The following is a 47,250-nucleotide window of genomic DNA, read 5'->3' on the forward strand; positions in this document are numbered from 1 at the left end:
GGGGCGCCCGCGCCTCAGGGGAGCCCGCGCCTCAGGGGCGCCCGCGCCTCAGGGGCGCCCGCGCCTCAGGGGGCGGCGGTCGCGCCTAACGCCGAGCCCAGCGCCTGCGTGAACGTGGTGTCGGTTGCCCGCACCGTCCCCAGGTGCTTCCAGCGAAGCACTCCGTCGCGATCGATCAGGTAGGACGCGGGGACGCCCAGCGCCATGTACAGCGTCTGGATGCGCTCGTCGGGGTCGAGCCAGATGGGGTACCGCATCGCGAAGTCCTTCTGGAAGCCCCGGATCGTTTCCTCCGTCCCCGCCGCGTCGACGCTGACTCCGATGATCTCGAGGCCGTCCTGGCGATGCTTCTCGTAGAGCGATTCGAGGTATGGAATCTCCTCGCGGCACGGGGCGCACCAGGTGGCCCACACGTTGAGCAGGACCACCTTGCCTCGGTGGTCTGCGAGCGAAGCGCGAGCGCCGTCGAGCGTCACCGCGGCGTAGGCCGGCGCTTCCTTGCCGACCTTCACCTCCGCGTTGCCGCCCGCCCCGGCCGCCCCGCATCCGGCAAGGATGGCGACCAGTGGCAGCATCCCCAGCTGAACGAACCGCCGCATCACGCGCCGCGCCCTGCGCAGAGGCGTCCCGAGCAAGCGCTGTCCGAGCAGGCGCTGTCCGAGCAGGCGCCCCTGATTGCGCCCCGGTGCCGACCGGCGTCCAGCGCGCGGGGCCGTCGTGTCTGGCCTGGCGGCCAAGCGTGCGTCCGTCATGGGAGCGCCTCGAGGCGATACCGGGCGACACGGACCTGTGCCGAATCGCCGGCCTGGGTCCAGGCGGCAATCAGCTCGCCGCCACGTCGCGTGATCTTCGGGAAGCCGCTGGCGCGCGCCCCCATGGACCTGGCCAGGACGATCGCCGCCCCCGCCGTCCCATCGCGACGCACGCGACGCAGACGGACCTCGGCGGCGGTGCTGTCGGTGCGCTCCAGCCATGAGACCGCGGCGCTTCCGTCGTCGAGCAGCTCCACATCCACACGCCCCGCCGGGTTGCCGTCGTCGATGCGCTGCGGCGCACCGAACGTCGCGCCGGCGTCGGTGCTGAAGGCGACCCGCACGCGCGCGGTGTCCTGCGCCCCCGTGAACCAGGCGATGACGACGGTGTCGCCGCGCGAGGCCAGCGCCGGGCCGTTCACCGGGCAGGCCGCGATCTGCCAGTGGTCGTCGTGCACGATGGCCGGCTCGGTCCACCGTCCGTTCTCGCGGCGCACCACGGCGATGTCGCGCACCTCGTCCACCGTGCGGTCGCGGTAGGCCACCACCGGCCCGCGCGGGGTGAGCGTGGCCGCCACCTGGCAGCAGTCGCAGTTGCGGGTGTCGAGCAGGCGTTCCTCGCCCAGCGTGCCGTCAGCGGCAACGGATGTCGTGGCCACGTGCATCGCGCGCATCGACTCGTCGCCCGTCGCCGTGCCGCGCCCGTCGAGCCAGGCGGCTTCCACCCCGCCGCCCGCCGTCGGCCAGACGGCCACGAAGCCGTGCTCGGCGGCCACCCCGTCGCGGTGCAGGATGCGCCCGTCCGACCAGGTTCGTCCCGCGTCCACCGACTGCGTCAGCATCACGTCGTAGCTGTACCGGCCGCCGGGGCGGCGCTGCAGCCAGTGCGCGAACAACGTCCCGTTGTCGGCCACCGTCACCGAGGGAAAGTCGGCCCAGTTGACGAAGAAGTCCGGCCGCTCGGCGATCGTTCGGGGGGCGCTCCACGTGTCGCCGGAAAGCGTCGCGTAGCGCAGCGCGTAGGTCGAGTCGCTGCGCCGCTCGAGCCACGTGAGGTGCACGCCGCCGTCGGCGTCCGACGCGAGGAACGGTTCCCCGCTCGGGATTGCCGCCGGCGTAGGGAGGGGGACCAGCGCGCCCGCGTCGGTGGCCTGCTGCTCGGGGCGGCATCCCGCCAGGGCGGCGAGCAGGAGGGCGAGGGAAAGTCGCGTCGTCATGCGGGAAATCTGCCGGTCGGGCCTCCGGAGCGTCAACGCCGCGCGGCGACGTCGTTGCGGAACACGTCGCCTCCCTTCATCACGAAGCGGACGTGCCGCGTGGCCGCGATGTCGCGCGTCGGGTCGCCTTCCATCGCGACCAGGTCGGCCCACAGCCCGGGCTTCACCATGCCGATGCGGTCGTCCATCCGCAGGACCTTCGCCGTCACCGACGTTGCCGTGCGCATCGCCTCGAGCGGCGTCATGCCGTAGTCGACCAGGAGTAGCAGCTCGCGGGCATTGTCGCCGTGACTGAAGACGCCGACGTCGCTCCCGTTGCAGATCGTGACGCCGGCCGCGCGCGCCAGGCGGAAGCTCTCGCGCTTGGCACGGATCCGCGCCGGTTCCGGGTCGACCCCCTTCTTCCACCCCGCGTACTGCTGCGTGGCGTCGCCCGCGGCCAGCGTGGGACAGAGGGCGACCCCCCGCTCAGCCATCAGCTTGAACACCTCGGCGGTCCCCCCGTCGCCGTGCTCGATGTTCGCCACCCCCGCCAGGGTGGCGCGTCGCATCCCCTCGGCGCTCGCCGCGTGCACGACGACGTGGCGTCCGCTCGACTCGGCGATCTCGACCGCGGCGCGCAGCTCGTCCTCCGTGAAGCCGGGGCGCGCCTCGCCCGAGGGGCCCCACCGGTAGTCCGCGTAGATCTTGATCCAGTCGGCCCCGTGCTTGATCTGGTCACGCACCGCGCGGACCAGCTCCTCGCGATTTCCCACCTCCTCGGCGCCTTGCAGGATCTCGACGTCGTTGGCGAAGGTGCGCGGTCCGTAGCTTCCGCGTCCGACGATCGCCTTGGTGGTGACGAGGAGGCGCGGGCCGGGGAGGATCCCCTGGTCGATGGCCTGCTTCACGCCGACGTCGGCGTAGCCGGCCCCCTCGGTCCCGAGGTCGCGGAGGAGGGTGAAGCCCGCCTGGATGGTCGCGCGCACGTGATTGGTGGCGCGCGCCACGCGCAGGGCGGTCGGCTCGCGCAGGACCTGGTCTTCCCAGGTGGTCTCGTTGTACGGGTGCAGCAGGATGTGCGAGTGCGCCTCGATGAGTCCCGGCGTGAGCGTGAGGCCGGGGAGGTCGATGACGCGGGCCCCCGCCGGCACCTTGACCTCACCCGCTGGTGCGACCGTCTCGATCCGATCGCCAACCACGACGACGACCATCCCCTCGCGCGCCGCGTCGCTGGCGCCGTCCCAGACGCGTGCCGGGCGCAGGACGGTGGCCTGCGGAGCCCTGGCGCCGCCTCCCTGTGCCGGGAGGGGGCCGGCGGCGGCAGCCACCAGGGAGCAGGCGGCTGCGCACGCGATGGCGATCGGGGGGAAGCGACGGGGCAAGCTGCCTAACGCGATGCGCGGGGTGGGCATGGTGGCCGGGGCGATGAGGGTCAGGCGAGGGGCGCGGCGTCGTCGCCATCCGCGCGCGGCGCCGCGGGGCGCGCGAGGACCGGGATCTCCGTCACGCCGCCGGAGACGATGAACGCCATCATGTCCGAGCTGTTGGTATCGAGACGGGTGACGGCCGACGTGGGGAAGAGGTACATCTGCCCCGAGAAATTGTAGGAATGCGGCATGTACACCGAGACGTGGCCCGGCATGTCGAGCTGGTTGAGCGCGTCCTGCGTCACGAAGCCCAGGGCGCGCGCGTTCCCCCCGGGGAACAGGTCGACGACCACCGGCTTGTCGAAGCGGCGCTTCTCGCCGACGAAGGCATTCACCAGGTCGCGCGTCGAGGAGTAGAGCAGCCGCACGAAGGGAAGGCGCTCGAGGAGGTCGTCGAGGGCGGTGATGAGGCTGCGCGTCAGGAAGCTCGAGGCGAGGAAGCCGAACAGCGTGATCACGGCGAGCGAGACGGCGAAACCGGCCCCCGGAATGGGGAGCCCAAGCCACCCGTCGATCGTCTTGAACACCACCACGACGACGTACGCCGTGATCACGACCGGGGTCAGGAAGACGAGCCCCCGGAAGAAGTAGCCCAGGATGCGGCGGGCAAAGCCCTCCGCTGCGGTCTTCGGGCGCACCTAAGCCGACACAGCGAAAGATGCCCGCTCGACCGGGAACCCGGCTTCCTGCCATCCCTGGATGCCGCCGCGCAGGTTGGACACGTGGCGCACCCCGCGCAGCCGGGCCAGGCTGGCTGCGATCGCCGATCGTCCCCCCGACTGGCACTGCATCACGAGGTGCGGCGCGTCGGCGAGCGTCGGCAGCGATTCCGGCAGGCGGCCCAGTGGGGCGTGGCGTGCACCCGCGAGATGCCCGGCCTGGAATTCATCATGGGCCCGTACGTCGATCACGGTCGCGCTTCCCGAGGCCATCCATTCGGCGAGCGTGTCCGGATCGACCTGCGGGATGGCATCGAAGTGCCGGCCCTGTGCCTCCCATCCGGTGAACGCGTCCGCGCCGAACCAGCCGGCCACGCGGTCGAGGCCGATCATCGCCAACTCGGCGGCCGCGGCCCGGGCCGCCGCGTCGTCCGTGCTGTCGGACAGGAGGTAGAGGTCGCGATCGTAATCGGCCAGCCACCCTGCCCATCCGACGAACGCCCGGTTGAACGGGACGTTGAGCGTGCCCGGGATGAAGCGGTTGGCCGCGACGGCGGCGCTGCGGATGTCGAGCACGAGGGACCCGCTGGCCACGACGTCGGCCAGCGCGGTCGCGGCGATGTGCGACGGCGTGGGGAGGTGGCCCAGCAGGGCGGGCCCCGCACGATTGAGCCGCTTCATCACCGCGAAGTAACGCGGCGGGTCGGGCTGCCCCTCGAGCACGGCCTCGATGAACGACGCCTCGTCGGCAACCTGCAGCGCCCAGTTGGCGACCTTCTCGTAGCCTAACGTGGTCTGCGGAACGGCACCCAGCGCCTTGCCGCACGCCGATCCCGACCCGTGGCCCGGCCACAGCTGCAGGTAGTCCGGGAACCGCTCGGTGAAGCGGCGCAGCGACCGGAAGAGCTGCGCGCCGCCGGCGCGCATCGTCCCCTCGATGTTGGCGGCCCGCTCCAGGAGGTCGGGACGCCCCACGTCGCCCACGAAGATGAAGTCGCCGGTGAACGCCCCCACCGGGTGCGGCGCGGCGGGGGTGTCGGTGAGGACGAACGTCAGGTGCTCCGGCGTGTGTCCCGGGGTGTGGACGACGTCGATCCGCAGGTTGCCCACCATGAACGTGTCGCCGTCGTGCAGCAGGCGCGCGCCATCGCCCGCCGCGAAGGCGTACTGCCAGTCGTCGCCTCCCTCGGCGGAGAGGAGGAGGCGGGCCCCCGTGCGCCTCGCCAGCTCCCGGCTCCCCGACAGGTAGTCGGCATGGATGTGCGTCTCGGTGACGTGCGTGATGCGCAGTCCCTCGCTCGACGCGGCGGCGATGTACTGGTCGGCGTCGCGATTGGCGTCGATCACGAGCGCCTCGCCCGTTCGCTGGCAGCCGACCAGGTAGCTCGCCTGCGCGAGTCCCTCGTGGTAGAATCGCTTGAGCAGCATGGGTCCCCTCGAAAGCTGGCGGCGCGTCGTTCGCGCCCTGACCGAAAGGTGCGCAGGCGGCGTCGCGCGAGGTAGGCCCTCGGATCCTCGGTCAATCGTCAGGAGACCTTCGATGCAACGCAGCACCCGGGTGGCCCTCGCCGCCATGACGGCGTCCCTCTGCCTCGGCACCGGCGCAACCGCCGGCGCCCAGGGGCGCAAAGCGCTCACCCAGGACACGTACGATACGTGGCGCCAGATCCAGGGGGCGGTGCTGTCGCCCGACGGGCGGTGGGCGATGTACACCCTCACCCCGGTCGTGGGCGACGGCGACGTCGTGCTGCGCGAGACCGGCGGGACCAGGGAGCGCCGCCTTCCGCGCGGGTGGACGGGACGCCCCGTGACGAGCGTGGTCGTGGACTCGCCCTTCGTGGCGCCGCAGCCGCAGTTCACCGCCGATTCTCGTTATGCGGTCTTCCTCGGCTACCCGCCCCAGGCGCAGTACGACCAGGCGAGGCGCGACAAGCTCCCCGCCGCACGGCAGCCCAAGGCCATCCTCTCCATCGTCCCCCTCCAGGGCGACAGCGTGGCCAGCATCCCGCGCGTGCGGTCGTACCGCCTGCCGCGCGAGTCGGGGCGCGTCGTGGCCTACCTGCTGGAGCCGGACGAGGCGCCGCGCGACACGGCGGCGCCGGCGACGGCCGCCGGCCGGCCGGCGCAGCGCAAGACGTATGGCTCCACGCTCGTGATCCGCGACCTTGCCACCGGCAACGAGGCGCGTATCGCCGACGTCACGAGTTACGTGGTGGATGACAGCGGGCGGTACCTGGCATACGCCGTCGCCTCGCGCACCCCGCAGTCCGATGGAGTGTACCTGCGCCACCTCGCCACGCAGCAAACGGCCACGGTGATGGCGGGCGAGGGAGACTATCGCCAACTCGCCATGGACCGGGCGGGGACGCAGCTGGCCTTCGTCTCGAATCGCGATGAATACCGCGAGCCCAGGCCGCGGCACGTGCTCTACTACGCGACCATGCGGGCCCCAACGCCGGTGGTCGTGGCCGCCCCCGGCGCGGTGGACGGGTTGAACCCGAGCGACAAGGCGCCGGTGAGCTTCACCCGCAGTGGCGATGCGCTCACCTTCGGCGTCGCGGCGCCGCCGCTCGACAGCATCCCGGCCGATTCGCTGGCCGACAAGGCGGTCTTCGACCTGTGGCACTGGAAGGACCGCCGGCTGCAACCACAGCAGAGGGTGGAGGCCAATCGCGACCGCGACCGGGCGTGGACCACGGTCTACGTCCCGCGCACGAAGCGAATCCTGCGCCTCGCGAACGATACGATGCCGCAGGCCCAGCTGTCCGACGACGGGCGCGTGGCCCTGGTGACCACCAACGTCCCCTATGCCGTCGAGGCGATGTGGGGAGAAGGAGGGACCGACGTCTACGTGGTCGACGTCACCAGCGGAACGGTCACCCCTGTGGCCCGGCGCCAGGAATTCAACGCGCAACTCTCGCCGGGGGCCCGGTACGTCACCTGGTACGGTGACGGGAGGTGGAGCGCGTACCAGGTCGCGACCGGACGCACGATCGACCTCACCGGTGCGATCCGGGGGGTGCGCTTCGACGACGAGACGTGGGACTCGCCGAGCACGCCGCAGCCGTACGGCATCGCGGGGTGGACGCGTGACGACCGCTCGCTCCTGGTGTACTCCCGCTTTGATGTGTGGGAGGTCGATCCGTCGGGGGCGCGGCCGCCACGCGTGGTGACCGACTCGGTCGGCGTACAGGAGAAGCTGGTGTTCCGTCTCGTCGACCTCGATCCCGACGAGCGCTGGATCGACCCCGCCCAGCCCCTCCTGCTCCGCGCCTTCGACGACGAGAACAAGGGGAGCGGCTTCTATCGTGACCGGCTCGGGGTGACCGCGGCGCCGCAGCGCATCGTCTTCGGCGACCGCAGCTACGGCACGCCGCAACGGGCGCGGAAGGGCGGGCAGTACCTGCTCACCCAACAGACGCTGCGCGAGTTTCCCGACCTCTACACGGGGGCCTCGCTCGATGCCGTGACGCGCATCAGCGATGCCAACCCGCAGCAGGGAGAGTATCGCTGGCCCACGGTCGAACTGGTGCGCTGGACGAGCGCCGACGGGATCCCGCTCAAGGGGCTCCTGTACAAGCCCGACGATTTCGACGCGTCCCGGCAGTACCCGATGATCGTGTACTACTACGAGACGCTGAGCGACGGCTTGCATACCTACCATGCGCCGACGGGGCGCAACGTGATCAATCCCGTCGTCTATACGTCGTTGGGCTACGTGGTGTTCTTCCCCGACATCACCTACGAGATCGGCTTCCCGGGACCGAGCGCGATGAAGAGCATCGTCCCCGGGGTGAAGTCGATCGTGGCCCGCGGCTTCGTGAACCCCAAGGCGATCGGCCTCGCGGGGCAGAGCTGGGGCGGGTACCAGACCGCCTACCTCATCACCCAGACCTCGATGTTCGCCGCCGCCGTCCCCAATGCCCCGGTCGCCAACATGACCAGTGCCTACGGCGGAATCCGCTGGGGGACGGGGCTTGCCCGCGCCTTCCAGTACGAGAAGACGCAGTCGCGCATCGGCGGCTCCATCTGGGAGTACCCGATGCGTTACCTCGAGAATTCCCCCCTCTTCCACCTCGATCGTGTCACGACCCCGGTCTTCTTCATGCACAACGACGCCGACGACGCCGTCCCGTGGTACCAGGGGATCGAGCTCTTCGTCGGGCTGCGACGGCTCGGGAAGGAGGTGTACTTCATCTCGTACAACGGCGACGTGCACAACCCGCGCAAGCGCGCCAACCAGAAGGACATCGACCTGCGCATGCAGCAGTTCTTCGCCAACAAGCTGCAGGGGGCTCCGGCACCGGACTGGATGGTCCGCGGCATCCCCTTCCTCGAGAAGGGGCGTGACCAGCTGAACCGCTCGCCCGACGTCCCCCGTTAGCCCCCTGACCTAACGAGTCCCCGTCTCGCGCGGCGGGACGGTGCGGAGGTGCGCGTACAGCGCCCGGAGCTCGTCATCGGTCATTTGTGCCGTGTACTTCACCGGCATGAACGGATCGATGACGGAGCCGTCCGGGCGCTTCCCTTCGCGCAGCGCGGTCACGAAGTCCTGCTCGCTCCACTGGCCGATGCCGGTGGGCGTCAGGTTGGCCGCCGGCTTGAACGAGGGTGGCGTCCCCGGCACGTGCCCACCGGACAGCCCGGGGCCATGACATCCGGTGCATCCGCCGACGGTCGCCAGGTACGCGCCATACTCGGCGGTCGCCCCCGCCGGAGGCGTCCGGCGCGTGATCCCGTCGTGCGGCACCAGCTCGGACTCGTTCATCAAAGGCAGCTGGCCGGCGACGTACAGGAGGCGGCCGAGCGGGCGCACCACGCTGCCGCGGCTCGGCCGGTCCACCGGCGGCGCTGTGCGCAGGTAGGCGACGATCGCCGCGACGTCCTCGTCGGAGAGGATGTTGAACGACGTCGTCGGCATGAAGCGCAGCGGCGTTCCGTCGGGGCGCACGCCGTGCCGGATGGCCCGCACCAGCTCCGCGTCGCTGAGCGCCGACAGCACACCGCCGGCCCCGCTGGTGATGTTCGGGGCAATCAGCTGCCCGATCGGACCGGCATCGACCGCCAGCTGGCCACCGAGGTCGGCGCCATGACAGTCCACGCACTTGGCGATGGCGATCGCCAGGTGTCGTCCTCGCGCGATGGAGGCGGAGTCGGTGCGGATGACGGGTTCGCTGTCGTGGACGGCGATCCGGCGCGACATGCGATATGAAGAGAGTGCAAAGACACCTCCCGCGACGAGCGCGACGAGGAGGACGGCGCCCAGGAGCGCGCGGCGGATGAATCGCATGCGGGTGCCTCTCGCGGGTTGGGAGGTGAGCGATCCGGGGCGCGGCCTCACAAGGCGGATTACGCTCGGCGCTCTTGGACGGTTTCGCACCGATCGCCCGATGTCTCGTCGATTCGTACATTGTCCGCATGCACAACGTGATCGAGGTCGAGGCGCTCCGGAAGGTTTATTCGTCCGACGGCGGGAAGCGTCGCCGAGTCGCGCCGCCTCACGCTCCGGCGACGAATGCCGCGCCGTCGGCGATGGCGGCTCGTCCGGGCGTGGACGGCGTGGTGGCGCTCGACCGGCTCGACCTGGCGGTGCGAGCCGGGGAGTTCTTCGGGCTCCTGGGGCCGAACGGGGCGGGGAAGACCACGACCATCGGGATCCTGACGACGCGCGTGATCCCCACGTCGGGGCGGGCGCTCGTCGCCGGCCACGACGTCACCACGGCGCCGGCCCGCGTGCGGCAGCACATCGGCGTCGTCCCCCAGCGTCCCAACCCCGATCGCTCGCTCACGTCACGCGAGAACCTCGTCTTCCACGCGGCCTACTTCGGCGTGGACTTCGAGTCGGCGGAGCGTCGGGCCGGCGAGCTGCTCGAACGGCTGCGCATCGCCGACAAGGCCGACGCCCGGGTCGACGCGCTGTCGGGGGGGCAGCAGCAGCGGCTCATGATCGCACGCGCGCTCATCCACGAGCCCGCGGTCATCTTCCTCGACGAGCCGACCGTCGGCCTCGACCCGCAGGCGCGCCTGGACCTGTGGGACATCCTGCGCGACCTGCACGCCCAGGGACGCACGATCGTGATGACGACGCACTACATGGAGGAGGCGGACCAGCTGTGCGAGCGGCTCGCGATCGTCGATCGCGGGCGGCTGCTCGCCTGCGACACCCCCGACCGCCTCAAGGCGCGCGCTCCCGGCGGGACGCTGATCCAGCTGACGCTCGAGGGCGATGCGGAGGCGCTGGTGGAGCGCGTCCTCGCCGTCCCGGGGGTCGTGCGCGCCGAGTCGCATGGCGGCACACTTCACGTGTACAGCCAGCGCGCGGGCGAGTCGATTCCGGCGCTCATCGCGGCGGCGCAGGGCGACGGGCAGGTGGTCACGAACATCCACCTGACGCGCCCGAGCCTCGAGTCGCTCTTCATCTCCATGACCGGGAGGAAGCTGGATTGAGCACCGTACTGCAGCTGAGCGAGCGGCCGCCGGTCTCGGCGGCGGCCGTCTTCGCCGCCCTCCTGCGCCGCGACGTGCGCGTGGCCCGCCGCGAGCTCCCGTCGTTCCTGGTCCGCACGATCATGCAGCCGGTGCTCTTCCTGATCGTCTTCGGCTACCTGCTCCCGCGGATGGGCTTCATCCGCAGCGGCTACACGTCGGCGCTCCTGCCCGGGATCATCGCCGTCTCGCTCACGCTGTCGTCGGTGCAGTCGGTGGCGCTCCCGATGGTGCAGGACTTCGGCTTCACGCGGGAGATCGAGGACCGCCTCCTGGCGCCGGTCCCGATCCACCTGCTCGCGATCCAGAAGGTCGTGTCCGGGGCGCTGCAGGGGGTGATCGCGGCCCTCGTCGTCCTCCCGATCGCCCGCGTGATCATGGGGCCCATCGAGGGGTTGCACCTGGCGAATGCCGGCCTGGCGCTGGGAGTCACCCTGCTGGGCTCCACCGTCTTCGCCGCGCTGGGGCTGGTGATCGGCACGGTGATCTCGGCCACCCAGATCGGCCTGATGTTCTCGATCGTCATCGCCCCCATGCTCATGTTCGGCTGCGCCTACTACCCGTGGCGCGGGCTCGACGCCGTCCCCGCCTTCAAGTACGGCGTCCTGGTGAACCCGCTCGTGTACGTGGCCGAGGCGATGCGCGGGACGATGACGCCGTCGCTCCCGCACATGCCCCTGCCGGTGGCCTGCGCGGCGATGCTCGCCCTCGCGGCGCTCTTCCTGTTCATCGGCGTCCGGTCGTTCACGCGGCGGGCCATGTCGTGACCGCGCCTGGTGTGCGGGGGACTTTCGTCCCCTGCTATGTTTCCATCCCATGACCAGCACCCGAATTCCGGCCACTTCCCCGGGCGCCGAGCCGGCGCCCCCGGCGCCCTCCTGGACGATCGAGGACGCCAAGGACCTCTACAACATCGAGGGGTGGGGCGCGGGCTTCTTCGATATCAACGAGCGTGGGCACGTCGTCGTGCGCCCCGACCCGGACGCACCCGAACGGTCGGTGGACCTCTTCGAGATCGCCCTCGACCTCGAGGCACAGGGAGTCCCGCTCCCGGTGCTCCTCCGCTTTTCGGACATCCTCAAGCGGCGGATCGAATCGCTCAGCGAGGCCTTCGCCAACTCGATCCGCGAGTTCGAGTACACGGGCGGCTACACCACCGTGTACCCGATCAAGGTCAACCAGCAGCGGCACGTGGTCGAGGAGATCGTCGAGTTCGGGCAGCGCTACGGCGTCGGCCTCGAGTGCGGCTCCAAGCCGGAGTTGCAGGCCGTTCTCGGCCTCTCGGCCACCACCGAGCACATCATCATCTGCAATGGCTACAAGGACGAGGAGTTCATGCGCCTCGCCCTCATGGGACAGAAGCTCGGGCACAACGTCTTCATCGTGATGGAGCAGTTGAGCGAGCTCGATGTCCTCCTGCAGGCGGCGCGCGACCTCAACGTCACCCCGCGCGCCGGTGTGCGCATCAAGCTGGCCGCCGAGGGGGCGGGGCGCTGGGCCCAGAGCGGGGGCGAGAAGTCCAAGTTCGGCCTCAACACGGCCGAGCTGATGAAGCTCATCGACCGCCTGCGCGACATGGGGCAGCTGGACATCCTGCGCCTGGTGCACTTCCACCTCGGGAGCCAGATCACCGACATCCGCTTCATCAAGGCCGGGCTGCAGGAGGTGTCGCGCTATTACGCGGAGCTCCACAAGCTCGGCGTGAACATCACGCACGTCGACGTGGGCGGCGGACTGGGGGTCGATTACGACGGCACGAACTCGGTCAACAACGCGTCGGTCAACTACACGATCCAGGAGTACGCCAGCGACGTCATCTACGGCCTGGCCGAGACGTGCCGGGGCGCCGATCTCCCGATGCCGCACATCGTCAGCGAGTCGGGACGCGCCCTCACGGCACACCACGCCCTCCTCCTCCTGCGGGTCATCGACGTCGAGTCCCAGGCCGAGCCCCCGCTCCCCGATCTCACCGACGACGATCATGTCCTCCTGCACGAGATGGTGGAGGACTACAGGTCACTGGCGCGGAAGAAGCTTCCCAGGCGCAAGGTGGTCGAGATCTTCCACGACGCGTCGTTCGACAAGGAGCGCGCGCAGCAGCTGTTCAACTCCGGCGTGCTGTCGCTGCGCGAGCGGGCGATGGCCGAGACGATCTACTTCGCGACCATCAACCGCATCGCCGACGTGATCGCCGACAACCGCGAGGCGTACGACGAGATCCTGAAGGAGGTCGACGCCGCGCTCGTCGATCGCTACTTCTGCAACTTCTCGCTCTTCCAGTCGCTCCCCGACAACTGGGCCATCGACCAGCTCTTCCCCATCATGCCCATCCACCGCCTGAACGAGCGGCCCGACCGGCGGGGGACGTTGCAGGACGTGACCTGCGACTCGGACGGCAAGATCGACCGCTTCGTCGGTGGCAAGGACGGGCGCCCCAGCCTCGAACTGCACCGCTATCGCGAGGGGACCGACTACATCCTGGGGATCTTCCTCACCGGCGCGTACCAGGAAATCCTGGGCGATCTCCACAACCTGTTCGGCGACACCAACGCCGTGCACATCCGCCTGACCGACGGGGGCTACGAGCTGACCGACCTGGTGCACGGCGACACCGTGACCGAGGTGCTCAACTACGTGCAGTTCTCGGCGTCCAACCTCCTGGCCACCTTCCGTCGGAAGGTGGGGGCGGCCAGCGGGATCACGCGACAGGAAGCCAACACCTTCATCGCGGAGTACGTGGCCGGGCTCGAGGGGTACACGTACCTCGAAGGGGAGGCGGCGAGGTAGCGCGGGCGGCGGGGGGCGGGGGACTGGAGAAGAAAGCGGCGCCACGAGGGCGCCGCTTTTCGTCGGAGGTCATGGGGGGCACGACAGGGGGCGTGCCCCTTGGCGCGCGGTGGGAGTGCCGGTGTGCCGTGCCGTCGTGCGCACGCCCGTCTCCCGGCGCGTCTCCTACCCCTCGAACCGCGCCGAGACCGCCTTCCAGTTCACCACGTTCCACCACGCCGCGATGTAATCGGGGCGGCGGTTCTGGTACTTGAGGTAGTAGGCGTGCTCCCACACGTCGATGCCGAGGAGGATGTCGCCCGCCGAGCGGCCGTCCATCAGCGGGTTGTCCTGGTTGGGCGACGAGGTGATGCTGAGCCGCTTGCCGTCCTTCAGCAGCCACGCCCACCCGGAGCCGAAGCGCCCGGCACCGGCAGCCGCAAACTGCGCCTTGAACGTGGCGAAGTCGCCGAACGAGGCGGCAATCGCCTGGGCCAGGGCGCCGCTCGGCTCGCCGCCGGCGCTCGGCCCCATCAACTGCCAGAACAACGCGTGGTTCCAGTGTCCGCCACCGTTGTTGCGCACCGCCGTGCGAATGTCCTCGGGGACGCCGGCCAGGTTGCCGAGCAGCGCCTCGAGCGGCTTGTCGTGCAGCGCCGGGTGCTTGTCCAGCGCGGCGTTGAGATTGTTGACGTATGCCTGATGATGCTTGCCGTGGTGGATCTCCATGGTCCGCGCATCGATGTGTGGCTCGAGCGCATCGAACGCGTAGGGTAGCGCAGCCAGGGTGTGTGCCATGAGATTCGCTCTCCCGTAGGGCTTGAGGGGGCGATCCGCGCCGCAAACGTGCGCGCGGGTCGCTTCCTCAAGTAAATCGCGGGGAGCGGGAGTGTGAAGCGCCTCCGTCCCCATTCGCCGCGCTCCTCGCTCCTCATGCGTCACCGCCCGTGTCGCGGACGCCCGCCACGGCGCATCCGTCGGGGTGCGCCCTTGCCCGCGCGAGGCCTCCGGTCCAGACTCCCGCCCCATGCCCGATCGCCCCTTCCGTCCGCTGGTGTTGCACGTCGTGACCCATACGCACTGGGATCGCGAGTGGTATCGGACGGCGGAGGAGTTCCGGCTGGGGCTGGTGGAACTGGTCGACGAGGTCCTCGACGGCGAGGCCGGCCCCCACTTCCTGCTCGATGGGCAAGGCATCGTCCTCAGCGACTACGTCGAGGCGCGTCCCGAGCGCGAGCGCGACCTGGTGCGGGCGCTGCGCGCCGCGGCGGTGGAGGCGGGGCCGTGGTTTGTCCTGGGCGACAACCTGATCCCCGGCGGGGAGGCACTCGTCCGCAACCTGCTCGCCGGACGACGCGAGGTGATGCGCCTCGGGGGGACGCCCCCGTCGGTGCTCTACTGCCCCGACGCGTTCGGCCACCCCGCCGCGCTCCCGCCGTTGGCCGCGGGATTCGGACTGTCCGTGTGCATCGTGTGGCGCGGCTACGGCGGCGCGCCGTGGCCCGACGGTGACACCGCGCGCTGGCGGGGGAGCGACGGGAGCGAGGTCCTGCTGTACCACCTCGCCCCCGATGGCTACGAGCTGGGGGCGAACCTGCCCCCGTCGCCCGAGGCGGCGCGCGCCCGGTGGGTGACGGTGCGCGGCATCCTCGCGCCGCGCGCCACGTTAGGCATCGCCCTCCTTCCCAACGGCGCCGACCATCACGCCGTGCAGGCGCGTCGTGCGGAGGCGCTTGCGGCGCTGTCGGCCGTGGCGGCGCCCGATGCGGTGATCCCGGGGACGCTGCAGGAGTTCGCCGATGCCCTCGTCGCGCGCGCGGCTGGCGTGGCGCTCCCCGTGATACACGGCGAACTCCGCACGTCGCCCGACTACGCATGGTCGTTGCAGGGGACCCTCGCCACGCGGGCGGCGCAGAAGCGCGCCCATGCCGTGGCCGAGCGGCTCCTGGTGCACCACGTCGAGCCGCTCTCCGCACTGGCGTGGTGGCGCGACGCGCACTCGCGCCGCCACGAGGGGCGCCTACTCTGGCGGACGCTGCTGGCCTGCCAGCCACACGACACGCTGTGCGGCTGCTCGAGCGACGCCGTCGCCGGGGCGATGGACCACCGGCTCGGCATCGTGATGCGCGCGGGACGGCTCGCCGCCCGCCGCGCCGCGCTGGCGCGCCTCGGGCACGATCCGGCGGGCGCGCGGCGCGTCGCCGACGACTGGGCGCCCGTCGTCGTCCTCTGGAACCCGGTCCCCCGCCCGCGCGGCGGCATCTGCGAGTTGGAGGTGGACGAGCCGCTGGGGCTGGTGGCCGTCGGGCCGGGGTCCGCTGGCCAGGCGCTCCCGCTGGCGCCAGCGCGTGGAGGGCGCCTGGGGAAGGGGATCGTCGCCCAGCAGGAACTGTCGCGCGAGCTGGTGCATGTGCGCGAGGAATCGCCGCGGCACTACCCGCGGAACAGGCTCGTCCTTCGGCGTCGCGTGCTGGCGGCGGTCGAGGAGGTCGAGGGGATGGGGTTGCGGTCGATCCCCATCGAGCGCGGCCGCGCGCGCGCGCGCGCGGTGGAGCATGCCGTCGTCGCCACCGCCGATTCGCTCGACAACGGCCGCTGCCGGGTCTGGGTGGACGAAGCCCGGGCGCTCTGCATCGCCACCGCCGGCGGCGCGGTGCTGCACGACGTGCTCGGCCTGGAGGTCGTCGGCGACCGCGGCGACCTCTACACGCACTCGCCGATCGAGGGGACGGCGGCGCAGGGGCGCATCGTGCGCCATCGTGTCGTCCGCCGCGGGCCGCTGCGCGGCGAGTTGCGCCTGTCGATGCGCGCGACCGTGCCCGCGCGGTCGCTGGTGACGGCCACCGGCGTCGCCGTCAGGCGCGGTGCCACGCCGGTCACCGTCACCGTCGATGTGCAGCTCGACGCCGGGGCAGCGTGCGTCGTCTTCTCGGTACACGGGGAGCACCGGGCCGCGGACTGCCGTGTGCGGCTGACGACACGAACCCGCCTGCAGGCTCCCGACGTGTGGGCCGACGCCGCGTTCGGAGAGGTGTTGCGACCGCCGGTCGCCGCCGCGGATGCGATCGGGGCGGGGAGGGCGGGCGAGGGCGTCGTGCGCACGGCCCCGCTGCATCGCTACGTGTCGCTCTACGCGAGGGATCGCGGGGTGACGCTGTTCGGCGACGGGCTGGCCGAGTACGAGGCCATGGGCGACGGCACGATCGCCGTCACCCTCGTGCGCGCGGTGGGAGAGCTGTCTCGCCACGACCTCCCCGAGCGCCCCGGGCACGCCGGGTGGCCGGTCGCCACCCCGCAGGCCCAGTCGCTCGGTCCGTTTGCCGCCCGCTTCGCGCTGCTCGCCCACGGGCCGCGCACCGACGCCGTCCGCTGCACGGTGCGCCGGGCCATGGAGGATTTCCTCCTGCCACTGGTGGGCGAGACGTGGGGTGCGGCGACGTCCCCCCCCGCCACGGTGCCGGGCCTAGCGTTGCGCGGCGAGGGGCTCGCCCTCTCCAGCTGCAAGGAGGGCGAGGATGGCCGCTCCCTGGTGCTGCGGTGCGTCAACCTCCTCGACCGGACGGTGGAGGGGGCGTGGCAGCTGGCGGGAGTGCGGCAGGCGTGGCTCGCGCGCCTCGACGAGACGCCGCTCGGGGCACTCGACGTGCGCGGCGAGCGCGCGGCGTTTCACGCCCCGCCGCGCGCCGTGGTGACGGTGCTGCTGAGGCGCTAGCGCTCCATCGCCGTCCGCGGCATGCCGGGGAGGTCGGCGACGATCGCCCCGGGCGTGTCGCGGTCCGTCAGCTGCCTGAGCGAACCAGGGGCGCCCCCCCCCGCGCCCGGCGATCGCCACCGGACGGCGCACGCCGACATGCGCCGCAGGGGCCGGAGTGCCGAACTCGTCAGGTGCGCTCGCCGAGGTGGCCAGCGCCGTCGCCAGCCAGCGAGTCGCGCAGCGCATCACCCAGCACGGTGCAGGCCAGCACCGTCGCGATGAGCGCGACGCCGGGGGCGAGCGCCACCCACGGCGCGGTCACGATCAGGTCGCGCCCTCCCGCGATCATGTTGCCCCAGCTGGGCGTGGGAGGCTGGATGCCGAGGCCGAGAAAGGCGAGTCCGCTCTCGAGCAGGATCGCGTTCCCCACCCCCAGCGTGAGCGCGACGATCGCGGGGCCGAGGGCGTTGGGAAGGACGTGGCGCCACAGCACGCGCCACTCGCTCGCCCCGGCGGCCCGCGCCCCCTCCACGAACGCGCGCGTGCGCAGCCCGCGCACCTCGCCACGCACCAGTCGGGCGACGCTCATCCACCCCGTGAGCGCCAGGACCACGACCACCGTCGTCATCCCCGGGCGCCAGAGCGTGGCACACAGGAGGAGGAGGATCAGGCGCGGCACGGCGAGGAGGGTGTCGCACAGCGCCATCGCGGCCCGGTCCACGAGGCCGTGCCACCATCCGCTCGCCGCGCCGACGACGATCCCCACCAGCGTCGCGAGGAGCGATCCCACGATCCCGACGGCCAGCGAGATGCGGGCCGCGAGGAGCATGCGGACGACGATGTCTCGCCCGAAACGATCGGTGCCGAGTGCATGCAGCCCGCCCGCCGCGTCGCGCGCCATCGGGGCGACGAGGCGCGCGCCGGCCACGTCGCCGATCGCGAGCGGGTCGGCGGGGTGGAGCGACGGGACGACGATCGCGAGGATCGCGAGGACGAGGAGGGCGGCCAGCGCGCCGCGCGCGGGGCCCGTCATCGGCGGCGCGATCGGGCGAGCCGGGTCATCGCCGCCTCGGGTCCAGCAGGTGCAACGCGACATCGGCGAGGGCGTTGGCCGCGATCACGAGCGCCGCGTAGGCGATCGTCGCCCCCATCACCACCGGGTAATCGCGCGACGCGATCGCCGACAGCATGGCCCGCCCCATCCCCGGCCAGGCGAAGATCCCCTCCACGAACACCGATCCCGCCACCACGCCGGGGAGCGCGAGGGCGAAGAGGACGACCAGCGGTGGCGCCGCATTGGCGAGGACGTGCCGCCCGAGGACGCGCCGCTCGCCGAGCCCCTTCGCCCGCGCCGTCCGGACCAAGTCACTGCCGGCCAGGTCGAGCGCGGCGCTTCGCGCATAACGAGCCATGCCGGCGGCGCCGATCGCCGTCAGCACGGTCACCGGGAGGATCGCGTGGCGCGTCACCTCCACGGCGGCGTCCCAACCCGTCGCGGTCGACGCCGGGCTGCGCACGCCGAACGCCGGCAGCCGCAACCATTCGGGGAAGCCCCACCACGATGCCCCCGACGTGAACAGGGCCACCAGCGCCAGCGCCAGCCAGAAGCTCGGGGCCGCGAAGATCGAGATCCCGACGATCCCCAGGACGCGGTCGGGCCACCGGCCACGCCGTGCCGCCTGGTACAGGCCGACGCCGACGCCGAGGACGAACGTCAGCGCCAGCGAGGTCCCGCCCAGCCCGAGCGAGACGGGGAGCGCGCGCGCCAGGACCCGCGTCACCGGTTCCCGGAGCGCGAACGAGTCGCCCAGGTCGCCCCGCAGCACGCCGCCCACCCAGCGTGCATATTGCTCGGGGATCGGCCGGTCGAGCCCGAGGGAGCGGCGCAGTCGCGCGACCTCGTCCGCCGAGGCCGAGGGCGAGACGAGGAGGTCGGCCGCATCCCCTGGAGCGAGGTGGACGACGAGGAAGGTGAGCGAGACGACGAGCCAGAACAGCAGCAGCGCCTCGACGCCACGTTGGATGAGCGTGCGCACGCCGTCATAATGTGGTGCGCATCGCCCGCGTCAACGCCCCGTCGCCGATGGCTGCTGCGTGCGCTCGCGGCGCTCCCCGCGCTCGCCGCCGCCGTGCCGGCGGCCTGCGCTCCGGCCGCCGATCGCCTGCCGGCGGCGCCGGGGGACGTGGTCGTGCTGGCCTCGGGCGCCGACCTCGAGTCGGCGAACCCGCTGGTCACCGTTCACCCGATGGCGCGTCAGGTGCAACGCTTCGCGCTCTTCGTCACCCTCACGCAGGTCGACTCGGCGTTGCGTCCCATCCCCTACTTCGCCCGGCACTGGCGATGGAGCCGCGACCGTCGGGCCCTGACCTTCACCCTCGAGCGCACCCTGCGCTGGCACGACGGGACCCCGACCACTGCCCGCGATGTCGCCTTCACCCTCGAGGCGGCGCGCGACCCGGCCACCGCGTCGCCGCGCGCGCCCGACCTGGAGTGGCTCGAGCGGGTCGAGGTCCTCGACGACTCGACGATCACGCTCATCGCCCGGCGCCCCCTCGCCGGGGTGCCGGCGGTCCTGGCGGAGCTCCCCATCGTTCCCGCGCACCGGCTGGCGGGGGTCAAGCGCGACGCCTTCCGGCGCGATGCCTTCGCCACCGCTCCGTTGGGCAACGGTCCCTTCGTGTTTCGCCAGCGGCGAGCCGGCGAGCGATGGATCTTCGACCGCAACCCGGACTTCCCCGCGTCGATGGGCGGGGCGCCGCGCATCGGGCGGCTCGTCGTCGCCGTCGTCGACGAGCCGACCACCAAGTTCGCCGGGCTCGTGAGCGGTGACCTCGACATGGCCGGGATCAGCCCGACCATGGCTCCGCTCGTCGCCCGCGACCCCACGCTCGCCGTCCGGTCGTACCCGGTCACCTTCTCCTACGCCCTGGTCTTCAACACCACGCGTCCGCCGTTCGACGACGTGCGTGTCAGGCGGGCCGTGAGCGCCGCCATCGACCGCGAGCGCATCGTGCAGGTCGCCCTCGCCGGGTTCGGGACGCCGGCCACGTCGCCCGTCCCCCCGGAGCACCCCCTTGCGGCTGGCGGTGCACGGCACGCGCCACCCCCCGACCCGCAAGGGGCCGAGCGAGCGCTCGACGCCGCGGGGTGGCGCCTGGCCCCCGACGGCGTGCGCGTGCGCGACGCCATTCCCTTGCGCGTCACGCTCCTCACCGTCGGGAGTGGTGACAACGCCCTCGAGCAGCTCGTGCAGGGTGACCTGCGCCGCGTCGGCATCGCCGTCGAGATCCGCCAGCTGGAGCTTGGCGCCTTCCTGGTGGAAGCGCGCGCGGCGACCAAGCGCTTCGATGCGCTCGTCACCGGCATCCCCGGAGACCTCGCGCTCGGGCACCTGGCCGGGATGTTCGACGGCGCCCAGCGCGGCGGGGCGCTTGACTACGCGGGGTATCACGATCGTGCGCTGGATGCCGCCTTCGCCGCGACGCGCTCCGCCAGCGACGAGGCGTCGCTCCGTGCCGCGTGGGACGACGTACAGCGTCGCCTCGACGCGGCCGCCCCCGTGGCCTGGCTTTACCATGCGCGCGGCGTCCAGGGGGTGAACCGGCGGCTGCGCGGCGTCCGGTTCGACCTCCGCGGCGAGCTCGCCACGCTGCACGACTGGACGATCGCCCACGGCGGCGGCGCGCCATGACGCTCCTCCTGTCGCCAGTCGCCCTCGCGGACCGTCGCCCGCTGGCGCTCGGTCCGCTCGCGTCGCTCGCGCAGTCGCTGCGCGGCGACCTGGCGCCGCTGCTCGGCACCGGCGCGCCGTGGATCCCGGCCGAGAAGGCGCGCCTGACGCGGGTCGGGGGGCGCTGCCCCCGGCACGGCGTCCTGCTCGACTTCGACCCCGCGTCGCCCCGCGCGCATCGCTGTCCCGAGTGCCACGAGGCGTATCGCGAGGAGGAGCACTATCGCTGGTGGATCATGAACTACCAGCTCTGGCTCGCCGAGCGCGCCGTGCACGCGGCCTCGCTGCATGCGCTGACCGGGGACCCCGCCGCCGGCGCGCTGGCCCGCGACATCCTCCTCGGCTACGCCGCTCGATACGACGACTACCCGAATCGCGACAACGTCCTCGGCCCCACGCGCCCGTTCTTCTCCACGTACCTCGAGTCGATCTGGCTCCTGCAGCTGGCGATCGCGCTCGACCTCCTCGAAGTGCAGGGGGGGCGCGGCGCGCTGGGCGACGAGGTGCGCGAGCGGCTCGTCCGCCCCAGCGCCGCGCTCATTGCCTCGTACGACGAGGGGATGTCGAACCGCCAGGCCTACAACAACGCCGCGTTGGCGGCGGCCGGCGCACTCCTCGGCGACGACACCCTGGTGGCGCGCGCCATCCACGGCGGCTCGGGGGTGGCGGCGCAGCTCACCACCGCCCTGCTTGCCGACGGGACCTGGTACGAGGGCGAGAATTACCACCTGTTCGCGCATCGCGGGCTCTGGTACGGCGTCACGATCGCCGAGGCCCTGGGGGCGCCGCTCCCCGAGGAGGGGCGCCGGCGGTTCGCCGAGGCCTTTGCCACCCCGTTCGCCACGGCGCTCCCCGACTTCACCTTCCCGTCGCGGCGCGACTCGCAGTACCGCGTCTCGCTCCGGCAGTGGCGGATCGCCGAGAGTTGCGAACTGGGCGTGGCCCGCGGTGATGACCCCCGGCTGCTCGCGGCCCTGGCCGCGCTGTACGGTGGGCCCGCGCCGGAGGGCGACACCGGGCGGGCGCGCTCGACCGCCGACGCCGAGCGCAATGTCGCACCCGTCCGCCTGACGCGTGCCTCGTTAGGGTGGAAGTCGCTCCTGTTCGCGCGCGGTGCGCTCCCCCGGCTCGCCGCCCGCCCGGCCGAGTCCGTGCACCTGGCGGGGCAGGGGATCGCGGTCTTCCGGCGCGACGATGCCCGCACCTTCATCGCCCTCGACTATGGCGAGTCGGGCGGCGGGCACGGTCACCCGGATCGCCTCAACCTCTGGCTCGTCGTCGGGGATGCCCGGATTCTCGAGGACGTGGGGACGGGGTCGTACGTGGACCCCACGCTGCACTGGTACCGCAGCACGCTGGCGCACAACGCGCCCCTGGCCGAAGGGCGCTCGCAGTGGCGCAACTCCGGCGAACTGTCGGCCTGGGACGAGCGCCCCGGCGCCGGCGGCATCGTCGCGGCGCGCGCCACCATCGCCCCGGGGGTGGTGGTGCAGCGCACCGTCGTGGCGATGGAACCGTACCTGCTCGACGAGGTGCGGTGGCACGCCGATCGGATCATCACCTTCGACCTCCCGATGCACGTGGACGCGGAAATGGACGGCGCGGCGCGATGGGGCGAGGCGACGCTGGCCGGAGGGAAGGGGCAGGAGGATGGCTTCGATTTCGTGACGAGCGCCGAGTACCTCCCCGGCTCGGGGCAGCGCGCCTTCGAGGCGCACGCTGGCGCGGCCGCGGTGAGGCTCTGGACGCACGCGGAGGCGCCGCACGAGTGGTGGCGATGCGTGGCCCCGGGGCCGCCCGGCGAAGGTCCCCGGCGCTTCCTGTGCCTGCGCGCCCGCGCGAGCGAGGGGTGCATTCGCAGCGTGTGGTCGTGGCGTGGGGAGGTGGCGTCGGCATCACTCGACGGCGCCGCCGCCGTCGTGCTGCTGTCGAACGGGGCGCGGCACGAGCACCGGCGTCTCGAGGGAGACGGCGGGGGGGAGTGGCGGATCGTCGTCGCAGCGGATGGCGCCACCGTCGCCCACGCCTTCGCCCTCGCCCCCGCCCAGGAGGAGGCGACGGCCGGGCAGGCGCTCCCGTCCGACGCCCCTTCGGCAGCCGACGGCGCCCCGCCGCCCGCCGCGGAAGGCGGCACGCGTGCCGCCGGCCATCGGGCCGATGGAAGAGCGATGTTCACCCTTCGCCCCACCCATCACCTCCCAGCCGAGGCGGGGACGCTCGACCAACTCCTGACGTCGTTCGCCGACGCGCGTGGCGCTCCAGGCGTGGCCACGTTCCGTCTCGGGCGCGATCACTACCGCCGTTCGGAGCAGGATTGGGAGGCGGCCGGGCGCCCGACGGCGGACGTCGCGGTGGCCGCGACCGGCGACCGGATCGTGGTCGACATCAGGGTCCCCGATCCCTCCCCCGACTTTGCCCCCCGGCGCGACGAGAACCCGCTCGACAACGAACACCCCGACATCAACTCGGATGGCGTCCAGCTGTACCTCGGCGCCCTCCATGGGCGCGCCCGCTATTACTCGTGGATCCTCGTCCCCGAAGGGGGGAGGGGGAAGGTCCGCGTGACGCCACGGGCCGCCTTCGGCCCCCCGGCCACCCTCGACGCCTCGGCGCGCCTAACGTCGACCGGGTGGTCGCTCCGGGCCACCATTCCGCGGACCGCCGTCGTGGTCGCGCCGTCGCAAGGCTTCACCCTCGACGTCATCATCAACGAGATTTCACCCGGTCGCGAACGCCGGCGGGGACAGCTCGTCCTCTCCGGCGGCGAGGGGGAATGGATCTACTTGCGCGGCGACCGGCAGGACGCCGACCGCGCCTTCGTGTTCGAACTCATCGATGACTGAATCGCTCCTTCACCACGTCCGCGTGGTGCTCTTCGAACCGCAGGACCCCGTCAACATCGCCGCCACCGTGCGCGCGATGAAGAACATGGGGGTGCGGGACCTCGTCCTCGTGCGCCCGGTGGAGGTCACCGCCTATCGCCTCGAGGGCATCGCCCACGACACCTACGATGTCATCGAGCGCATCCGGACGGTCGATTCGCTGGATGAGGCCCTCGCGGATTGCGTGCACGTGGCCGCCTTCACCGCACGCCGGCGCCGCCACAAGTGGGACCTCGCCTTGCCGCGCACGATGGCGACCAGGCTCCTGGAGAAGGTCCCCGACGGACCGGTGGCGGTCCTCTTCGGCCGCGAGGACCACGGCCTGCCGAACGAGGCGCTCGACCGGGCGCACACGCTGGTCACGATCCCCACCACGGCGCACGCCTCGCTCAACCTCGCCCAGGCCGTGCTGGTGGCGCTGTACGAGTTGCATCTGGCGGCCGGTGACGCGACGCGCGTCGTGGCGCCGCCCCGGCACGATGCGCCCCCCGCCAGTGCCGAGCAGTTCGAGCGCCTCTTCCAGGATGTCGAGCGCGCGCTGGCGGCGATCGACTTCTTCAAGACGCGTTTTCGGGACCACATCATGCGGAGCATCCGCTCGCTCTACTTCCGCGCCGCGCCGGATGCCCGCGAAATCGAGCTCCTGCGGGCCATGAACATCGAGGTCGTGCGCACGATGGATCGCATCCGTCGCCAGGGGGCGGCGGGGAGCGAGTCGGTCGCCCCGGCGCTCGGTGGTGACGCCGCGCCGCCGCCCGATGCATGATCGTGTGACCCACTTCGCCTGACGCCGTTCGCCCCCCCCGCATCTCACCTCCTCCCTCCCTGATCATGCCGTTCAAGCGCCTGTTCGGCCGCGGCTCCGACGATGCGCCGCCGCCGCCTCCCGATGAACCCGAGGGCGAGGAGGAGCTCGACGTCGCTCCCGAAGAGGCGCTCGATGCGGACGGCATCGACCTCGACTGGCGAGACCGGGCGGCGGTCGTCATCCCGGGCGGGACGTCGACCGGGAGCAAGCGCCCGGCCGCGCTCTACGGCCCGGGGTCGACGATCGGCCCCGCCCACTTCACCTCGGCGCAGGGGTGCCGCGTCGCCACCCCCTCCGGGCGATCGCTCATCGACTGCACCATGGCGTTGGGGTCGGTCGCCATCGGGTACGGCGACGAGGCCGTCAGCCGGGCGGTGCTGGCCGCCGTGGCCAACGGCAACGTCAGCGGCCTCGCGAGCACGGCGGAGGTCGAGGTGGCCGAGCGTCTCTGCGAGATCATCCCGTGCGCCGAGCAGGTCCGGTTCCTGAAGTCGGGGGGAGAAGCGGTCGCCGCCGCCGTGCGCATCGCCCGCACGGCGACGGCGCGCGCCACCGTGGTGGGGTGCGGCTACTTCGGCTGGCAGGACTGGTGGAGCGACAGCGCGGGAGTCCCGGCGGGAGCGCACGCCGACTTCGTCGCCGTTCCGTTCGACGACGTGCCCGCCCTCGAGCGCGCGGCACGGCGCGCCGGCTCCTCCCTTGCCGCGATCGTCCTCGAACCGGTCATCGGTGGCTTCCCGTCGCCCGAGTGGGCCGCCACCGCGCGCCGGCTGTGCGACGAGGCGGGTGCGGTGCTCGTCTTCGACGAGCTCAAGACGGGGTTCCGCATTGCGCCTGGCGGATACCAGGAGCACGGCGGGGTCGTGCCCGACCTGGCGGTGTTCGGCAAGGCCATGGCCAACGGATTCCCGATCGCGGCCGTGGCCGGCCGCGCCGCGGTCATGGAGGCTGCCGAGCGCACGTGGATCTCGGCGACGCTGGCGGGCGAGGCGGTCGGGCTCGCGGCGGCAGGGGCGGTCCTCGACATCTACGCCGAGACCGACGTCTGCGCGACGCTGTGGCGCGTGGGGAAGCAGATGCGCGAGAGCGTCGCGGCCGCGGTCGACGCGAGCGGCGTGGATGGCGTGCAGGTGACGGGGATCGACCCGATGTGGAGCGTCGAGTTCGCGGACGCCGGCCGCCAGCTGCGCTTCCTCGAGCGGGCAGCCCTGGGCGGCGTCCTGTTCAAGCGTGGCGCGTACAATTACGCCGCCATGGCGCACGACGAGGACGAGATCCTCCTCGACGTCGAGCGGGTGGCGAGCACCGCGCTGGTCGAGGTGCTCGAGGGGGAGGCATCGTGACTGGTGACGTCGCCCCGGGCCCCCCGGCGGCGCGCCCGGGCGCCCCGGCGTTGGGTGGCCCGGCGGCGCTGATCGACGTGCACGCGCACTTCTTCCACCGCGAGGGAGCGCGCCCCGACTGGGCGGAGCTCAACGCCAGCCGCCTGGCGGCCGGCGATCGCATCGGGATCTCCTGGCACGTGGCCTCGGTGCTCGGCACGTGGGGGCGCCGGTCGCCGACCTACTTCCAGTCGCCCGACGATACGCGCCCGGCCAACGACTTCGCCCTGGCCATGCAGCGCGCGCACCCCGATCGCGTGCGCGCGTACGTCGCCGTCAATCCCAACGACTCCGAGTTCGCGGTGGGCGAGATCGACCGCTGTGTCGCGCGCGGGGCGGTGGGGCTCAAGCTCGCCGCCGCGCGGCGCTGCGACGATCCCCTCCTCGTCCCGGTCGTCGATCGGGCGCGCACGCACGGCCTGCCCGTCCTGCATCACATCTGGCAGCACCGTCGCCGGCACTGGCCCTCGCAGGACATCTCGGACGGGGACGACCTTGCCGTGCTCGCGCAACGATTCCCGACGGTCCCCTTCATCCTCGCCCACATCGGCGGCGGGGGCGACTACGCACACACCTTCGCGGCGGTGCGCGACGTCCCCAACATCTTCCTCGACCTCTCGGGGAGCGGGATCGACCGGGGGATGCTCGACGACGCCCTGGCGGCCGTGGGTCCCCGACGGCTGCTGTGGGGGGCCGACATCACCCTCTGCACGGGGCTCGCCAAGCTCTGGGCGCTGGAGGTGGTCGGCCTCTCCGACGACGCCCTGCAGGACGTCCGCTGGCGCAACGCCGCGCGGATCTTCCCGGCCCATGCCTTCCCCGGCCTGTCGGAGCTCGCCCATGCCTAACGCGGCGGCCGCTGCCCCCGTCCCGCACCCGTCGTCGCCCGTCCGGCTCGACGTCAACACCTTCATCGGCGGGTATCCCTTCCGTCACGTCCCGCATCCCGACCCCGAGGTCCTCGTCCGGGTCCTGGCGCGGGAGGGGGTGGCGCAGGCATGGGTGGGGCACCTCCCGACGGCCTTCCACCGCGACCCGGCGCCGGGCAACGCCGAGCTGTTGCGGGCGCTGGCGCCGCACGCGGCGGTGCTGCGCCCCGCGCCGGTGGTGCGCCCCGACTGGCCGGGGTGGCGCGAGTCGTTAGGCAGGCTGGTCGACGCCGGCGTCCCGGCCATCCGCGCCTACCCGCAGCTCTGGGGAATGGCCCCGGGCGACGAGCGCCTGGCGGCGCTCGCCGAGGCGTGCGCCGGCGCGGGGCGTGCGCTCGTCCTGACGGTGCGTTTCGAGGACGTGCGCCAGCGCCACCCGCTCGACGCGACCCCCGACCTCTCGGCCGCACACGTGCGGGCGCTGGCGCGGAGCGGGGGAGCGGGCCCCCTGGTGGTGACGGCGCCGTCGCGCGAGCTCGTCGAGGAAGTGCACTGGGGACTGACGCCCGCCGAGCGGGAGCACGTCTTCTACGATTTCAGTTGGATCTGGGGGCCGCCCACCGACGAGCTCGCGCAGCTGTTCCGCACCGTGGGGTCAGCGCGCTTCGTGTACGGGACGATGTGGCCGCTGCGATTGACGCAGGGCGCGCGTGCGAATCTGGCGTTGCTCCCGGCCGATGTGGCTGGCGTCGCGCTGGGCGATGCGTCACTCTTGCGACTCGCTTGACCGGTGTTCATTTTTCGCCGCTGTTTCGGGATCTTGTGAAATCATTCACAAGCCCGAATCAATCACTCGGTTTCCCTCCCACCTCACGACTCGATGACGAGCAGGCGCAAGTGGGCGCTGATCCCGGCGTTCTTCGCCATTGCCACGGCGGCGACCCTTCTGTCGGCCTATAGCGGCGCATCGTCGTCGCAGGGCTTCGCCCCGGTGCAGCCCATCGCATTCCCGCATCCCGTGCACGTGAAGACCCTCGGGATGAACTGCCTGTACTGCCACTACAGCGCCAACAAGTCGCCCGACCCGGGGCTCCCGGCCGTCGGGACCTGCATGGGGTGCCACACGGTGGTGGGGCCGAACCGCCCGGCCATGGATGGCAAGCCGGCCCGCGTGAGCGAGCCGATCAAGACGTTGCAGACCTTCGCCCCCCCGGCGCAGGTCGACAAGTGGAAGGCGATTCCGTGGGTGCGCATTCACAAGCTCCCGGAGTACGTGCGCTTCCCGCACATGCGCCACGTGAGCGCCGGGGTCACCTGCCAGACGTGCCACGGGGCGGTGCAGGAGATGGCCCAGGTGTCGCAGAACGCCTCGCTCAACATGGGGTGGTGCGTGAACTGTCACGTGAAGGGCTACAAGCTGAGTGATGGACTGCTGGCGGCCGGCGACACGGTGGGGGCCAGGGCGGCCGCCAATGTGGAACCGAAGAAGGCGCGGTACGACTGCGCCATCTGCCACTACTGACCTGGAAGCTTCGCCGCCGCCGCGGATGCCGGGCCTAACGAATCGGGTCCCAAGCGCCGCGGTCCGTCTCGACGATCGAGGAAGCACTGCATGAGCCAGTCATCGGGGTCCGCGGGCGTCAAGCGCCGCGAGTTCCTCAAGGTTCTCGGCGCCGCCAGCGCCGTGACCACCACCATCGGATGTAGCCAGGAGAAGGTCGAGAAGCTCATCCCGTACCTGGTCTCCCCCGACCAGACGGTCCCGGGCGTCTCGACCTACTACAGCACCACCTGCCGTGAGTGCGCGGCGGGGTGCGGCGTGGTCGCCGAGGTCCGCGACGGGCGCGCCATCAAGCTCGAGGGGAATCCCGAGCACCCGGTCAACCGCGGCGCGCTGTGCGCGCGTGGCCAGGCGGCGCTGCAGGGGTTGTACAACCCCGATCGCTACCGGCAGCCGATGGTGCGCGAGGGAGGGAAGCTCGTCCCCACCACGTGGGACAAGGCGATCGCCCTCCTGGGCCAGAAGCTCGGGGAGGTGCGCGCCAGGGGACAGGGGCAGAACGTCGTCTTCATCGACGAGCACGCCTCGGGGACCTTCGGCGTCTTCCTCGACCAGTGGCTGGGCGCCTTCGGCTTCCCGGCGCACGACCAGTACGACAGCGGCGCCGACCTGGCCCTGCGCGCGGCCAACACCGCGGCCTATGGCGTCGCCATGCCCGGCATCGACATGGCGGCGGCGTCGCTGGTCGTCTCGTTGGGCGCGGACTTCCTGGACGGGCGCGACGCCTCGGTCCCGATGCAGCTGGCGTTCGCCGATGCGCGGGCCCGGCTGCAGCATGCCCCGCGCTTCGTCTACGTCGGCCCGCGCCGCTCGCTCACCGGCCTCAACGCCGACGAGTGGATCGCCTGCACCCCGGGAAGCGAGGAAGTCATTGCCCGGGCGCTGCTGGGGGCGGTCGGCGGCGCTGGGGGCGCCACGATCGCCGAGGCGGCAGCCGCCAGCGGCGTCACCGAGGCCACGCTCCAGCGCCTCGCCGACGCGCTCAAGGGCGCACGCCCCAGCCTCGTCCTCTCGGGCGTCTCCACGCCGAACGCCGGCGTCGTGGCGACCCTCGCCGCCGACATCAACAAGGCGGCCGGCAACGTCGGCGTCACGGTCAAGCCGGGCGAGCCGATGGGCGGCTACAACGGCGCCGTCGGTGCCCAGCGGATGGCCGCCATCGCCGAGGCGGCCAATGCGGGGAACGTCGCGCTCCTCTTCGTGCGCGGCGCCAACCCCGCCTACGACACGCCCAAGTCGGTCAAGTTCGCCGAGGCGCTGGCCAAGGTCCCGTTCAAGGTTTCGTTCTCGAGCTATCCCGATGAGACGTCGGAGCTGTGCGACCTGGTCCTCCCGGGAGACCACGCGCTCGAGTCGTGGGGCGACGCCGAGGCGAAGCCGGGCGTGATCTCGCTGCAGCAGCCGGTGATGGAGCGCATCTTCGACACGCGCGCCACCGCCGACGTCCTGCTCCAGCTCGCGCAGGGGGACCCGGCCATCGCCGGGCGCTTCGCGTGGAAGACGTATCGCGACTACCTCGTCAGCCGTTTCCCGGGCGGCGCCGCCGCCTTCACGCAGGCGCTGGCCACGGGCATGGCCAACGGCACGCTGCCGCAGCGCGATGCGGCGGCCAGGCCGGCGCTCGCACCGGCCGCACCGGCGCCGATCGGCGGCGACGGCGACTACTTCCTCGTGGTGTATCCGCACGCCGTGCTCGGCACTGGCGCCGGGGCCAACAAGCCGTGGCTGCAGGAGCTCCCCGACCCCGTCTCCAAGGTGCTGTGGCAGTCGTGGATCGAGATCCACCCGCTCACGGCGCGCAAGCTCGGCGTCGCCGCCGGCGATCACGTCACGGTGCAGACGGCGGCGGGGAGCATCACCGCGCCGGCCTTCCCGTACCTCGGCATCCGGCAGGATACCGTTGGTGTCGCGCTGGGGCAGGGGCACACGGGATACGGGCGCTACGCGAAGGACCTCGGGATCAACGCCCTCGATGCGTTAGGCGCCACCTGGAATGGTGCGGGGGCGCTGGCGCTCACGCAGTTCAAGGCGAGGGTGAGCAAGGCGGGGGCCCGCTCGGACCTCGTCACCACCGAGGGGTCGGCGCGCCAGCACGGGCGCGGGATCGCGCAGGCGATCACCGTCGCCGACCTGGTGGCCGGCCGCTTCAAGGAGGAGCAGCACGCCTTCCCGGGCGACGCCAACCACGAGTTCCTCCCCGGCCTGCGGTCGCCGGTGGCCGCGGACGCCCAGGGTGACCTCGCCGACTCCACGGCGAAGGATCACGGGATGTATGCGCCGGACCACTGGAGCGGGATGGCCAAGCGCCGCTGGGCGATGACCATCGACCTCGCGCGGTGCACCGGCTGCTCGGCGTGCGTCACGGCGTGCTACGCCGAGAACAACATCCCGACGGTCGGGGCGCGCTGGCAGGGACGGTCGCTCCGTCCGGGTTCGGCGAGCGACGACAGCGCCTGGGATACGCGCCCGGGGGCCAACATCCTGAAGGGGCGCGAGATGAGCTGGCTGCGCATCGAGCGCTACTTCGAGGGGGGCGAGGACGGCTTGAGCGACTTCGAGGCGCGCTTCGTCCCGATGATGTGCCAGCACTGCGGCAACGCCCCGTGCGAGCCGGTCTGTCCGGTGTACGCGACCTATCACTCGCCCGACGGGCTCAACGTCCAGGTCTACAACCGCTGCGTCGGGACGCGTTACTGCTCCAACGGCTGCCCGTACAAGGTGCGCTACTACAACTGGCACGGGTACGGGGAGAAGGAGCGGCGCCAGTACGCCTTCCCCGAGCCGTTGCACCTGCAGCTCAACCCGGACGTCACCGTGCGCGGCAAGGGCGTCATGGAGAAGTGCTCCTTCTGCGTGCAGCGCATCCGCGAGGCCGAGAACCTGGCCAAGCTCGAGGGGCGCGAACTCAAGCCCGACGAGTTCACGACGGCCTGCGCCCAGGCGTGCCCGTCGAAGGCGATCGTCTTCGGTGACGCGGCCGACGACAACTGGTCGGTGGCCAAGCTGGCCAAGGATGCACGCGGCTACCACGTGTTCGAGGAACTCAGTACCTACACCGCGGTGGTTTACTTGAAGCGCGTCAATCATCCGGCGGGAGGAGCCAACTGATGGCAACCTTCGCCGAACCGCTCCGGCCGAACGTCGCCTCGGCCAACGTGCAGCTCCCGGGGGTCCGGGACTACGAGCAGGTCGACAACGAGATCATCGGGACGCTCAAGCCAAGCGCCGGCTGGTTCGGCGCGCTGGGCATCGCGATCGCGCTCTTCCTCGTCGGCGCCGCGGCGTGGATCTACCAGATCTACTGGGGACTCGGGAACGCGGGCTACGCCCCGCCGGTGATGTGGGGGGTCTACATCATCACCTTCGTCTTCTGGGTCGGCATCGGCCACGCCGGGACGCTCATCTCGGCGATCCTCTTCCTCTTCCGCGCCGGCTTCCGCACCACGATCTACCGATGCGCGGAGGCGATGACGGTCTTCGCGGTCATGACGGCCGGCCTCTTCCCGATCATCCACATCGGGCGGCCGTGGAAGTTCTTCTGGCTGGTCCCCTATCCCAACTGGCGCCTCATCTGGCCGAACTTCAAGTCGCCGCTGGTGTGGGACGTCTTCGCGATCCTCACCTACCTCACGGTCTCCGCGACCTTCCTGTACGTGGGGCTCATCCCGGACATCGCGGTGCTGCGCGACCGCGAGACGAACCCGGTGCGCAAGCGGATCCTGGCCGTGCTGTCGCTGGGGTGGCGGAACTCGGAGCCGGAGTGGCGCCACTTCATGAAGATGTACCTGTTCCTGGCGGCCTTCTCCACGCCGCTGGTGCTCTCGGTCCACTCGGTCGTGTCGTTCGACTTCGCCATGGCGCTCACGCCCGGATGGCACGCCACGATCTTCCCGCCGTACTTCGTGGCCGGCGCCATCTTCTCGGGCATCGGGATGGTGTTCACGATCATCATCCCCATCCGGAAGTTCTTCAAGCTCGAGCACTACGTCACCATCAACCACCTCGACGCGGCGGCCAAGCTGGCCCTCTTCACGTCGATGGTGGTCGGGTGCGCGTACCTGATCGAGTTCTGGGTCGCGTGGTACTCCGGCGTGGCGGTGGAGCAGGACTACTTCTGGAATCGCGTCTTCGGCGAATGGTGGTGGGCCGCGTGGATCATGCTGACCTGCAACATGATCTTCCCGCTCTCGCTCTTCTCGCAGAAGCTGCGCCGCAACCCGACCTGGCTCTTCATCCTCTCGATCTTCATCAACATCGGGATGTGGTTCGAGCGGTTCGTGATCATCGTCCCGTCGCTCTCGCACGAGTTCGAGCCCTGGCAGTGGGGGCACTACGCGCCGAGCTGGGTCGACGTCGCGATCCTCGTCGGGTCGTTCGGGTGGTTCTTCATGTGGTTCCTCCTCTTCATCAAGCAGCTCCCCGTGGTGGCGATCGCCGAGGTGAAGGAAATCGTCCCGCCCAAGCTGCGCGCCCATGCGCGCGGGCACGGGATCGACGCCAGCGGGCATCACCTCCCCTACGGCACCGAGACGCCGGGAGAATTCGACTGATGCGACGCGGACTTGTGGCAGCGTTTCGTGAGATCGACGCGACCTGCGACGCGATCGAAGCGCTGAAGAAGAAGAAGTACGAGTTCACCGTCTACACGCCCGCGCCACGGCACGAGATCGAGCACGCGGTGGCCGCGCCGATGAGTCCCGTGCGCCGCTTCACCCTGATCGGCGGATTGATCGGCGTGACCTTCGGCTACTGGATCGCCGTGTGGACCTCGGAGTACTGGCCGCTCGTCGTGGGCGGCAAGGCCATCGCCAGCTGGATCCCGTACACCATCATCGGCTTCGAAGTCATGGTGCTCGTCGGGGCCCTGTCGACCGTGGCCGCCATGTTCATCAACTCGCGCATCCCGAAGATCACCGCCACGGTGGGCTTCGACCCGCGCTTCACGCACGGCGACTATGGCATCTACGTACAGGCGGCGCCCGAACGGCTCAAGGAGGCCGAGGAGACGCTGCGCGCCCACGGTGCCGTCGACGTGAGGACCGAGTCATGATGCGTCGAGCAGACGGGACGTCGCGCAGACGGAAAGACGAGATGACGCGCCGAATCATGCCCACCGTCCGACGCTTCGCGCTCATCGCGCCGGCGGTCCTCTCGCTCACGGCGTGCGAGTGGTTCACCGACTTCAAGCGCCAGCCGATGGTGACCACCTGGGAGCAGGATTCGATCCTCAAGTCGGTGCGTGGCGCGCCGCAGGGATCGGTGCCGCGCACCGGGACCGCGGTGAGCGCCATGCAGGTGTCCTATGCCAGCCTCCCGTTCCAGATCGACACGATCGGGGCGCTGGCGCAGAACCCGACCCCGGTGACCGAGGCGTCGCTGGCCAACGGGCACAAGTACTACGAGATCAACTGCGCCGTCTGTCACGGCGAGAAAGGTGATGGCATGGGGGCGGCCACCAGGTACGGCATCCCCCCCTTCAACCTCCTCCTGGACATGACGAAGAATCGCACCGACGGCTACATCTTCGGCATGATGCGCAACGGCCGCGGCCTGATGCCGTCGTACAACCGCATCGAGGAAGCCGACCGCTGGGACGTGGTGAACTACCTGCGCGCCCTGCAAGGCCTGGTGACCGGTGTGCAGGTCGCGACCGGCCCCCTCGCGATGCCGGGGGTCAACGGCGACAAGGTCCCGGGACCGACCGCGCTTGGTCCTAACCGCTGGGTGCCGCACGTGGCCCCGGGGCTCATCGGAACGCCGGGCGCCTCGAGCGAACCGGCGAAGACGGGAGAACACGAGTGAGCGCACATCACGGAGCAGATACGCCCTCCCGGCAGGACCTGGTCGCGATGATCCAGGCCAAGCCGGTGCCAAAGAACCTGCGCACGATCTCCCTGGTCCTCGCGGCCGTCGGCTTCGCCGTCTTCCTCGCGGGCGCGGTGATGGGCGAAGATCGCGTCTGGCAGGCGTTCCACGTCAACTGGCTCTTCTTCACCATCCCGGCGTCGGCCGGGGTGATGCTGGCCGCGGTGCAGCGCATCACCACGGCGCGCTGGTCGCGTTCGGTGATCCGCCTCGTCGAAGGGATGGTCGCCTGGCTCCCCGTCGCCTTCGTCCTCCTCCTCCTCACGCTCTTCATCGGGAAGGGACACATCTTCCCGTGGGTGCACGAGACGATCACGATCCCGGAGAAGGCGAAGTGGCTCGACCCGACCTTCTTCACGCTCCGCGTGATCCTGGTCTTCGGCATCATCACCGCGCTCAGCCTCTGGTACACCTACACATCGGTGCGCGTGGACGTGGGGCTCCTCCCGGAGTGGGGCGCCTCGTGGGCCAAGGGGATCCGTGACGGCATGCGCCGCGGCTTCGGGGAAGAGCGCCGCGAGATGCACTCGACCCACTCGCTCCAGGGACGCTTGGCCGTCTTCCTCGCCCTCGCCTTCGGCTTCGGCTGGACGATGCTCTCGTGGGACCTGTCCATGTCGATGGACTACCACTTCCAGAGCACGATGTACGGGTGGCAGGTCTTCATGGGCGGCTGGCTCGTGATGCTGATGATGTTCGCCCTCCTCCTGCGCTGGTGGCGCGACTTCATGGGGGCGCACGACGTCATCACCGACACCCAGCTCCACGATGTCGGCAAGCTCTGCTTCGCCTTCACCGCCTTCTGGGGATACCTGACCTTCTCGCAGTACCTCGTGATCTGGTACGGCAACTGGTCCGAGGAGACGCATCGCCTGCGCCTCATCCTCATCCAGCCGTGGACCGGCCTGAGCGTCTCGGTCGTCTTCCTGGTCTTCCTGGCGCCGTTCTTCGGCCTCCTGGGCAAGGCGCCCAAGCTCTACATGCCGACCATGGCGCTCTTCTCGGCGACGACGATGATCGGCATGTGGATCCATCGGTACCTCGAGATCTACCCGCCGATCTACGTCCAGACCGTCACGTCGGTCCCCTTCGGCATCTGGGAGATCGGGACGACACTCGGCTTCCTTGGCCTGTTCGGCTACGTGTACCTGCAGTTCATGGATGCCTTCCCGCGCATGCGCGTGGTGTGGATGACGTCGCCGCATCGCGACGAGATGCAGGTGCCCGTCGACCCGCGCACCATGGAGCCCCTCCCGGCGCACGAGTAGCGGACGGAGGGCGAGGGGACGAGGAGCGCTCGGCGCTCCCCGTCACCGGCAGAGCGGGGGGGCGCCAGTGGCGCCCCCCCGCTTCTCATCTTCTCGTCTTCTCGTCTTCCCGTCTTCTGCCCCTATCCAATGTACTGCAAGGAATAGCCCCGCTCCTGCGCCCGATTCACCGCCACGATCCCCGCCGCCGTCATGTGCGAGTTCGCGATCAACCCGGCGTTCAACTCGGCGAAGATCTCGTCGGGCGTCGCCCCGACCTTGGTCGCGATGATCCCGGCAAAGGCGCGCGTGGCGAGCCCGCAGATCGCGAAATGCGTCCCGCGGGCGATCATGTCGTCGAGCGTCGTCCCGCGGTTCGGCAGCTGCATCCCGTAGCTGTCGTCCAGGTAGACGTTCGTCTTCGGCGCCGCCTGCGTCTTGGGGTCCGTGAACCGGATACGTTCCGCCAGGTGCACGCCGTACTTGCCCCAGATGGCGTCGTCGAAGGCGAATGCCGTGGCCCAGTGTCGCAGGCAGATCACGACCGCGAGCTCCCTGGCGTCGAGACCGTACCCCGCCTTGTTGGCCAGGTAGTAGTTCGTCGCGAAGGTGATCGCCTCGCCGGCGCCGTTCGGCGACGTGGCATCGAAGAAGAACCGATGCTTTCCCGGGACCTGGTCGAACCAGTCATCCTGCGGATGCCGCGCCGGCTGCCACCTGGCGGGTTGCGGGGCGCCCTGCGCCGAGCCCTCGCGCGCGCCGAGCCCCAGGGCGGTGGAGAAGGCGGCGGCCCCCGCGCCCAGTCTCGTGAGGAAGGAGCGTCGCTCGAGCGGGGGCGGGAGCGGGAGCGGAGTGTCTGGCATCGGCGTGTGGGAGCGGGGAAGGCGAAGCGTCACGGCATCGTCGGCTGGCACCTGCCCGATGCAGCTGCCGACCGGTACCTACGCAGCGGACGGGATGGCCCGTTGGAGCAGTTCCTCCAGCGCGGTCAGCGGGATGGCGCCGCTCTGTCGGGCCACCTCCTTTCCGCTCTTGAACACGATCGTCGTCGGGATCCCGCGGATGCCGAAGGAGGCCGACGTCTGTTGCGCCAGGTCGGTGTTCAGCTTGGCGACCAGCGCCTGCCCGGTGTACTTCGCCGCGAGTTCGTCGACGGAGGGGGCCATCATCTTGCACGGGCCGCACCAGTCGGCATAGAAGTCGACCAGGACCGGGAGTTCGGACTCGGCGATGGTCCGGGCGAACGTGTCCTCGTACAGGGCGAAGGGGCGATCCAGGAGGATGAAGCGCCCGCACTCCCCGCACTTCGGGCGCTCGGTGGTCGCGCGGGGGGCGTCGACACGGTTCCAGGTGTGACAGAATTGGCAGCGAACGGTGAGGGCGTGTCCAGCAGGGATCATTGCGGTTTCCTCTGGTGCGTCGGTACGGATATATTATGCCACGCGCGCGGGGCGGTAGCTCAGTTGGGAGAGCGCGTGCTTTGCAAGCATGAGGTCAGGGGTTCGATTCCCCTCCGCTCCATTCCGCCGCGCCCCTCGATCTTCGCGATCGGGGGGCGCGGGTGCATTCAGGGGGTCCCTCATCTCCCCTGCGGGAAAACCGGAAGGGGGGCGCCCGGCAGCCGGGGCGCGCCGCCAGTTGCGCCTGCCGTCGAGAACGGCAACTTGTGGCGATCGGCACGCGACGGGTGCGGAGCACGTTCCGAGGAACCGGCAATCCCTTGGCTCCGTACGGGTGTCGAAGGGATAGCCCATGACGAACCCACCCCACCACCCCTCGGCCGTCGATTCGGTCGTCGAGCGCCTCCAGCGTGCGCTTGGCGACGCCTATCGCATCGACCGGGAGCTGGGGGGCGGGGGAATGTCCCGCGTCTTCCTCGCCCACCAGCGCTCGCTGTCGCGCGACGTGGTGGTGAAAGTCCTGCACGAGGACGTCGCCGAGGGGCTGTCGCGCGAGCGGTTCCGGCGCGAGGTGCTGATGTCGGCGAACCTCCAGCACCCCAACATCGTCGGCGTCATCGCCGCGGGCGACGCGGAGGGGCTGCCGTACTTCGTGATGCCGTACGTCGAGGGCGAGTCGCTGCGGTCGCGGCTGGTGTCGGAGCGGGCGCTCTCGGTCCCGATGACGGTCAGCATCCTGCGCGATGTCGCGCGCGCGCTCGCGTTCGCGCATGAACGCGGGGTGATGCACCGCGACATCAAGCCCGACAACGTCCTCCTGGCGGGGGGCGCGGCCATCGTGGCCGACTTCGGGGTCGCCAAGGCCGTCGCCTCGGCCCGGTCGCGCAAGGAGCACCCGCACGGCACGCTGACCAGTGCCGGGATTTCGTTAGGCACCCCGGCCTACATGGCGCCGGAGCAGGTGGCGAGCGACCCCACGATGGACCACCGCGCCGATCTCTATGCCCTGGGCGTGATGGCGTACGAGATGCTCGCCGGGCGCACGCCGTTCGCCGATCGCGGCGTGACCGAGATCATGCAGGCGCACCTGGTCGAGACGCCCGAGCCGCTCGCGCGGCTGCGTCCGACGACTCCGGCGGCGCTCGTCCGCCTGGTGATGCGCTGTCTCGAGAAGGATCCGGCGCACCGGCCGCAGGACGCCGCCTCGATCCTCGCCGTGCTCGACGACCCGGCGGTGGTGAGCGGCGCCGTCTCGACCGCTTCGGTCAAGTCGCTCTCCGGTGTCTCCTCGCGGCCCGCGCGCCGGTGGCTGGCGGGCGGGGCGATGGCGGTCGTCGTGATCGCCGGGGCGATGCTGGCGCTCCGCGGGCGCACGCCGGCCCCGCCCGCGAGCGGTGGCACCACCACGGCCGCGCTCCCCCCCGGGGTCGCCGTCCTCCCGATGGTCAGCGTCTCCCCCGATTCCAGCGACGCGTACCTCGCCCTCGGCATGACGGACGAGATCACCGGCGCGCTCTCCCGCGTTCCGGGGCTGCGGGTTGCCTCGCGCAGCGCCGCCGAGGCGGCACAGGCGGCGGGCGGCTCCGTCGGCGACGTCGCCCGGAGGCTCGGCGTCCCCTACCTGCTGGAGGGAACCGTGCAGCGCAACGGCGATCGCATCCGCGTGGCCGTGCGGTTGGTGACGGCGAGCGATGGCTTCAGCGCCTGGTCCGAGGTGTACGAGCGACCGGCCGGCGACCTCCTGGCGGTGCAAGCCGACATCGCCTCGCAGATCGCGACCGCGGTGCGGAGCGACGTCGCCACGGATGCTCGACTCGACGTGAGCGGCGCTCGCGATCCTGATGCGTACAACGACTTCCTGCGCGGCCACTATCAGCTGTCGCGTGGCACGGACGAGTCGCTCCCGCAGGCGGTGGCGGCCTTCGAGTCGGCGGTCGCGCGCGACCCCGCCTTCGCCCGGGCGTATGCGGAGCTCGCCCAGAGCTATGCGCAGCTCCCCGCGGCCTCCGATGCCGAGCGCGCCGAGTCGCTCGACAAGGCGACCTTCGCGGCGCAGCGCGCCCTGGCACTCGACTCGACGGTGGCGGCCGCGCACGCGGCGCTCGGGAGCATCCACAGCATGGAGTGGCGTTGGCGCGAGGCGGAGCTTTCCTATCGGCGCGCCCTTGCCCTGGACTCCACCGACGTCACGGCACGCGTCGGGCTCGCGCGCATCGCGATGCTCGACGGCGACGCCAGGCGAGCGGAGGGCATCCTGGCTGCGGCCGCCCGGCGCAACCCGACCGGGGCCTCGGCGCGCCACCTCGCGCTCGCCCAGGCCGCCGAGCGGCGCTACGACCTGGCGATCGGCACCGCGCGCGCCGCGATCGCCCGCGACTCCACCACGGCGGCGTCGCGCCTCCTCCTTGCCACGGTGCTGCTGCAGGCGGGGCGATATCCCGAGGCGATCGCCCAACTGGAGTCGATTCGCGGCCTCGACGCCGAGTCACCCGAGGTCCTGGGGGCGTTAGGCTTCTCCCTTGCCCGTGCCGGTCGCGCGTCGGAGGCCCGGTCGATCCTCACCGGCTTGCAGCGTGACACCCGGCGGATCGGCGCCTACCCGGCCATGGCGAAGGTCTACCTGGGGCTGGGCGATCGCGATTGGGCGCTCGACGCGCTCCGCGGCGATGCGCGCTTTGCGCGCGTGCTGGAGATCGTGGCGCTCGATGCCGCGCGTCTGACCACGGCGACGGGGCGCCGCGCGCCGTAGCGGCTCCGCACGATCGCGCCGCTGCGCCACGGCGTTCTGCGCCATGGGGTTCCGCGCCACGGGGTTCCGCGCCACGGGGTTCCGCGCCATGACGTTCCGCGCCATGCCACCCCGCGCGACGGCGCCGCGCACGCGATCTCGTGCACGCGACATCGAGCGCGCGACATCGAGCGCGCGACATCGAGCGCGCGACATCGAGCATGCGACATCGTGTGCGCCATCCTACGCGCGACATCCTGTGCGCGACATCGTGCAGGCGCACGCCTCGCTTGCCGGCCTGCCCGGGCACGCCTAGCTTCCCGGCGCGTTCGCCCACCCTCCCGCCGAGTCCCTGCATGCCATCCAGCGCCACCCTGCGAGTTCCCGCCGTCGGCGAGGTCGCGCCCGACATCACGCTCCCCTCCACCGCGGGTGAGGTCGTCACCCTCTCGTCGTTCCGCGGCCGGCAAAACGTCCTCCTCGCCTTCTTCCCGGCCGCCTTCACCTCGACGTGCACCACCGAGATGTGCGCCTTCCGCGACGACTACGACGCGTTCGCCGGGCTCGACGTGACCGTCTTTCCGGTGAGCGTCGACCAGGTGCCGTCGCTGCGGGAATACAAGGCCAAGTACGAGCTCCCGGTCGACCTGCTGAGCGACTTCCGGCGCGAGGCGGCGACCGCCTATGGCGTGTTGCTCCCCGAGCGCCTCGTGGCCAACCGCGCGTACTTCCTGGTCGACAAGGCGGGGATCCTGCGCTGGGCGCATGTCGAGGAGCACCCCGGCAAGCGGCGCGACAACGCCGAGATCCTCGCCGAGATCGCCAAGCTCACCTAACGACAAATCGCGGGGCCCGATGGATCCCATCGAATCGCTGGCGCGTCACGACAAGTGGTACCTCGGAAGCGGCGACGGGATCATCTTCGCGCCGCCATTCCCCGCGTGGCTCGACGCGCCCGGGTTCTGGGACGAGGCCCAATTCTACCAGTACGCCCTCGCCCCGCTCTTCACGGTCACCATCCTGGACCACGAGGGGCGAGAGCTCCCGCTGGTGGCGACGGGGCGCCGCTGGACCCCGGCCGACCTCACCGTGGAATACGACCTCCCCGGCGGGATGCGCGCCACGGAGATTCGCACGGTGCAACCCGGTGGAGTGTTCGCGAGCGAGTGGACGGTGCGTGCGCCGGAACCCGTCTCGCTCCACGCGGTCGGCTGGACGGCGCAGGACACCGCCCCCCTCGACGTGGGCGCCGTGCGGTGGGACGGGGCGCTGCAGTGGGTCCGCACCGTCACCGACCGGCGCGAGGTGCCGCTGGCGGTGCGCTGCGAGCTGGCCGCCGTCGGCGAGGCGACGAGCTGGTCGGCGACACTCAGCGAGCGGAGCGCGTTGCAGCCGCACTGGCGCCTGGCGCCGTTCGCCGAGTTGTGGGAGGGCGAGGCGCTCCCCTGCGAGGTGCGGCTGGAGGGGATCTCGCCCGCGGGGCTGATGTACGGCGCGGTGCACCAGGCGCTCGCCCCCAACGCCACCGAGGCCACCTTCGCCTTCGCCTTGCGTCTGGCGGCCCAGGAGGACGTCCTGCGTGGCGGGCGCGGCCGGCGTCGCCCACGCCGATGTCGGTCGCCGCCGTCGGCGCGGCGCGCCACGTCTCGACGATGCCGCTGGCGCGTGCCAGCCGCCGGCGCTGGCGTGACTTCTTCGCCCAGGTGCCGTCGTTCGCCTGCTCCGATCCGTACCTGGAGCGCTACTACTGGTACCGCTGGTACGGCCTCTGGCTGAACAGCATCCAGCCGGGGGTGGGGAACTACCGGTGGCCGACCGTGTGCGAAGGGATCGGCTTCTTCCACGAACCGATCACCTACAGCGCGCAGTGCCACATGCGTGAGCTGCGCTGGCTGCGCGACCCCGCCCACGCGCGCGGGGTGCTCCGCACGATCTTCGACCACCAGAAGCCCGATGGCGCATTGCACGGCCGCATCTACGTGAACCACCTGCAGGGGACCGACTTCTACCACGCGAACTGGGGGGACGCGTTGCTCGCGCTCGATGCGGTGCGCCCGGACGACGCGTTCGTGCGCGAGATGTACGCCCCGCTCGCGCGCCATGCGGAATGGCTGGTCGCCACGCGCGATGCCGACGGCACGGGGATGATCGATGTCGTCGACCAGTACGAGACCGGCCAGGAGTACATGTCGCGCTACCAGGCGGTGGATCCCCACGCCGACGCCTACGGGTGGGAGAACCGCATCCGCCTGAAGGGGATCGACGTCACCGTCTACGCCTACGCGCTGTTCCGTTGCCTGGAGCGCATCGCGCCGCGCGCGGGAGCGCCGGCCGACCCGGGGCGCTGGCACGGATACGCCGAACGGACCGCCAGCGCCGTGCGCGGGACGATGTGGGATCCCGCCCGCGGGATGTTCTCCGACGTCGACCCGCGCACCATGACACGGACCGGCGTCGCGGCGGCGGTCTGCTTCTACCCGTACTTCACCGACCTGGCCACCGAAGCGCACCTGCCGGGACTCGAGCGCAACCTCCTCGATCCGGAACGCTTCTGGACCCCCTATCCGGTGCCGTCGTCGGCGCTCGACGACCCGTACTTCAGCGCCGTCGCGGAGTGGAAGGGGAAGCGCCACGTCTGCCCGTGGAACGGGCGCGTCTGGCCGATGGCCAACTCGCACGTGATGGAGGCACTCGGAAAGTGGGGGGATGCGTCGCGCCCGGCGTTGCGCGAGGCGGCGGGCCAGTTCCTCCTCAAGTACGTGCGCATGATGTTCCACGACGGCGACCTCGCGCGCCCCAACTGCTTCGAGCACTACAACCCGTTCACCGCCGCGGCCTCGGTGTACCGCGGCATCGACGACTACCAGCACTCGTGGGTCGCGGATCTCATCATCCAGTACGCCTGCGGTGTCCGGGTGAGCGAGCGGGCGATCACCGTCGACCCCCTCCCGATGGAACTCGACTTCTTCGAGCTGCGGGGGGCGTGGGTGGGTGACGTGGAACTCGGCGTGCGGCTCGACAACGGCTATCTCACCGTCACTGCCAACGATCAGCTGCGCATGGCGCGCCTGGGCGAGCCGATCGTGATTCACCGCTGATGCGCCTCGTCGTGCTCGTCCCGCCGGGCGGCGACCGCGAGGGGGAGAGGGCGGTGGGGTGGGCGCGCGGGGCGGGATACGAGGTACGGGTGGAATCGACGGGGACGCCCCCCGCGTCGCCCCTCGCCCCCGACGAGCTCCCCTGGTGTCACGCGGGAGATGGCGTCCCCACCCTGACGCCCGAGTGGCGCACGATGCTCGGCGCCCGCGTTATGGGCGGCGGGCGCCTCCTCCTGACGCTCCTCGCCCCCCCCCTCGCCCACGCGCTCGGTGCCCCCGGACCGCTGCCGGTGGTGCAGCTGCCGGAGGAGTGGCGCCACGCGGGCGACCCGCTGTGGGGCGACGGCTTCCGCGACTGGCCGGACTACCCGCACATCCGCGGGATGCAGGGGTGGGGCGAGCACCCGCTCTTCGACGGCTTGCAGCGCGGAACCTTCACGTGGGAGGCGACCGAGGGCGAACGCGTCGCGCGGACGTGCTTCCGCGCGCCCGTCTGGCCGGCGGGGCGCGTGCTCGCGGTCGACCGGGCCTACGTGCAGCTGGACACCGCGACCGCCGTGGCGTGGGAGTTCGAACTGGGGATGGGCGAAATCCTGTGCCTGGGCGCGAACGTGTGCCTCGCCGCCCGCGCCAAGGCGCTCGACGCGCAGCGCGATCGTCTGCTGGTCAACGCCCTCGCCTATCTCGATGCCCGGCGCGACCGCCGGGGATCGGTGCGACGTGCCTGGCCGCACCCTGCGGGAGCGACGCCCGCCGCCGGCGGCGGGATGGCGCCCCGGCAGGCCGGCGCTCCGGAGGGCGCCGGCGCGGCGGCGGCGTGGATCGGGGCGCCGTGCGCGCTGGCGCCGGCTGGTCGCCTCGCGCCGGCGCCGTTGCAGCTGGAGGGGGCCGCCGCTCCCGACGCCCCGCTCACCCTCGCCTCACCGCACGCCCTGGTCGTGGGCGACGAAATGTCGGGCGTGCGCGAGGCCTGGGTCCACCCGCTCTGCGTCCTCTCGGATGGGGTGATCACGACCGTCGATGGCGCCCCGCTGCGTGCCACCACCGTGCGCGTGACGCCGGGACTGGTCGAGCGGCACCTGGTGGACGGGCACGGCGCCGCCTGGCGCGAGGTCGTGGCCGTGCCGCCCGACCATGCGGCGATCGTTCTCGAGATTGTTCCTGACGGAGTCGGTACGCACGCCGCGCTGCAGCTCGAGGCCTCGCTCCGGCTCCGGCTGGCGTGGCCCTTGCCCGGCGATGCCTTGCACCCCCTGGTGGCGGGTGCGGTGGCGCCGGACGCCGGCCCCGCCGGAGGCGTGGACGCGGGACGGGACGGGAGCGTCGCCACGCGCGGGGGGGCGGGAACGGGGGCGGGAGTCGTGGCAGTCCGCGGGGCCGACGGGAGCACGTTCGCGCGCGTGGCGGTCGATGGGGCCGACGCGCTCGTGGTCGAGCCGTCGCCCACCGCGCCTCGAATGGTCGTCACCAGCCGGCGGGGCGGGGGATTGCGGCTGGCGGTGGTCGCCACCACCGAGGGCGCCGCCGCGCTGGAGCGCGCCTGGCGCCGGATCGCTTCCCCGCCGGCTTCCCCGCCGGCTTCCCCGCCCGGCTTCCCCGCCGGCTTCCCCGCTGGCTTCCCCGCCGGCCTCCCCGCCGGCTTCCCCGCCGGCTTCCCCGGCCGCTGCCCAGGTCACGCCCGTCACGTCGTCTCCCGTCGCCCGCGTCGCGGCCACGCTGGCGCGGCGTGACGCCGCACGCCTGGCCGCGACCCTCCGCGTCGCCACTCCCGACGCCACCTTCGACCGGGCGTGGCAGTGGGCGACGGCACGGCTCGCGTCGTTCGTCGTGGAGGCGCCGGGGGTAGGCCGAGGGCTCGCCGCCGGCTACGCCGCGTCACGCCCCGGATGGGGCGACTCGCGCCCCGGCTATGCCTGGTTCTTCGGGCGCGACGCCTGCTGGTGTGGCGACGCCCTCCTCGCCGCGGGGATGTTCGACGAGGCGCGCATCGCGCTCGAGTTCCTCGCCGATACCGCGGATGTCACCGGCAAGGTGGCGCACGAGGTCTCGACCAGCGGGGTCGCCCACTACGACGCCGCAGATGCAACGCCGCTCTGGCTGCGCTTCGTGGCGCAGTACGCCGACTGGACCGGCGACCTGGACACCGTGCGCGCCCGCTGGGATGCGGTGCGCGCCGCGTTCGCCTTCGTCCTCTCGCACGACCGGGATGGCGACGGCCTTCCCGAGAACACCGGCGTGGGGCACGGGTGGGTCGAGTCGGGACCGTTGGGCGGCGGGGGCGTGACGTCGTACACGGCGGCCATCTGGACCGAGGCGGCGCGACGCCTGGCGCCGCTGGCCCGCACGATGGGCGATGGCGCCCTCGCCCGGCGCTCCGAGGTCGCCGCGGAGCGCGCGGCCGCCGCCTTCGAGGCCCGGCTGCGCGACCCGCGCACCGGACGCGTGGCGCTGCAGCTGGACGCCGAGGGGCGCCCCGCCGGCGACCTCACGGCGCTGGCGGCCGTCCCCATCCTCCTCCACGTCGACACGAACCCCGCGGCCGACGACATCCTCGCCGCCCTCGCGTCCGAAGACTTCTCCGCCCCCTGGGGGGTGCGGATGATCGGGCGCCGGGATGCGCGATACCGTCCGCGGGGCTACCATTTCGGCGCCGTGTGGCCGCTCTACACCGGGTGGGCCTCGCTCGCGGCCTTCGCGCGCGGGCGCGCCCAGGAGGGGTGGCAGCACCTCACGGCCGTGGCCTCGTGCGCCTTCGCGCGCGGTCGCGGGGCCTTCGACGAGGTGCTCGATGGCGACACCGGCGCCGCCGCCGGTATCTGTCCCGACCAGGCCTGGTCGGCGGCCATGGTCATTTCACCGCTTGTCTACGGCATGATGGGAATCCGGCCCTCCGCTCCTGCGGCCCGCTGCTCGGTCGCCCCGTTGCTCCCGCCCGGGTGGGAGTCGGCGCGGCTCGCCGGGATCCGCGTTGGCCGTTCACGCTTCTCGCTCGCGATCGAGCGCCCGGCGCTGGCGCCCGGCACGTATCGCTGCGAGGCGCGTCTCGAGGAGGGGCCGCCGGTCGCGTTGCAGCTGGGCGACGCCGCCCCGGTCGCGCTCGTCCCCGGGCGCCCGGTCTCGGCCACCGTCCCCGAGGGACGCGGGAGGGGACATGGGAAGCGTTAGGCTCGACGGCGTCGCCAAGCGCTTCGACGGGAGCGGGGCGGCGGCCGTCGATGGCGTGTCCCTCACCATCACCGACGGCGAGTTCGCGGTCTTCGTCGGGCCGTCGGGGTGCGGCAAGACGACCGTCCTCCGCATGATCGCCGGCCTCGAGACTCCCACCGCCGGGCGGATCTTCATCGACGGGCGCGACGTCACCGACCTCCCGCCGCGGGAGCGTGACATCGCCATGGTCTTCCAGAACTACGCGCTCTATCCCCACCTCTCGGTGCGCGAGAACATCGCCTTCGGCCTCCGCATGCGACGGGTCGCCCCGCGCGAGATCGTGCAGCGCGTCGCCCGCGTCGCCGACTCGCTGGGGATCCGTGAACTGCTCGATCGCCGCCCCGCCCAGCTCTCCGGGGGACAGCGGCAGCGCGTGGCGCTCGCCCGCGCCATCGTGCGCGAACCCGCGGTCTTCCTCTTCGATGAACCGCTCTCCAACCTCGATGCCCAGGTGCGCGCGCAGACACGCGGCGAGCTGGTGCGCCTGCATCGGCGCCTCGGCACCACGATGATCTACGTGACGCACGACCAGGTCGAGGCCATGACGATGGCGCAGCGGGTCGCCGTGATGAACAAGGGGCGGGTGGAGCAGCAGGCCCCTCCGCTCGAGGTGTACCGGGCGCCGTCCACCCTGTTCGTGGCCACCTTCGTCGGCTCCCCGTCGATCAACTGCTTCCGCGGCCGCATCGTCGGCGACGCCGCCGCGCCGATCTTCGACGGGGCGGTGCAGTGCCGCGTGGCCGCGCCGCTGCTCGAGGTCGCGACGCTCGCCGTTCGTCCCGAACACCTCGCCCTCGTCCCCCCGGAACGCGGGAGTCGCGGCGAGGTCACCCTCGTGGAGCCGCTGGGTCCCGAGACGATCCTGCATGTGCGGCTGGCGGCGGGTTTCACATCGGGCATGTGCTGGGCGCTGCCTGCCATGTCCCGCACGGCCATACCTCCTGCGTGATGCTGCCGTCGGTGTTGCGCTGGAACTTGTCGGCCAACGCCGAACGCCAGAAGAGGGTCGGCGAAGCCTTTGGCAAGCCCGACACTGCCGCCGGCGATCTTGTCGAAGCGTTGGTGAAGTCGCTGGGTCTGCCGGGGCGGCTGTCGGAAGTCGGTGTCGGCCGGGATCGCTTTCGCGAGGTCGCCGAGAAGTCGATGCACGACCGCGCGGTGCTCAACAATCCGAGGCCGATCGCCGGACCGGATCAGGTGATGGAGATTCTCGAACTGGCTGCCTGAATCTGAATTGATTTGGTCCCCAAACGATATAGTCTGGAGTCACTCTAGAGTAGCGTGCGTTCGTAAAAACAAGACCGAAAAGACAAGACCGAAAAGACAAGAGGAAACGCTAGCAAGAGGGGACACGCCATGATGCGAATGGCTTTGGGCGCGCTCGCGGTTTCGGCTGCGGCCATGCTCGCCGTCGCGCCGGCCTCGGCGCAGGACAAGGTTAAGATCGGCTACGCCATCTCCAAGACCGGCCCCAATGCCGGCGGCGCCA

General features: G+C 71.5%; 37 protein-coding genes and 1 tRNA gene. 27 read left to right on the top strand and 11 right to left on the bottom strand.

The window, feature by feature from the left end; genetic code table 11:
• Window positions 1–65: 65 nt before the first annotated feature.
• From ABS52_14545 to ABS52_14565, 5 genes are all read right to left on the bottom strand, one after another.
• Entirely contained in the window at window positions 66–752 is a 687-nt protein-coding gene (locus ABS52_14545; GenBank protein ID ODT02230.1) for a hypothetical protein, read from the bottom strand.
• Entirely contained in the window at window positions 749–1,969 is a 1,221-nt protein-coding gene (locus tag ABS52_14550) for a hypothetical protein (protein ID ODT02231.1), read from the bottom strand. Before ABS52_14550 ends, ABS52_14545 begins: the two co-directional genes overlap by 4 nt.
• Before the next feature lie 32 nt (window positions 1,970–2,001).
• Window positions 2,002–3,282 carry an amidohydrolase gene (locus tag ABS52_14555; GenBank protein ODT02263.1) on the bottom strand — a complete coding sequence of 427 codons (1,281 nt, stop codon included), beginning with the start codon at window positions 3,280–3,282 and terminating at the stop codon, window positions 2,002–2,004.
• Window positions 3,283–3,383: 101 nt separating this feature from the next.
• On the bottom strand, window positions 3,384–4,016 hold the full coding sequence (locus ABS52_14560) for a hypothetical protein (GenBank protein ODT02232.1): 633 nt from the start codon (window positions 4,014–4,016) through the stop codon (window positions 3,384–3,386).
• The gene (locus ABS52_14565) at window positions 4,017–5,465 is read right to left on the bottom strand and encodes a Zn-dependent hydrolase (GenBank protein ODT02233.1); all 1,449 of its coding nucleotides are present in this window, start codon (window positions 5,463–5,465) and stop codon (window positions 4,017–4,019) included.
• Between the two features lie 130 nt (window positions 5,466–5,595).
• On the opposite strand from ABS52_14565, the gene ABS52_14570 reads away from it, so the two are divergent.
• Entirely contained in the window at window positions 5,596–8,421 is a 2,826-nt protein-coding gene (locus ABS52_14570; GenBank protein ID ODT02234.1) for a hypothetical protein, read from the top strand.
• 9 nt (window positions 8,422–8,430) lie between these two features.
• Here the strand turns inward: ABS52_14570 and ABS52_14575 are convergent, their stop codons facing one another.
• Window positions 8,431–9,327, bottom strand: coding sequence for a hypothetical protein (locus ABS52_14575; GenBank protein ID ODT02235.1), 897 nt, complete (start codon window positions 9,325–9,327; stop codon window positions 8,431–8,433).
• A 242-nt stretch (window positions 9,328–9,569) separates the two neighbouring features.
• Between ABS52_14575 and ABS52_14580 the strand changes: the two genes are divergently transcribed.
• The 3 genes from ABS52_14580 to ABS52_14590 all read left to right on the top strand — a co-directional run bounded on the left by ABS52_14580 (window position 9,570) and on the right by ABS52_14590 (window position 13,310).
• Window positions 9,570–10,484 carry a hypothetical protein gene (locus tag ABS52_14580; GenBank protein ID ODT02264.1) on the top strand — a complete coding sequence of 305 codons (915 nt, stop codon included), beginning with the start codon at window positions 9,570–9,572 and terminating at the stop codon, window positions 10,482–10,484.
• 14 nt (window positions 10,485–10,498) lie between these two features.
• Window positions 10,499–11,290: a hypothetical protein gene (locus ABS52_14585; GenBank protein ID ODT02265.1), complete on the top strand. Its 792-nt coding sequence runs from the start codon at window positions 10,499–10,501 to the stop codon at window positions 11,288–11,290.
• Window positions 11,291–11,354: 64 nt separating this feature from the next.
• Entirely contained in the window at window positions 11,355–13,310 is a 1,956-nt protein-coding gene (locus ABS52_14590; GenBank protein ID ODT02266.1) for an arginine decarboxylase, read from the top strand.
• Window positions 13,311–13,475: 165 nt separating this feature from the next.
• On the opposite strand, the gene ABS52_14595 is transcribed toward ABS52_14590, so the two are convergent.
• Window positions 13,476–14,087, bottom strand: coding sequence for a superoxide dismutase (locus ABS52_14595; GenBank protein ID ODT02236.1), 612 nt, complete (start codon window positions 14,085–14,087; stop codon window positions 13,476–13,478).
• 229 nt (window positions 14,088–14,316) lie between these two features.
• On the opposite strand from ABS52_14595, the gene ABS52_14600 reads away from it, so the two are divergent.
• Window positions 14,317–17,001: a hypothetical protein gene (locus ABS52_14600; GenBank protein ODT02237.1), complete on the top strand. Its 2,685-nt coding sequence runs from the start codon at window positions 14,317–14,319 to the stop codon at window positions 16,999–17,001.
• Between the two features lie 169 nt (window positions 17,002–17,170).
• Here the strand turns inward: ABS52_14600 and ABS52_14605 are convergent, their stop codons facing one another.
• Both ABS52_14605 and ABS52_14610 read right to left on the bottom strand, forming a co-directional pair.
• The gene (locus ABS52_14605) at window positions 17,171–18,016 is read right to left on the bottom strand and encodes a hypothetical protein (GenBank protein ODT02238.1); all 846 of its coding nucleotides are present in this window, start codon (window positions 18,014–18,016) and stop codon (window positions 17,171–17,173) included.
• 25 nt (window positions 18,017–18,041) lie between these two features.
• Complete coding sequence (locus ABS52_14610; protein ODT02239.1) at window positions 18,042–19,019, bottom strand: hypothetical protein; 978 nt, start codon at window positions 19,017–19,019, stop codon at window positions 18,042–18,044.
• A 9-nt stretch (window positions 19,020–19,028) separates the two neighbouring features.
• Between ABS52_14610 and ABS52_14615 the strand changes: the two genes are divergently transcribed.
• The 12 genes from ABS52_14615 to ABS52_14670 all read left to right on the top strand — a co-directional run bounded on the left by ABS52_14615 (window position 19,029) and on the right by ABS52_14670 (window position 35,349).
• Window positions 19,029–20,675, top strand: a complete 1,647-nt coding sequence (locus ABS52_14615) for a hypothetical protein (protein ODT02240.1) — start codon at window positions 19,029–19,031, stop codon at window positions 20,673–20,675.
• Window positions 20,672–23,557 (top strand): hypothetical protein, encoded by a 2,886-nt coding sequence (locus ABS52_14620; GenBank protein ID ODT02241.1) that lies wholly within the window; start codon window positions 20,672–20,674, stop codon window positions 23,555–23,557. The genes ABS52_14615 and ABS52_14620 overlap by 4 nt, the downstream gene beginning before the upstream one ends.
• A complete protein-coding gene (locus tag ABS52_14625; protein ODT02242.1) occupies window positions 23,550–24,362 on the top strand; it encodes a hypothetical protein in 813 nt (270 codons plus the stop codon). The genes ABS52_14620 and ABS52_14625 overlap by 8 nt, the downstream gene beginning before the upstream one ends.
• Before the next feature lie 65 nt (window positions 24,363–24,427).
• Complete coding sequence (locus ABS52_14630; protein ODT02243.1) at window positions 24,428–25,747, top strand: hypothetical protein; 1,320 nt, start codon at window positions 24,428–24,430, stop codon at window positions 25,745–25,747.
• The gene (locus ABS52_14635; GenBank protein ODT02244.1) at window positions 25,744–26,634 is read left to right on the top strand and encodes a hypothetical protein; all 891 of its coding nucleotides are present in this window, start codon (window positions 25,744–25,746) and stop codon (window positions 26,632–26,634) included. The genes ABS52_14630 and ABS52_14635 overlap by 4 nt, the downstream gene beginning before the upstream one ends.
• A complete protein-coding gene (locus ABS52_14640; protein ID ODT02245.1) occupies window positions 26,627–27,442 on the top strand; it encodes a hypothetical protein in 816 nt (271 codons plus the stop codon). Before ABS52_14635 ends, ABS52_14640 begins: the two co-directional genes overlap by 8 nt.
• 93 nt (window positions 27,443–27,535) lie before the next feature.
• Complete coding sequence (locus ABS52_14645) at window positions 27,536–28,177, top strand: hypothetical protein (GenBank protein ODT02246.1); 642 nt, start codon at window positions 27,536–27,538, stop codon at window positions 28,175–28,177.
• Window positions 28,178–28,267: 90 nt separating this feature from the next.
• A complete protein-coding gene (locus tag ABS52_14650) occupies window positions 28,268–31,324 on the top strand; it encodes a hypothetical protein (protein ID ODT02247.1) in 3,057 nt (1,018 codons plus the stop codon).
• Complete coding sequence (locus ABS52_14655) at window positions 31,324–32,766, top strand: hydrogenase (GenBank protein ODT02248.1); 1,443 nt, start codon at window positions 31,324–31,326, stop codon at window positions 32,764–32,766. The genes ABS52_14650 and ABS52_14655 overlap by 1 nt, the downstream gene beginning before the upstream one ends.
• Window positions 32,766–33,266 (top strand): hypothetical protein, encoded by a 501-nt coding sequence (locus tag ABS52_14660; GenBank protein ODT02249.1) that lies wholly within the window; start codon window positions 32,766–32,768, stop codon window positions 33,264–33,266. Before ABS52_14655 ends, ABS52_14660 begins: the two co-directional genes overlap by 1 nt.
• A 41-nt stretch (window positions 33,267–33,307) precedes the next feature.
• Entirely contained in the window at window positions 33,308–34,018 is a 711-nt protein-coding gene (locus tag ABS52_14665; GenBank protein ODT02250.1) for a hypothetical protein, read from the top strand.
• A 47-nt stretch (window positions 34,019–34,065) separates the two neighbouring features.
• A complete protein-coding gene (locus ABS52_14670; GenBank protein ID ODT02251.1) occupies window positions 34,066–35,349 on the top strand; it encodes a hypothetical protein in 1,284 nt (427 codons plus the stop codon).
• Window positions 35,350–35,471: 122 nt separating this feature from the next.
• Here the strand turns inward: ABS52_14670 and ABS52_14675 are convergent, their stop codons facing one another.
• Together ABS52_14675 and ABS52_14680 are read right to left on the bottom strand one after the other, a co-directional pair.
• Window positions 35,472–36,191: a hypothetical protein gene (locus ABS52_14675; protein ODT02252.1), complete on the bottom strand. Its 720-nt coding sequence runs from the start codon at window positions 36,189–36,191 to the stop codon at window positions 35,472–35,474.
• A 78-nt stretch (window positions 36,192–36,269) separates the two neighbouring features.
• Window positions 36,270–36,728, bottom strand: coding sequence for a thioredoxin (locus tag ABS52_14680; GenBank protein ODT02253.1), 459 nt, complete (start codon window positions 36,726–36,728; stop codon window positions 36,270–36,272).
• Between the two features lie 48 nt (window positions 36,729–36,776).
• Between ABS52_14680 and ABS52_14685 the strand changes: the two genes are divergently transcribed.
• The 10 genes from ABS52_14685 (at window position 36,777) to ABS52_14730 (ending at window position 46,988) form a co-directional block, all read left to right on the top strand.
• A tRNA-Ala gene (locus ABS52_14685) sits at window positions 36,777–36,849 on the top strand.
• Window positions 36,850–37,080: 231 nt separating this feature from the next.
• Window positions 37,081–39,477 (top strand): hypothetical protein, encoded by a 2,397-nt coding sequence (locus ABS52_14690; protein ID ODT02254.1) that lies wholly within the window; start codon window positions 37,081–37,083, stop codon window positions 39,475–39,477.
• Between the two features lie 43 nt (window positions 39,478–39,520).
• Window positions 39,521–39,772: a hypothetical protein gene (locus ABS52_14695; protein ODT02255.1), complete on the top strand. Its 252-nt coding sequence runs from the start codon at window positions 39,521–39,523 to the stop codon at window positions 39,770–39,772.
• A gap of 40 nt (window positions 39,773–39,812) precedes the next feature.
• The gene (locus ABS52_14700) at window positions 39,813–40,292 is read left to right on the top strand and encodes a hypothetical protein (GenBank protein ODT02256.1); all 480 of its coding nucleotides are present in this window, start codon (window positions 39,813–39,815) and stop codon (window positions 40,290–40,292) included.
• A gap of 19 nt (window positions 40,293–40,311) precedes the next feature.
• Window positions 40,312–41,232: a hypothetical protein gene (locus ABS52_14705; GenBank protein ID ODT02257.1), complete on the top strand. Its 921-nt coding sequence runs from the start codon at window positions 40,312–40,314 to the stop codon at window positions 41,230–41,232.
• Window positions 41,160–42,554, top strand: coding sequence for a hypothetical protein (locus ABS52_14710; protein ODT02258.1), 1,395 nt, complete (start codon window positions 41,160–41,162; stop codon window positions 42,552–42,554). The genes ABS52_14705 and ABS52_14710 overlap by 73 nt, the downstream gene beginning before the upstream one ends.
• The gene (locus tag ABS52_14715; GenBank protein ODT02259.1) at window positions 42,554–44,284 is read left to right on the top strand and encodes a hypothetical protein; all 1,731 of its coding nucleotides are present in this window, start codon (window positions 42,554–42,556) and stop codon (window positions 44,282–44,284) included. The genes ABS52_14710 and ABS52_14715 overlap by 1 nt, the downstream gene beginning before the upstream one ends.
• A 97-nt stretch (window positions 44,285–44,381) precedes the next feature.
• Window positions 44,382–45,719, top strand: a complete 1,338-nt coding sequence (locus ABS52_14720; GenBank protein ID ODT02260.1) for a hypothetical protein — start codon at window positions 44,382–44,384, stop codon at window positions 45,717–45,719.
• Window positions 45,706–46,710 (top strand): hypothetical protein, encoded by a 1,005-nt coding sequence (locus ABS52_14725; protein ID ODT02261.1) that lies wholly within the window; start codon window positions 45,706–45,708, stop codon window positions 46,708–46,710. Before ABS52_14720 ends, ABS52_14725 begins: the two co-directional genes overlap by 14 nt.
• The gene (locus ABS52_14730) at window positions 46,710–46,988 is read left to right on the top strand and encodes a hypothetical protein (protein ID ODT02262.1); all 279 of its coding nucleotides are present in this window, start codon (window positions 46,710–46,712) and stop codon (window positions 46,986–46,988) included. The genes ABS52_14725 and ABS52_14730 overlap by 1 nt, the downstream gene beginning before the upstream one ends.
• Window positions 46,989–47,250 lie beyond the last annotated feature (262 nt).

The sequence above is a fragment of the Gemmatimonadetes bacterium SCN 70-22 genome (assembly GCA_001724275.1).
In the GTDB taxonomy this organism is placed as follows: domain Bacteria; phylum Gemmatimonadota; class Gemmatimonadetes; order Gemmatimonadales; family Gemmatimonadaceae; genus SCN-70-22.

Excerpts from the sequence above, each read along its gene's own strand:
- ABS52_14545 (ODT02230.1), bottom strand. The coding sequence starts at position 752 with ATGACGGACGCACGCTTGGCCGCCAGGCCAGACACGACGGCCCCGCGC.
- ABS52_14550 (ODT02231.1), bottom strand. The coding sequence starts at position 1,969 with ATGACGACGCGACTTTCCCTCGCCCTCCTGCTCGCCGCCCTGGCGGGA.
- ABS52_14565 (ODT02233.1), bottom strand. The coding sequence starts at position 5,465 with ATGCTGCTCAAGCGATTCTACCACGAGGGACTCGCGCAGGCGAGCTAC.
- ABS52_14575 (ODT02235.1), bottom strand. The coding sequence starts at position 9,327 with ATGCGATTCATCCGCCGCGCGCTCCTGGGCGCCGTCCTCCTCGTCGCG.
- ABS52_14580 (ODT02264.1), top strand. The coding sequence starts at position 9,570 with ATGGCGGCTCGTCCGGGCGTGGACGGCGTGGTGGCGCTCGACCGGCTC.
- ABS52_14595 (ODT02236.1), bottom strand. The coding sequence starts at position 14,087 with ATGGCACACACCCTGGCTGCGCTACCCTACGCGTTCGATGCGCTCGAG.
- ABS52_14600 (ODT02237.1), top strand. The coding sequence starts at position 14,317 with ATGCCCGATCGCCCCTTCCGTCCGCTGGTGTTGCACGTCGTGACCCAT.
- ABS52_14605 (ODT02238.1), bottom strand. The coding sequence starts at position 18,016 with ATGACGGGCCCCGCGCGCGGCGCGCTGGCCGCCCTCCTCGTCCTCGCG.
- ABS52_14615 (ODT02240.1), top strand. The coding sequence starts at position 19,029 with ATGTGGTGCGCATCGCCCGCGTCAACGCCCCGTCGCCGATGGCTGCTG.
- ABS52_14620 (ODT02241.1), top strand. The coding sequence starts at position 20,672 with ATGACGCTCCTCCTGTCGCCAGTCGCCCTCGCGGACCGTCGCCCGCTG.
- ABS52_14625 (ODT02242.1), top strand. The coding sequence starts at position 23,550 with ATGACTGAATCGCTCCTTCACCACGTCCGCGTGGTGCTCTTCGAACCG.
- ABS52_14630 (ODT02243.1), top strand. The coding sequence starts at position 24,428 with ATGCCGTTCAAGCGCCTGTTCGGCCGCGGCTCCGACGATGCGCCGCCG.
- ABS52_14640 (ODT02245.1), top strand. The coding sequence starts at position 26,627 with ATGCCTAACGCGGCGGCCGCTGCCCCCGTCCCGCACCCGTCGTCGCCC.
- ABS52_14645 (ODT02246.1), top strand. The coding sequence starts at position 27,536 with ATGACGAGCAGGCGCAAGTGGGCGCTGATCCCGGCGTTCTTCGCCATT.
- ABS52_14650 (ODT02247.1), top strand. The coding sequence starts at position 28,268 with ATGAGCCAGTCATCGGGGTCCGCGGGCGTCAAGCGCCGCGAGTTCCTC.
- ABS52_14655 (ODT02248.1), top strand. The coding sequence starts at position 31,324 with ATGGCAACCTTCGCCGAACCGCTCCGGCCGAACGTCGCCTCGGCCAAC.
- ABS52_14660 (ODT02249.1), top strand. The coding sequence starts at position 32,766 with ATGCGACGCGGACTTGTGGCAGCGTTTCGTGAGATCGACGCGACCTGC.
- ABS52_14665 (ODT02250.1), top strand. The coding sequence starts at position 33,308 with ATGACGCGCCGAATCATGCCCACCGTCCGACGCTTCGCGCTCATCGCG.
- ABS52_14670 (ODT02251.1), top strand. The coding sequence starts at position 34,066 with ATGATCCAGGCCAAGCCGGTGCCAAAGAACCTGCGCACGATCTCCCTG.
- ABS52_14675 (ODT02252.1), bottom strand. The coding sequence starts at position 36,191 with ATGCCAGACACTCCGCTCCCGCTCCCGCCCCCGCTCGAGCGACGCTCC.
- ABS52_14680 (ODT02253.1), bottom strand. The coding sequence starts at position 36,728 with ATGATCCCTGCTGGACACGCCCTCACCGTTCGCTGCCAATTCTGTCAC.
- ABS52_14690 (ODT02254.1), top strand. The coding sequence starts at position 37,081 with ATGACGAACCCACCCCACCACCCCTCGGCCGTCGATTCGGTCGTCGAG.
- ABS52_14695 (ODT02255.1), top strand. The coding sequence starts at position 39,521 with ATGGGGTTCCGCGCCACGGGGTTCCGCGCCACGGGGTTCCGCGCCATG.
- ABS52_14700 (ODT02256.1), top strand. The coding sequence starts at position 39,813 with ATGCCATCCAGCGCCACCCTGCGAGTTCCCGCCGTCGGCGAGGTCGCG.
- ABS52_14705 (ODT02257.1), top strand. The coding sequence starts at position 40,312 with ATGGATCCCATCGAATCGCTGGCGCGTCACGACAAGTGGTACCTCGGA.
- ABS52_14715 (ODT02259.1), top strand. The coding sequence starts at position 42,554 with ATGCGCCTCGTCGTGCTCGTCCCGCCGGGCGGCGACCGCGAGGGGGAG.
- ABS52_14725 (ODT02261.1), top strand. The coding sequence starts at position 45,706 with ATGGGAAGCGTTAGGCTCGACGGCGTCGCCAAGCGCTTCGACGGGAGC.
- ABS52_14730 (ODT02262.1), top strand. The coding sequence starts at position 46,710 with ATGCTGCCGTCGGTGTTGCGCTGGAACTTGTCGGCCAACGCCGAACGC.